We start from the raw sequence: 56,731 nt of genomic DNA, 5'->3' as shown, positions 1-56,731 counted from the left end.
CCTGAAAGATGATCTGGGATCCCAGGACGCCGGTGCCCAGGACGGTGAGGTTCTGCATGTCTACCCTTATCTCGAATGCCTCGCCTGATTGGCGAGACTTCCGGTCCGGCGGCCGCAGCTTGTGGCCCAGCCGTCAGGCCTCACTCACCAATGTACTCCCAATTTGTACTGAACCGTCAGTTTTCGCGCGAGGCTGAACAGTGGGTATTCGCACTAGCCCACGAGTTGCTGCGCGAACACGTGCGGCGTGAAGCCGGTGAGATCACCAATGCCCTCACCCTGACCCACGAGCTTGATGGGGAGTCCGGTGCGCTGCTGCACCGCGAGCACAAATCCGCCCTTCGCCGAGCCGTCGAGCTTGGTCAGAACGAGCCCGGTGACGCCCGCGTGCTCGATGAAGGCCTCCGCCTGCGCGAGACCGTTCTGCCCGGTCGTCGCGTCAAGCACCAGCAGCACCTCGGCCACGGGGGCCTGCTTCTCGATCACGCGACGCACCTTGCCCAGCTCGTCCATGAGCCCCCCCTTGGTCTGCAGCCGACCAGCAGTGTCAATGATCGCGATGTCGTAGCCACCCTCGATCGCGCGCTGTACGGTCTGGAACGCCACCGCTGCGGGATCCTGGCCGTGCTGCTGCGGCTTCACGATATCGACCCCGGCGCGCTGCGCCCACGTGCCGAGCTGTTCAACGGCTGCCGCACGGAACGTATCGGCGGCGCCCACCACAATCTTCTTGTCGAAGGCCTTGAGATAGTTGGCGAACTTACCGATAGTGGTGGTCTTCCCCACCCCGTTCACGCCGACCACGAGGATCACGGCAGGCCGGTCCGTGAGCCGTAGTGTGGGATCGTATGCGGCGAGCCGCTCCTCGACCGCGTCACGCAGCATGCCGCGCATCTCCTTCACCTCTGTGACGCGGTGGCGCTCAACGTCAGCACGAAGACTGTCCAGGAGCTCCTCAGCCACATCGGGACCGAAGTCCGCGGTGATCAACGCAGCCTCAAGGTCATCCCACGTTTCCTCCGTAATGATCGCGGGACCGCTGAAGATACTGCGGAATGCCTGGGAAAAAGACCACGTTCGCTCTGCCATACGTCGATCCTACCGATCACCGGCTCGCGAGTGACCGGCCGGTCGGTCAACAGATCCGCCAGACTCCGCTACGATTCACCGTGTTAGTAGTTCCCAGCAGCGTCGATGGGATGTCGACGTTCCACGTGACCCACGGAGGCACTGTGACCCGACAACCGTCATCACCGGGAATCCGGAGACGCCTATCCGGGGCCGCGCTGTTCGTCGTCGCCCTCGCCGCAGCATTCGGTGCCGTGTTCTCGGCCCCGCCTGCGCAGGCCGTCTCGACTTGCACCCCCGATCCCCAGACCGCCTGCGTGCAGGGAATCATCAAGACCAGCGCGGGAGATCCCGCCGCCGGAGTAGCACTCACGCTCGATGACGGCGAGCAGAAGACGACTTCCGACGCGGACGGCCGCTGGGTCTTCCCCGTCACGAAGGCCGGCTCACACACGGTCGCCGTCGATCCGGCAACGCTGCCAGGCGGCCAGTTTCTCAAAACCGCGGAGTCGCGCGAAGTCACCGTGGAGCTCTACGAAAGCGTGAGCGCACTCTTCCCGCTCACCGATGATCCGGCGGCTACGGGATCCACGTCCCCGGAGCCGGAGCCGGATCCTGCGCAGCCCGCCGAGACGCAACCGCCGACCACGACGCCGGGCGCCGAGACCAGCGCTGGGACGACGGCATCAGGAGACGGCTTCTCGTGGCCACGGTTCTGGCAGCAGTTCGCCTCCGGGATCCGCATGGGTCTGCTGCTCTCGCTCGCGGCAGTCGGGCTCTCGCTGGTGTTCGGCACCACTGGCCTCAGCAACTTTGCTCACGCCGAGATGCTCTCAATGGGCGGGATCCTCGCGTTCCTGTTCATGGGGCTCACGGGAAATATCTGGCTCGCCGGCGGGATCTCGGTCCTGATCATGGCGATCTTCGGCTGGGTGCAAGACAAGATTCTGTGGCGACCACTGCGCAAGCGGCGTTTGAGCCTGATGCAAATGATGATCGTCTCAATTGCGCTTTCGATCGTGCTGCAGAATGTCTTCCAGTTCTTCTTCGGTGCGAACGTGCTGCGGATCGACCCGAGCACGCCAGCAACAGTCACACTGCTCGGGGTCACCCTCACCGTGCAGTCCTACATTGCAATGGGGATCGCGCTCGTCGCGATTGTCGCGGTGGGCCTCGCCCTCAAATACTCGCGCTTCGGCCGCGCCACCCGCGCGGTCTCAGACAACCCGGCGCTCGCAGAAGCCTCAGGCATCGACGTGAACCGGGTGATCCGCATCGTCTGGATCGCGAGCTCCGCGCTCGCCGGTCTCGCCGGTGTGCTCCTCGGCCTCGTACTGAACGGGATCTCATGGAACACCGGCTGGCACTTCCTGCTGCTCCTCTTCGCGGCGGTCGTGCTCGGCGGCATCGGCACCGCGTTTGGCGCGGTAGTGGGCGCCATGATTATCGGCCTCATCGTCGAAATGGCGAACATCTGGCTTCCCGGCGATCTCAAACACGCCGCAGCACTCTTTATCCTCATCGTCGTCCTGCTGGTGCGCCCGCAGGGTATTTTCGGCCGCGCTGAGCGAGTCGGGTAGGGACGCACCATGGACTTTCTCATTGGACTCCTGCAGGCCATACTGCAGACCGCACTGTCCCCCATCACCGCGGCATTCGTGCTTGCCGCGATTGGACTGAACATTCATTTCGGGTTTACCGGACTGATGAACATGGGCCAGGCCGGCTTCATGCTCGTCGGCGGCTACGGGTTCGTGATCTCGGTGATGGGCGGACTCGGCTTCTTCCCCTCGATACTGATCTCGATGCTCGCGGCGGCACTGTTCGCGCTGCTGCTCGGGATCCCCACGCTGAAACTGCGCGGAGACTACCTCGCCATCGTGACGATCGGCGCCGCTGAGATCATCCGCATGACCGCGCGACTCGCGAACCTGTCTCCGATCACCGGCGGCCCCAGCGGCATTCAGAGCCCACAGTTCCGCGAAGAGTTCAATGCGCTCTCGCCGCTGCCGGAGGGTCGCACGTCGTTCCTCAGCCTCGATTACGTCAACACTGGCGTGGATGACTGGTGGTCACGGATCGTGGCCTGGGGGCTCGTGATCCTGTTTCTGCTCGTGACCTGGCTGCTGATGCGCAGCCCGTGGGGCCGCGTGCTGAAGGGGATCCGTGAAGACGAGGACGCCGTGCGCAGTCTCGGAAAGAACACGTTTTCCTACAAGATGCAGGCGCTCATGATCGGAGGCGTCATGGGTGGCTTTGGCGGGATCATCATGGCATTCCCCGCCGCGATCAACCCGGACGGGATGGGCCGCGCCACCACATTCAACCTGTGGATGATTATGCTGCTGGGCGGCGCTGCGACGATCCTCGGCCCGCTGCTCGGATCCATCCTGTTCTTCGTCGTGCGGCTCGTGATCACGAGCGTCGCTGGCGAGTTCGTTCCCGATTCGATCCTGAATGCGCAGCAAACCGAGATCGTGTCCTGGATCCTCATCGGACTGATGCTCATGCTGCTGGTGATATTCAGACCGCAAGGCATACTGGGCAACAAGAAGGAGCTGTCGTTCAATGTCTGAGCCAATCTTGACCGAGCCGCCCACGAGCTCACAGCCGCGTCCCGGCCGCCCGCTCCCGCCGGGATACCCCGCCGATCGCGAGGCCCTGCGTGCACAGTTGCGCACACTGGATCAGCTGCCAGGTGTGGCCAAGCCGGATCCAATCCTGACCGTCGACCGAATTGAGCGTCGCTTTGGTGGCATGACCGCGGTCAGCGTCGATCACTTGCAGGTGCAACGCGGCGCGATCACCGCGCTCATCGGCCCGAACGGGGCAGGCAAGACGACGTTCTTCAATTTGCTCACCGGCTTTGACAAGGCCAGCAACGCCGCAGGCGTCTTCGGCGGCGGCGCCGACCGAGCGCGCTGGAGTTTCGAGGGTCGCTCACTGGGACGCACCAACGCGACAAAGGTCGCGCGTGCAGGAATGATCCGCACGTTCCAGCTCACGAAGGCACTTGGCCGTATGACCGTGCTCGAAAACATGCTCATTGGCGCCGCGAATCAGCCGGGCGAGAACCTCTGGGTCGGGCTCGTGAAACCGCTGTGGGCGAAGCGCGAGCGGGAGAACATCGAGCGTGCCGAGGAGTTGCTGCGGCGGTTCAAGCTCGATGAGAAGCGCAACGATATGGCTGGCGGACTCTCCGGTGGCCAGAAGAAACTGCTCGAGATGGCGCGGGCACTCATGACTGAGCCGTCAATGATCATGCTCGATGAGCCGATGGCCGGAGTCAATCCTGCGCTCACGCAGAGCTTGCTGGAGCATATCCAGACACTGCGCGACGAAGGCACCACCGTGCTGTTTGTCGAACACGATATGCACATGGTGCGACACATTTCAGACTGGGTCGTCGTGATGGCGCAGGGCGAGATCATCGCCGAGGGCCTCCCCGAAGACGTCATGACGAGCTCTGCCGTGGTCGATGCCTACCTCGGCGCACACCATGACCGCGACCTCGGTGACGACGATGTGCTGACCACCGGAGTGATCCGCGCGATCTCTGAAGAAGTCGCTGACGAAGTGGCCAGTGAGGCCGGGGAAGGATCGCGATGAGCGACGACACACAGCCCATCCTCCGGGCGGACGGCCTCGACGCCGGCTACCTGCCCGGGATCAATATTTTGAACAACTGTTCGCTTGAGGCCCGGAAGGGCGAACTCGTCGGCATCATCGGCCCGAACGGGGCCGGGAAGTCGACACTCCTCAAAGCCCTGTTCGGGCTCGTGAACATTCGCTCGGGCACCGTCACGCTCGGAGGGAATGATGTGACCGGGCTCAAAACAAACGAACTCGTACGCGCTGGCGTCGGCTTCGTGCCACAGACCAACAACGTGTTCCCGTCGCTCTCGATTGAAGAGAACCTGCAGATGGGGCTCTTCCTCAAGCCGAAAGAATTCGTGACGCGGGTCGAGGAGATGTGGGAGCTGTTCCCAATGCTCGCTGATCGCCGTCGCCAACTTGCAGGGTCACTGTCGGGCGGCGAACGCCAGTCTGTTGCCATGGCCCGCGCGCTCATGATGCAGCCGCACGTGCTGCTGCTTGATGAGCCAAGCGCCGGGCTTTCCCCGGTGCGTCAGGACGAGACGTTTATCCGGACCAGGCAGATCAACAAGACCGGCGTCACCATCATTATGGTGGAGCAGAACGCCAGACGCTGCCTCCAGATCTGCGATCGTGCGTATGTGCTCGATCACGGCACGAACGCGTATGAGGGACCTGGACGCGAGCTTGCAAACGATCCGCGCGTGATCGAACTGTACCTCGGCACGCTCGCGGCCGACGTCGAGTCGAAGGCGCAGACGGTGACTGAACCCGAACCACCGGCCGGGTCCGGAGCCGGGCCGACGCAGTAGGAGGCGTCGGAGCACCGCGCATCTGAGGACGTGAGCTACGCCGGCGGGTGATCCTCAAACAGGGCGAGGACGTCTGCTGCAGTCATCGCGTGCGAGAACAGTTGCTCGTCATCGATCACTGCGTCAAACAGCGCCTGTTTGCGGCGCTGCAGGTCGAGCACCTTTTCCTCGATGGTGCCCAGCGCGATCATCCGGATCACGTGCACTGGGTTCTGCTGCCCAATGCGGTGGGTGCGGTCAATGGCCTGCGCCTCGCTCGCAGGATTCCACCAGGGATCCAGGAGGAACACGGTGTCGGCCTCGGTGAGGTTGAGCCCGACGCCTCCGGCCTTGAGGCTGATGAGGAACACGTCTGCATCACCAGCCCGGAATGACTCGATCACCCGGTCGCGGCTCCGCGTCGTGCCATCCAGCGTCACCGTGCGGACCCCCGCGGCGCGGAGCCGCTCTCGTGCGCGGTCAAGAAATGAGGTGAACTGGCTGAACACGAGCGCGCGGCGCCCCTCCGATGCGAGCGCTGCGGTGTGTTCGGCGAGCGCTTCAAGTTTTGCGGAGGGCATCGCTGCATACTGCTCGTCGATCAACGATGCGTCGAGTGCGAGCATTCGCAGCAGAGTCAGCGATCGGAACACCGTGAAGCGGTTTTTGTCGAGATCTTGAATTAACCCGTAGAGCTTCTGCCGCTCGCGCTGCATGAACAGGTCATAGAGTTCACGGTGCCCAGGATCAAGCTCGACCTCAAGAATCTGCTCCTGTTTTTCCGGGAGCTCCGCCGCGACAAGACCTTTCGTCCGCCGCAGGAGAAATGGGCGCAGCCTCCGACGCAGGCGCTCGGTCCGCTGTGTTCGGAGTCCGGCCTGCGTTTCTGGGCCGCTCCCCGCGCCACGGCCGACTGACACCCCGGAGGCTGGGCGCTCGATCGTGCGGACATACTCTTCTTCGAAGCGACGGGCTGAAGGGAACAGTCCGGGTGCGACGATGCGGCAGATCGCGTGGAGTTCTCGCAGCGAGTTCTCCATGGGGGTGCCCGTCACCGCGAGCTTCCACGACACGGGCAGCCGCTCGGCGAGTTCATTTGCCTGGGCTCGTGCGTTCTTCACATATTGCGCCTCGTCGAGGATCAGTCCCGCGAGACCCAGCTCCGGGTCCTCGGCAACTGCCTGGTAGTGCGCGTAGTCGAGCCTGAACAGTGCGTAGCTGGTGATGATGAGATCGGCACCAACCGCGTCGTCTCGCACGCTTCGGCCCAGTGTCGCTGCTGTCGCGGTGCGTACGCGCACCCGCAGCCCTGGGGCGAAACGCGCGGCCTCGCTCGCCCAATTGCTCATCACCGAGGTTGGCGCGACGACGAGGAATGGGCCACGCTCTCCTGACGCTGCTCCTCCGATGGCCGCTTCGGTGTCGGAGCCACCGCTGGGGGCACCCGTCCGTGCATATTCCATCAAGGCGAGGCACTGCAGCGTCTTTCCCAAGCCCATGTCGTCCGCGAGAATGCCACCGAGGCGATTGCGCCAGAGGAAGGCCAACCAGTGAAACCCCTCCAACTGATAGGGGCGCAGCTCGGCGGTCACTGTGGCAGGCACGGGTACGGGAACCGGATGCTCAGTGCGGATTTCACGCACGAGTGAGCGCCATTCCACGGCGGCCTCGGACTCGTCAGCAAGATCTTCGAACTCGGCCCAGAGGGTGACCTGATGTCGGCTGATCCGAGGTCCGGTTTCCCACTCATCGAGATCCTGCGCCTCCGCGATCAGCTCGGCGAGAGGCGCGAATGCGGGGTGCGTGAGTGCGAGGTAGGTGTTGTCGACGAGCAACAACTTCTTGCGGCCGAGTGCGAGGGCTCGAAACAGCGGCGCAAAGGGCACAGTCTTGCCGTCCACTGTCACGAGGACGCTCAGATCGAACCAGTCGTCCTGTTCGCTCGGCACAGTCGTGACGGTGAGCATGGGCGCGCCCTCGGCTTCCCGATAGTCGGGCGGGTTGCCCGCTCGACGCACCACGAGGCCAGGAATACGCTCGAGCGACGGCACAACACCGCCGAGGAATGCCGCGGCGTCGACACCACGGAGCTCCTTTACCGAAGGCACTGGGAGCTCCGCAAGCCATTCCTCAGGAAAGAGTTCCTCCCCGATCAGGCCCTGCGGCAGCAACTCTGAGAGCACAGGAACCGGGGAACCGGCGGCACCCTCGATGCTCCAGCTCAGCGAGAGTCGGTGTCCACTGCGCCAGGTGGCAGTGAGCACGATCACGCCGGGTTGTGGAGCGGGGAGCGTCACGGAGCCGTCTGCGCTGTCGAGCTGGAACCCAGCGCGAAGTTCAGGAACCACTTCGGCGAAAAAGACTTCCCGGGCTGCTGCAGGCACGAGAATCGGCTGAGCAGCCTCAGCGGACGTCAACAGCGCTGCTTCGGCAGTACTGATCCCCGCCGGAATGGGGGCGAGCCGTACCGTCCGTTCCGCGCCCCGCTCGTGCGAACGCCCTGCGAGGTACAGCCCGTGTCCGCCGATCACGCCAGCGTCAGTAATGTCCACGCGGGCCCCATCAAGGAGAAGCAGCGGTTCGATCCGAAGCCCTCCGCTCGCATCGGAAGTCGCATCAAGGCTGAGCTCTGCGAGGGCGTGGAGTTCCACCGGGGCGTGGGAGCCAGCTGCCACGAGCGCAATCCCGAGCGAGTCCGCCTGCGCAAGCATCGCCCACAGTGCGGGGCTTGCGAAGTCGTCTAAGAAGACCCAATTCGGGTCTTGTCCCACGGTGATGGTCTCAGCGGCGCGATGGAGCGCATAGAACTGTCGAAACCAGCGCTGTTGTTGGAGAGCAAGGCTGAGCCGGTTTCCCTGGTGGCCAATATTCGACCAGGTCAGTGCCCCTTTGGCCCACCCACGCTCGGTACGCAGCACTGGGCGCGTGCCGAGCCGATACACCCCACTGCCAGACGGTTGACCCCGTTTCACCGAGCGCGAAGTGGGTCCGTTCCATCGTTCAACAGAGCGTGGGATCAACTCACGCAGCTCGAACTGCAGCGCCAATTGCGTGGTGGATGACGGTTCTGATTCACGCGAGTCGGTCGAGGTCACTCGACGTGCGGAGGGACGGGCTACGAGCTGCGCAAGCCGGGTGCGCCACTCAGGCTGCGTGGCACAGGCACCGTCTTCCACAGATTCGGAAGGTTCGGCATCAGCTCGCGGTGCAGTCATGTTCCTCTCATCGTAGGAGGTTCCACTGACACGGGTGCACACGGAGTTGAGAGCGCGCGCAACGCTTCCCCGAGAGACGGGGTATATTTGGAGACAGAATCCGCGGCCTTTCGGCTACGGCGCTCGGCACGGCCAGCGTTGCGGATACGTCGCATCGCACGCGGCGAGCCCGTGCCACACCATGCCGGGGCTTGAGAAAGGCCAGATTCGAATGCCCGCGAGTGGGTCCCCCACAGACAACCAGCCCGATTCGAGTGTCCCATTGGACGCGCGGAGCGACCGGGAGACCGCGGCTCGGCAAAGTGCCATGGCCCCCGAGCTTTCTGAACTCGCAGATGCTGCGGTGTTCTCAGAGCGCAGCCGGGGCACCGACGCGAAAATCGCGTCCCGCGCCGATGGTGACTCGTTCCGTGCCACCGCTGCCAGGTACTACTCGCTGACCAAGCCAGGAGTGTTGTACGGGAACGTGCTGACCGCGGCCGCGGGCTTCCTACTCGCCGTAGGAGTCCTCCGTAGTTTCGATGCGCTGCTGTTTTTGGCGACCATCGCGGGCACCACGTGTGTGATTGCCGCAGCGTGTGTGCTGAACAACGTGCTCGATCGCGATATCGATGATCGCATGGAGCGGACGAAGAAGCGCGCAACTGTCTCCGGCAGTATCGGTGTGCGAAATGCCGTGGTGTTCTCGGTCGTCCTGTTCGCGCTGGGCAACATCGTGCTGATCGCGTGGACCAACTGGCTCGTGGTGGTCACCGGACTTGTGGGATTTGTGACCTATGTCGTGCTGTACGGCATGCTCTCGAAACGAATGAGCGTGCATGGCACCCTCGTCGGGAGCATCTCCGGAGCAGCGCCCATTTTTGCTGGCTACGTCGCTGTCACCGGAGTCGTCGACGCGGCCGCGATTTTCGCGTTCCTTGCCATCTTCTTCTGGCAGATGCCAGAGTTCTACTCGATCGCCGTCTATCGGCGCGATGAGTACGCCCGCGCCGGCGTGCCTGTGATCACTGTGGTGCACGGCATTCCAGCGACCAAGGTTCAGATCCTCATCTACACGATTGCGTACGCGATCTCCTCGGTCGCACTGACTCCGCTGGGGTACACCGGCTGGGTGTATGCCGTGGTCATGGGGGTGCTGGGCGCGTGGTGGATCGTGATCGGCATCCAGGGTTTCCGCACGACCGACGACAACGCCTGGGCGCGACGGATGTTCCGGTTCTCCCTGATCATCATCATGGCGTACAGCTTCATGATCGCCGTCGGCCCCTTGCTTCCGTAATCACCGCTGCGAGCGTTCAACTCTGATCGCACGGCTCCTCTCGTCATGTGACGCAAAGTCGCCAGGCGGGACACACCACGGGCCAGTCTCCCTCGAGGGAGACTGGCCCGTGGTGTGTCGGCGGTGAGGGCTAGCCCTCGATCTCACCAACGGGCTGCGGAGTGTTCTCCGCGTCGTACTTGTACAGACCAATCAGAGCCGTTGACGGTTCGTTGTCCTCGTTGAGGGGTCCGCCACCGGCACGACCCTCATAGTGAATGTCCTTGCCATCATCAAGGAGCGCGGCGCAGTCCTTGAACGTCGAGCAGGTCTCCCCGCCTTCCGAGCCTGAAACGGCGTGCAGGTTCGCCACGATCGTCTCCGTGTCGGCCGCACCACCCTTCTGGGCAGCAAGCGCGACCAGCATCACTGCATCGTAGGCTTCTGGTGCGAAGTTCAGGCTCTTGCTCGCGTCAGACGACGCAGCGACGAGTGCCTTCTCGAAGTCAGCATCGACCGTGCGGCCAGGAGTCGTACCCTGCGCACCCTCAAGCAGGCCCGCGTCGAATTCGGGATATGGCACCGTGTTGCCGTCTACGAGATAGAGCTTGGACAGGTCGAAGCCCTGAGCAGCGAGCTCCGGGATCGCCTGCTTCGCCTCAACGTAGCTCACCATGGCGACTGCATCCGGCTTCTTCGCAAGTGCCGCAGTCACCTCAGACGAAAACGTTGTCTGCGCCTCTGGGAACTCTTCGCCAGAGCCCTTTGCCCCGTACACCACTTCTGCGCCGGCGTCTTCAAGCGTCGTCTGGAGGTTGTCCCGCAGACCCTTGCCATAGTCGTTGTTCTGAGTCAGAACAGCGACCGAAGTATTCCCGTCTTGCAATACCAGGTTGCCAAGGGCGCGACCCTGGATGATGTCTGATGCAATCGTGCGGAAGTACAGGTCGTTGACCCCAGCGAGTGCAATGCCAGTATTCGAGGGCGAACCCATCAGGATCCCCGCTTCAGTGACCTTCGGCATCGCCGCATTCGTATTTCCGGTGCCCATTGCACCGAGCACGAAGGCGGGCTTCGCCTTGATGATCTCGTCGACGCTCTTGTTCATAATCGTGGGATCGGTAGGATCGTGCTCGTTCGCTTCGACCACGACTTCGATGTCATTGCCGAGCACCCCACCGGCCTCGTTGATCTCAGAGACTGCGAGCTTGACCGCTGCCTGTGGGCCGTAGATGAGGTGCTCAAGGGACCCCGTCTGTGGGAGCAGCGTGCCGATCTTCAAGACCTGCTCGCCAGATCCCGTTGCTGACTCCGCCGAGTCTGCGCTGTCCCCGCTGCTGGTCGTGCACCCGCTCAGCAGTAGTGCTGCGCCCGCTGCGAGAGCGAGCCCGCTGGTGGCCCGGTGTGAAAACTTCTTCATGAATGACGCCTTTCTGCCCATCCGCTACTCCGCGACTCTGCGGGGTACAGGACTGAGCATAGCGATTCCACGGGTTCTGGCAGTCTCTGGAGCCGTCCGAACGTTCAGTCGTTAGCGTCTCGTGACACTTTCACCATCGGAATCAGCTGCGGTCTCGCGTGATTACACGCCACGGCCAAGGCCTGCTCCTACGCGTCGCGTTCGATCCGCTGCCCCACCACGGCGGAGATGCCGTCTTGTCGCATCGACACACCGTAGAGTGCATCGGCAATCTCCATGGTGCGTTTCTGGTGGGTGATGATGATCAGCTGCGAGTTTTCGCGGAGCCGCTCAAACACCTGGAGCAGTCGGCCCAGGTTCGCGTCGTCAAGCGCAGCCTCAACTTCGTCCACGATGTAGAACGGGCTCGGTCGTGCCTGGAAAATGGCCATCAGCCACGCGACCGCAGCGAGCGACCGCTCGCCCCCGGACAGCAGCGAGAGCCGCTCCACCTGTTTCCCGGCCGGCTTCACCGCCATTTCGATGCCCGTATTCAAGAGGTCTTCGGGCGCACTGAGCGCGATCTCTCCCGAGCCACCGGGGAACAGTATCGGAAACACCTCCGCGAACGCGACGCGGGTGTCTTCAAAGGCAGCGGCGAAGATGCCCTGCATCTTCTGGTCAAGGTCCGCGATGATTGCCAGCAGGTCCGAACGGGTCTTCGCGAGGTCCTTCAGCTGTTCCGCGAGGAACGTGTGACGCTGCTCAAGTGCGGCAAATTCTTCGAGCGCGAGCGGGTTGATGCGGCCGAGTTCGCTGAGCTTTCGTTCGGCTTTCTGCAGGCGGCGTTCCTGCTCAGCACGCACATATGGCACGGTGGGCACGTCGACAAGCTCCGAGGGTTCGGGATCTGTTGAGTCACCGGTCTCAGTGCGCGCTCCCGCAGCATCGAGTCCGAGTTCAGCCGCAAGCTCAGCTTCGAGCGCATTCGCGAATTGCGGCTCGGGTTCAGGCGGAGTGTGCGCACCTCCTGCCGATCCCCCAGTATCACCGCTGGCTTCACCCATCGCGCTGAGATCGGGAACCGGTTGATTCGGCCCGTACTCGGCGATCAGAACGTCCTCGACCAGCCCCAGTTCGTTGCCTGAACGCTCGAGCAGACTTGAAAGTTGTAAGCGACGCTCGTAACTTTTGAGCTCTGCGCTGTGCACCCGCTCGGTGAGAGCCTGGAGCTGATGTCTGAACGATGAGTCCTCAGATCGCAGCAGCGTCAGTTCCTGACTGTGCCGCGCTCGCGCCTGCTCAGCCTGCTGCTGCACCACTCGAGCTTCCCCCAGCGAGCGATCACACGCATCAAGAATGGCGGGGAGAAGTGCCCCCACCTGTTCGGCCTGTGCCACCTGCCGAGCGCGCAGCACTGCACGCCGGGCGGCGTCCTCGGCAGCGCGATGTTCGGCTGCAAACTGCTCCGCCAGAGTGTCCCGGTGCGCGGCGCCAACGCGGGCTCGTTCGCGAGCCGTCTCGAGTGCGAGACGTGCTTCGAGTTCCCGCGCACGAGCCGATTCGACCTCCGCAAAGAGACGACTCCGCTGACCAGCGTCCAGCATCGGGCGCGGTTCCGCCTCTGCATCAGCAAGGCGCTGTGCCGCGCGCTCCACTTCACGCTCTGCCTCGCGCACGGAATCGGCGACGCCAGCGAGCGCTTGTGCGGCACGACCGGCTTCGGCCTCTGCGGCTTCCGCTCGTGTGGCCAGTCTGTTCCGCTCCTTCGCGACCTCTGCGAGACGAGCATCTGCGGTCCGCAGCTCGGCGAAACTCTCGTGCGCGGCAGCCTTGGCATGCGCCGCCGCGGAGCGCAGCTCGGACAGCTCAGCCTCGGTCTCCGCAATTGCCTCGGCCACTGTAGCGCGACGCAGCTCTGCATGCTCGAGCTCCGCCGTCACCTCGATCCGGGAGGGCGCACGACCTGATCCGCCACTCAATGTGTGCTGGGTGAGCACATCACCCGCATCGGTGACGACCGTGTAGCTTCCACCCGGCCATCGCTCGCAGAGCTCCTCGGCAGCCCCGAGGGCCGCCGCGAGATCTGCCGCAATGTAGCTCCGAGAGAGGAGTCCCCGCACCCCTTCGGGAGCTTCGATCAGGAGCTCACTCGCGCGAATCAGACCCGGAATCTCTGGAGCCACCGCAGCGGGACCCGGGGGTGACCCGAGCACGGCCCGAAGCCGTCCGAGATCCTGGGCCCGCGCAATATCGATGGCCCCCTCTGCCGCAGTTGCGGTATCCGCGAGGAGCGCGTCGGCATACGAGCCGAGCGCGGCGCCAATCGCTGCCTCAAATCCCTCACGCACTCGAACCTGCTCGGCGACGCGTCCCCGAATACCCGTGGGTGCTGCCTCAAGCAGTGCTCCAGATGCGTCCCGCTGATCGAGCGAGCGGGTGAGCGCGCTAATCCGGGCCTCAAGTCCTGCCCGCTCCTGCTCAAGCTCGTGGAGGCGCTCTCGTGTCGCATCGCGCTGCTGCTCGGCGGCGGCCTGCGCCTCCTGAGCCGCGCGGTAGGCAGCGTCGAGGCCCCCTCAGGACGGACATCCTCGTCGATCTGTTCCTCGAACGCCGCAAGAGCGGCGCGAGCCTCCGCGAGTCGCACCTCTGCTTGCGCTCCCGCGTGTTCGCGCCGCCCAATCTCCTGGCCCACCGTCGCGAGTTTTTGCTCGGCCGCTTCGGAGCGTCCGCGCAGTTGCGAGAGCTGGAGATCATGCTTGGAGACGAGCGCGCTCTGCGCGGCGATGTGCTCGTCAGTCGCGTCGAGCGCCTGTTGTGCAATCTGTGTTGCTCGACCGGCCTGCTCCCACGCCAGTTCCGCGATCGGCACGAGCGCGGCGAGACGATCAGCCTCGGCGCCAGCCTCATCGACCGCCGCTCGGCTGAGCCGTGCGAGCTGTTCGGGGGCTTCCGCCTGAGTGGCCAGGAATGTCAGCCGCTGCTGGGTCTGTGAATATAAACCGCGCAGCTTGGACTGCACCGACTCCAGTGCGATCGTCACTCGTCGTGCAGCATCCAGATCGTCGCTCTGCTGATCCTGCTCGAGACGTTGGATCCGCAGTTGCTTTTGCTCAAGCTGTTCCTGCAACACGATGCGTTCAGAGTGCTGCTCTGCCTCATCGCGCGACAACGCATCGAGCTCGGCGCGAAGCCGGGAAACGTCGTCAGCGAGCAATCGCGCCTTCGCATCTCGCACCTCCGCCGCGATTCCTTGAGCGGCTCGCGCGACGGCGGCCTGGCGTCCCAGCGGCTTCAGTTGGCGCCGAATCTCTCCGGCAAGATCGTTGAGTCGCGTCAGATTCGTTTCCATCGCGTCCAGCTTGCGCACGGTGCGTTCTTTGCGGCGCCGATGCTTGAGGATACCCGCCGCTTCCTCAATGAAGCCGCGCCGATCCTCGGGAGTGGCCCGCAGCACCGCGTCGAGTTGCCCCTGCCCGACGATGACATGCATCTCACGACCGAGACCAGAGTCACTGAGGAGCTCCTGCACGTCGAGCAGCCTGCAGCCTTCACCGTTAATGGCATACTCGCTCGAACCGTTGCGGAACAGTGTGCGGCTAATCGTGACCTCGGCGTACTCAATGGGCAATGCCCCATCCGAGTTGTCAATCGTGAGCCGCACCTCTGCCCGCCCGAGTGGGCCACGAGTCGCAGTTCCAGCGAAAATGACATCTTCCATCTTGCCGCCGCGGAGCGTCTTGGCGCCCTGCTCGCCCATGACCCAGGCGAGGGCGTCAACGACGTTGGACTTGCCCGAACCATTCGGGCCGACGATCGCGGTGACGCCAGGTTCAAACTGGAATGTGGTCGGCTGTGCAAAGGATTTGAAGCCTTTCAGGGTGAGGCTCTTCAGGTGCACGCCGCCTCCTCCCGTTTCTCAGCCGCCGGCTATCCCTACGACCATACCGGGTGAGACCCGCGACATCCCGGAATCCGGCGGGTGCTTCGCCCCAAAGCGTCCGCGACGCTCGCTGCGTGAATCAGACGGTTGCGAGCGCGTTCTGCAGCGCGCCTGCACTCCACGAGCTACGCCTTCGTGACAGTGACGCTCACGGGAGTAGGATTTGCGAATAGGTCAAACACCGGGCAGTTCACATCAACCGCATCACGCAACTGCTCGTACCGTTCCTGAGTTTCTGGGCCGCTCAGCTCGATTCGAAGCCGAATGTCACTGAACCCGGGACGAACAGCGGGGTCCTTGCCGAGCAGCCGCGCCGCGTCGAGGTCCCCCTCGGCCTCGACCCGAATATCGTCGATCTGGATGCCAAGCGCCTGCGCATACAAGCGATACACGACAACCTGGCAACCGATGAGCGCGCCGAGCGCATACTCTACCGGGCTCGGCGCAACATCGTCACCAGCGAGCGGAGCTGGTTCATCGATGACAAACTCGTGCGCTCCAGAGCGGACGCGAGTCGCTACCGCCCCCTCCGCGACACCGCTCACGCGGTAGGTGAGCTGAGAAGAGCTGCGACGCGCGTCGATTCGGTCGCTCCACGCGCTCCCCGCAGCGGTTAAGCGCGCGGCGCGGGCATCGTCGGTGAGTGCGGGGATCTGTGTCGTTGTCAGAGTTGTCATGCGGTCACGGTACTGATGCCCGAGAGCTCACGCAGCATCGCCTGCAACACTTCGTTGTGCGGAGTCACGCCGCGTCACGAAAGTGGCGAAGTTGCCTCGGGAGCCACACCTAGCGCACGGGGATAATGCTGCCGTCGGCGGCACGAAGCCCGAATCCGAGGGCGCGATCCGCCGCAATATGCACGAACCACGCCAGGCCTGCGAGGGCGATCCCCCAGGAGCCAGTGGCGATCCCGCCCGTCACGAACAGCACGACAAACCCTACGAGGATCAGTGCCGCTGGAACGGCCACGTTGTGCAGCGCATTGTAGAAGCTCACGCGACTCGGTTTCAGTTTCCCCCGTTCAGCGAACGCGCCAACGAGCGCGACATCGGGCAGGAGCCCGAACACCACGACGACGAAGATCGCTGGCCACCCCCACCAGACACACCACAGCACAGCAACCACGACCCAGACGAGGGCGCTCATGCCCCACATCGCACGAGAGAAGACCATCCCCCCATCGTATCCGGGGCGCGCTACTTGCCGTCGACGATCGACATGAACCCTGCGAACGCGAACAGCCCCGGCACGACGTAGAGGATGGTCAGCGTGAGGGTCCAAGCAACGGCACCCACCACCGACCACGCACCGATACGCCGGTCGCGCGCATCGAGCCGCTGACCGGTCGCCCCGATCCGCGGAGGCGGCGCGAGCCAGGGCTGCCCCGGGTTCTCAAGCGCGGCGCGCACGGTCTCGACGGTGGGCGAGAAATTCTGGTCCGGCAGCCGATCGTCGCGGTATCTGGCCGAGCTCGCAAGGATCGGCGGGACGGCTCCAGTAAGCAGCCGCTCGACGTCGCGCCAGGGACCCTCACGAGTGAAGTCCGCCTGCGCCGCGGCAAAGAATAGGATTCGGTCGTCTACCAGTTCAACATGGAAACCGTGTGCGTGGTCGACCAGTGCGGCCATCACGTCCGGGGTCACCACAAACAGCGCGTCGCGCTCGTACCCTTCGGGCACGAACAGTCGATATGCCCCGTCAAAGTTACCCTCGAGTGGGAGCCGTTGGCTCCGCTTGATCCCGGCGGGGAGACTGCCAGCCGCTTTGCCCGCCGCGACCGCCTCGAAGATCAAGTGCGGCATCGGCGCGGGCAGCGTCACCGCGAGGTAGTGCCACTCGCCGGTACCCGGGCGCCGAAGCATCATGTTCCCGAATTCGACAGCCGGGGACACAAACCGGGGGTGCGCGTAACCGATGCCGCGGGACGGGCTGATAAGCGAGGAAAACGGTGCTTCACGGCGCGACGCTGGTGTGAAGCCATGTGCAAGCGCAGTCAGCGTCTGCCGCCACTCGCCCATGAGCGCCTTCCGAGAGGGCGGACGAGCGGACCATCGAACGAGCCAGATCGCGCCGAGCAGCCAGACGACGAAAATGGCAGAGAGCACCACGATGTCACGCAGGTCGCGCGGCTCGATCCGGTTGTCCTGCAGGGTGTCGATCCGCACACCGAGTGTCATCCACACAATGCAGAGATACCAGAGCATGAGGCAGTGATTCACATGCACGAGCACCTGGCGCTTCGTGGGCACCCAGCTTGGACGGGACTCCTTGCGCACGCGCGCGATCGCCTGCGCCACTTCAGCTTCAGGGGCAGCCAACCACCGCAGATCCAGCTTCATTTCCGTCCCCGTTTCAGCGCAACGCCGCTCTCTGCGCACGTCGCACTCAGACGAAGGTACACGGTGTCGCGGCATCGCGCGTTTCTCATCAGGCTCATCGCGGAAATCGAAGCCTCGCCACCGAAAGCCACCGCTGGCCGCTGATAGCCTGCACGTATGCGACTCACCTGGGCTGTGCTCGGCGCAGCGGCACTGGCCGCTTACGCCGTGCTGGGGGCACTCCTCATGAACGACTGGGCCGTGGCTGCCGCGAGCGGGCTCCCGCTGGACGCGACGGTTGCCGCCATGGAGGCTGCTGGTCAGCCGTACAGCAGCGTTGCCGGGGTGCTCTTCGCAGTGATGGGGCTCCTGCTTGCGGCCGCGTGGGCCTGGGCCACCGTCAGCCCTCGGCTGGGGCTCCCCGCCTGGGGGTCACTCGTGGCGTGGAGCGGGATCGTGGCGTGCGGCGCTCCCGCCTACTTCTTCGGCTCTTTCGGCAATCTGAACTCCGTGGGTGACACTTTTGCGGATTGGAATATGGCAGCGGCGTGGGCCGTCGAGGCCCCCCTGTACATCGCAAGCGCCGTGGCCTTCGTGTTGGGCGTGGGAACTCTCGTGACCGCAGCCGTACGATCAGTGCGGCGCAGTCGCGTTCCCCGCCCCGCCACCGCACTTCCCGTGTTGCACTGAACACACTCCCTGAACGTGGGCAGGGAATACCGGTCGACGGCGCACACACACTCCCCGGTCCGCAGCGACTCCCGGATCACCTGGTCTGCGCGCGCCGGTGCGCCTGGGGTAGTGAATACGCACTGTGGTCACCGCGCGGGCGGCGGCGGGCCTCACTGCCGCCAACTGGGTGCCTGGACATTGGCGCTCTCCTACGCTGGGGGTGGGAGCGCGACCCCCGCGCTTCACTCGACCCCCACAGAGAGAGCACCCATTTTGGCTACTCACGTCTACTTCGACTTCTTTGGCACACTGGTCGACTACGATGCGTCGGTCCACCCGGCTGCCGTCAATGCGCCACACGAATTTGCACTCCGACATGGGTCAGCCATCGACGCTCACCGCGCGAGCGGACTGTGGCAGACAGCGTGGAGCGCAATGGATTCGACCGCGGAGCACACAGGTCGGGAGTGTTCACTGCACGAAATCGCGGACAGGTATCGTGAACTCGCTGAGATCCCGCCGGTCGCGGATCAGGAGCTTGATACGTTCGTGGCCGCATACCTCGACGCCTGGACCGCGAACATTCGGCTCGCACCCTCGGCCGCGAGCTGCGTCGACGATCTCGCGGCTGACCACACACTCAGCATCGTGAGCAACACCCACCACGCGCCACTCGTGCCAGAGTTGCTGGAGCGATTCGGGATCGCCGGGTACTTCACTGACGTGTTCACATCGATCGAGATTGGCTGGCGGAAGCCGCGTTCGGAGATCTTCGAGACCGCGCTCTCTCGTCACACCATCACCGGAGCCGAGGCAGTGTTTGTCGGGGACAACTGGGCCGCAGATATCGAGGGTCCGCGCGCCCTCGGCATGACCCCGTTCTATGTTGGCCCTGCAACTCCGAACCGCACACCCGTCAGACTGGCGGAGCTGCCGGCGCTGATCCGCGCCACTGACGCGTAGCGCCGCCGCCTCGGACGGCTGCGAATGACAGCTCATCGGAAGGCTGCGGAGCACGAATGCGCAGCGTTTTCCCCACAACTCCGAGGCCCCACACGGGTACACGAATGTACTAGTACACTCGTACTAGTGGGTCGCTGCCGCGCACCCGCACCTGAGCGCGATCGGAGCCATGACATGTCCGCCGACAACCGACCGCTTCGACCAGTTCGCGGGTGGGATCTGCTCTGGCGTGGCTCGTTTGCCGCGCAGCACGGTAATTCCGAGTACGTGATCGATGTCGACTATTTCGACTTCAGCGAGCGGATTCACCTGTATCGTGACGGCGCACTCTTCGACACCAAGAAGTCACCGGCCACATTCGCACTCAACGCGGACACTGCAGTGGTGGCAGCGATGTCCCTGTACGGCATGAAGCGTGTCGACCTCATCGATCGGGCACGCGGGGTCACGACCCACTTTCAACCGCGCGCGGGCACCGCTGAGGCCTGGCGCGCTGCACTCGCCCGGAGGCACCCCATGCTGAGCAGGTGGATCGGTATCGCGTCGTGGACGGTGCTCGCGTGTGCCGCGGCCACGCAACTCCCGGTGCTCTTCAATTCGAGTCTCGCGCAGCTCACCGGGTCCCCGCTCCCGCAGCTGGAACTCCCCATCTGGCTCAACACCATGCTCGGGATCGCCGGCCTGCTCGCTGCGCTCGACCGTGCTCTGCAGCTCAAGTACAACAGGTGGCTCGATGACTAGCTACAGTCCCCTGTGCATCATGACACCGAGCCCGTGGGCCTCGTGACCAAGAGTCCTCTCAGCGAGCTCGACCCACCGGATTACTCCAGGAACTCGGGGCGCACCTCGGCGATGCCATCGAGTTCATCTTGCACACGCCCCCACAGCTCCATACCGCGGTCGAGCCACCCCGGTGGGAGCGTCTCGTCATCCTCATCACGCTCACCCCACTGGGCACTCCAGGCACTCAGATCCGCGGACAGTGCAGCGCTCAGGCCGAGATCTTTCCCGTCGAGGTTGTAGTCGTCAGTGCCGTTCTCCCACAGCGGCGACCCAGTGCCCCACTCTGGAAAGAGCCTGATCAGTCTGAGCCCATTCGGAAGGGTCGGAGTTTGGCCCTGCTCTGCCTGCGCCGCGAGATATCGGTCTTGCATTTCCCCGCGCCGCCGCCAGTCCCGCGCAGAAACCGGCGCACGACCATAGTCCATCCCGGAGAGCCAGAGCAATCCTGGGGCACCACTGTCGTCGCGCTCCAGAAGCGCGAGGGACCACAGCTTCGAATCTTCCTGGGCCACCACACGCACCGTTTCCCACACTTGCTCGACCGCGAGGTCTGGCAGATCGTACGTAGCAGCTTCGTTTTCCGGCCCGGAGAACACAATCACGCGGTAGTGGGGGTCGTCTCGCTCCCACTTCAGCACTGAACTCTGTGCACTCGAAGATTCCATAGCCAAATCCTAGCTGACGGACTGCGCGCTGCGCGGGCGCATGACGCGAGCTGGCGCTGGCGCACGATGTGCGCGGCGCACCCCGGAGCAACTCACCCCAGCAGCGTCTCAAACGCTCCCGCTTGAGCGCGCTGCGTGCGCGTCGCCTGCGGATTCAGGCCGGCGCTCCAGCTGGGGTACACCCGGAAGCCGCGCTTCCCTGGGTGCCGAGCTGAACTCACCACTCCCAGCTCTTCGAGTTGCAGGGCGGCGAATCTGAACACGCCAAAGTGCTCGCCGTCACGCACAAACACCAGCAATCCGGCACAGTCATCATCACCCCCAAATGGCTCCGTACGCCCAGCGGCGTCGCGTCGCCACGCCGCAACGAACGCGCCCGGTTTCGTCGGAGTCACGTGCGCGGTGCGGATTCGCCACCGCTGCGCTCCCAGCATCACCGTTCCCGATTCGTACTCACCGCGTTGCTCCTCCGCGCTCGGAAGCCCCGGCGCACCAAAGCTGTCACCCACGATCGTTACCCAGCGGTCAAACGCTTGAAATGCCACTCGGCCACTCTACGTGTCCGGACCGTCACCCCCGCCATCACCCAGCCCGTGCATCACCGGCGCCACTCACCGCGAGCGCCACGGCCGGGTGCGCTGCGAGGAACTGTCGCGCCAGAGTAAGCTGCGCATGATGACTACGTCGGGACAGCGTGCGATGAGGACGATCACCGAGGCTTCGCCCCTTGATCCTCAGTTGCGCGCGCGGCACCGCACGTTTCTCGCCGAGCGGCCAGCTGGCGCCGATGAGGACGTGCACATGCTCGCTGCTCTCGTCGACCACGTCGTGGAGCGGTGCAGCACCCCCGGCGAGCTGGTGTTTGATCCGTTTGCCGGGTTCGGGACCACACTGGAGCGGGCAGTCGCGCTCGGACGGCGGGCGCTTGGTATTGAGCTCCTCCCGGAACGCGTGGCGCTCCTGCAGCAGCGCGTACCTGACGCGCAGGTTGAAGAGGGTGACGCTCGCGAGCTGCTGAGCATTGTGCATCGCACGTTCCTCGCAGATTCCCGGATGCACGCAGACCTGGTCCTCACCTCACCGCCCTATATGACTGTGGCGCACCACGAGGCCGATCCGCTCACTGCCTACGAAGAGGACGGCGGAGACTATCGTCGATACCTTGCTGAGCTTGGACTCGTCGCGGCCCAGTGCGCACGCCTCGTAAAACCGGGAGGGTACGTGGTGTGGAACGTCGCTGACATCCACCACATGGGCGAAACAACGCACCTGATCCGCGACTGCGCCCAGGCGCTCGGGCGACACCTGGCGTCGGTGGGAGTCACACACATCGAGTGGGACCGTCATCCGCACGACCTCGTCGCGGACGCGCTGCTCGTGTTTCGGCGGCCGGGGCACTCACGGGACGCGGAAGGGTAGACGCGCCGGAACTGGGCGGTGTCGCCCAGTTCAGTCCTCGAATGCGCCAGGCCCCATCCCGGTGAGGTAGGTGGCCTGAGCGACGTGCTCGGCCGCATCGACACTGATGCTCACGAGCCGCGCGGCCAGCGTGACGGGTGGCTCCCACCCCTCATCCACAATCCGCCCCAGCTCCTCCTCATCGAGCCCGGCGACGTATTTCACCTGCGCATCAATTGCCGCACTCAGATAGGCAAGCAGGAGCTCAGGATCCCGAACCACCACGGCCCTCGCCTGCTCCGAGGTGTGACCGTAGCCGTGCTCGTGCGCGCCGACCTCGAGCCCAAATCGCTCAGCAAACCCCGCCGCGAGCCATACGGATTCGCCGCCTGTGAGATCCACGATCTGCTCGTCAATCTCCCGCCCAGCGTGCCAGAGCAGCCACGCAATCGAGTTGTCATGGTGCGGATGCGCGTTGAGCAATTCAGGAGTGAGCGCCCCGCGCAACTGCTCAGCAGCGTCACCGGGGCGTTTCGCAAGGTCGATCAGGATCTCAGTGGAGTTCATGCCTGCCACTGTAAGACTTGGAGCTGGCCGACGCCACAACAGCGTCGTGTCTGAGTCGGTTCGGGGCCGGGAGCCCGGGAGCGCTAGAGCAACTCTGTACGCAGTTCGGCAGCGGTCTTCGGTGAGAGGAGGCCGGGCGCAATATCGAACGGCGTCTTCGCACCGTAATCCCCCGCTGCGGCGAGACGAGCAGCGGCACGCGCATACGCGACGAGCACACTCGAGGTGAACTCTGGGTTCGAATCGAGTTGGAGCCGATACTCAACGGTCTGGGTCACGCCGGGCGAAGATTCTCCGCTGCGGATCACAAATCCCCCGTGCGGCATCCCCCTGTGATCCCGCGCAAGTTCTTCTGCCGTAATGAAGGTCACCGTTGTGGCGTACGGTTCAAAGTAGTCCGGCATCGTCACAATAGCCTCGCGCACTTCCTGCGCGTCCGCCCCGTCTTCGAGCACCACAAAGCACTGGCGATCATGCTTCTCTCGCGTCGTGAGCTCGGGCTGCTCCCCCGCGCGCACGCGCTCGATCGCCTCAGAAGCGGGGATGGTGTACTGCACCGCCCCAGCCACGCCGGGGACTCTGCGCAGTGCGTCCGAGTGCCCCTGGCTGAGGCCGCGGCCCCAGAACGTATATGTGGCACCCTGCGGCAGGATCGCTTCGCCGTACAGGCGATTGATCGAGAACAACCCCGGATCCCACCCGGTGGAGATCACTGCGGTCGTGCCAGCAGTCCGTGCGGAGGCGTCAACCGCGGCGAAATGCTCGGGGATCCGGGCATGGGTGTCAAAGCTATCGACGATTGTGAACTGCGCCGCGAGCTCCGGACTCTGCTCAGGAAGGTCGCTCTTGGATCCGCCACAGAGCACCAGGACGTCAATCGTGTCCCGGTAGTCTGCGAGCGCTTCGAGCGCAAAGACCGCGGCTCCGCCGGTCGCAACCGCGGCGGGGTCTCTGCGAGTGAAGACGCCCACCAGCTCCATGTCGGGCTGCAGCGCGATCGATGTTTCCACCCCTCGCCCGAGGTTTCCGAAACCGACGATGCCCACACGAATACTCATAGCTGAGTTGCCTTTCTTCGCCGCCCATCACTCGGGTACGGCACGCACGCGGGCCCGAGATCACGAGCCGCTCCGTTCATGATGACCGGGATGTTGACTCACGGTCAACTCGGGCGCGCGATGGAATGACCGGTCACCGAGAGTGGATACGTGCTGATCTCCGCCGCAGCTGCCGGGAGCACTGTCCAGCACCCCACGGCAATGCTCGCAGGCGCCCTCCATCCAAGCGGGACGCGGTACGAGGTACGCGCCTCGTCACGTTCGACGAGGAAGACACACGGGCCAGGTCGCTCAGCAGGAAAGGCCGGTGTAATCAATACAGCGCAAGATCCCCGGAGATTCCGTGGACTCAGAAGGGATCCCGAACTCAGCAGCTCACACGAGCGCAACGGAACAGTCTGTGCTCCCGCCGTCTCGACAGGCCGTGACCTTAGCCTGGGCCGCGGGGCATGCATCGGGCACCACAGTGGGGAACGCAGGGGGGAACGCGGCAGGGAACGCTGCCTGCGAATGCACGCACCAACGGGGGCCCGGCCGAAACCGAACCCCCGTCGAGTGTGTGAGAACTTAGTTGAACTGGTTCATCGTGTTGTCCTTGCCGCCAGCCTTGAGCGCTGCATCACCGGCGAAGTACTCCTTGTGGTTGTCGCCGATGTCGCTGCCTGCCATGTTCTGGTGCTTGACCGTGGCGATCCCCTGACGGATCTCCTGGCGCTGCACGTCGCGAACGTAGGTGAGCATGCCCTCGTCGCCGAAGTAGCCCTTCGCGAGGTTGTCCGTGGACAGCGCTGCCGTGTGGTAAGTCGGCAGGGTGATCAGGTGGTGGAAGATTCCGGCGCGCGCCGAGCCCTCGCTCTGGAAGGTGCGGATCTTCTCGTCGGCGAGCTGCGCGAGCTCGGTGCCGTCGTAGTCCACGCTCATCAGCTTGTCACGATCGTACGCCGACACATCCGCGCCCTGCTCAGCGAGCAAGTCGTAGGCCTGCTGGCGGAAGCTGAGGGTCCAGTTAAAGGAGGGGCTGTTGTTGTAAACGAGCTTCGCGTTCGGGATGACCTCGCGGATCCGATCCACCATGCCTGCGATCTGCTCCACATGCGGCTTCTCAGTCTCGATCCAGAGCAGATCGGCACCGTTCTTAAGTGAGGTGATGCTGTCGAGTACGCAGCGATCCTCGCCGGTGCCGGGGCGGAACTGGAACAGGTTGCTAGCGAGACGCTTCGGACGCAGCAGCTTCCCGTCGCGCTTGATGACGACATCGCCGTTGCCGAGATCCGACTCGGAGATCTCCTCGACATCGAGGTATGAGTTGTACTGATCACCCAGGTCGCCCGGGGTGTGGCTGACGGCGAGCTTCTGCGTGAGACCGGCGCCGAGCGAGTCGGTGCGAGACACGATCACGCCGTTGTCAATGCCCATCTCGAGGAAGGCGTAGCGGATTGCGTTGATCTTGGCGATGAAGTCCTCGTGCGGCACCGTCACCTTGCCGTCCTGGTGGCCGCACTGCTTCTCGTCGGAGACCTGGTTCTCGACCTGGAGTGCGCAGGCACCGGCCTCGATCATCTTCTTGGCGAGGAGGTAGGTAGCCTCAGGGTTGCCGAAGCCGGCGTCGATATCGGCGATGATCGGCACGACGTGAGTTTCGAAGTTGTCAATCTGCGACTGGATGAACTCAACTGCCGTCTCGTCGCCAGCGACACGAGCCTCGTCGAGCTGGGTGAAAAGTAGGTCAAGCTCACGGGCATCGGCCTGACGCAGGAAGGTGTAGAGCTCCTCGATCAGAGCGGGCACTGAGGTCTTCTCGTGCATTGACTGATCCGGCAGCGGCCCGAACTCAGAACGAAGCGCGGCAACCATCCAACCCGAGAGGTACAGGTAGCGCTTGTTCGTGGTCTTCAGGTGCTTCTTGATCGAAATCAGCTTCTGCTGACCGATGAAGCCGTGCCAGACACCGAGCGACTGGGTGTAGACCGAGGAGTCGGCGTCGTACTCTTCCATGTCGCGGCGCATGATGTCTGCGGTGTACTGCGCGATTTCGAGGCCAGTCTTGAAGCGGTTCTGTGCGCGCATTCGTGCGACGTGCTCGGGGTTGATCCGATCCCAGCTCGCACCGTGCTCAGCCTTGAGCGCTTCAACGGCTTCAATGTCGTTCTGGAATGCAGTCATGGTGACTCCTTTGTAGTGAATGCCAGATCACGAACTCGGTGACCTTCCTGGGCTACTTCTCACTCTGCACCCTCAAACGATGCCACCCCTGCCAAATTGAGGGTGAAAATTACGAGTATTTCTACTCAATAGAAGAATCCGCTGACGCGAACCCCTTCGTCCAGCCTGAATCAGCCCCGCCCAGCGGCGGGCGCCGGCCCCCGCCCCCGCTGAGGCCCGCAATCGACGGCCTCCCTGGGAGATGACGTGACCCGTTGGCCCTTCGTCCGCGAGGCGCGAAGCCGACTCCTCAGCGCGACATTCTGTCCGGGATCTGGGAGGATGGGGATCGATGCGAGATACGGGGATTTCATCGAGGGTCGGGAAGCGCGGCTTCTGGATCATGGTGGTCGGTGTGGGGCTCAACGCGCTCGCGATTCTTGCGTGGTCGCTCAGTGGGCCGCTCGTTCCCGGAAGCGCGGCACAGATTGGGCTCATGATTGCCGCGTTGATCGTGCAGGCTGGCGCCGTCGGCTGCTTGCTCGCTGCCCTGCTCGTCGGCATCATCGCTCTTGCCAAGAAGGCACGGCCCGTGAGGTGGGCCGTCCTTGCTCTGTTAGGAATTCCCCTGACACTTGCCGTATCGCTGGTTGAGGTACTGATCCTGCGGTCAGTTCTGGGCCTGTAGCGTCAGCATCTGCGGTTGCTCCGCAAGTACACTCAACGTATGGCTAGCCAGGCGAAGAGCATTGATGAGTATCTCAGCACGCTAGAACCTGCACGGCGCGATGAGCTTGAGCACATCCGTCGCCTCGTCACCAGGCTCGTGCCAAGCGTTGAAGAGTCCATGAGCTACGGGATGCCAACTCTGAGCTATCGCGGCAGAGCGCTCGTGTACTTCACCTCTTCCAAGAAACACTTGAGCTTCTACCCGTCCTCATGGGCCATCGAGGAGCTTGCCGACCGACTGGTGGGGTATCGGACAACGCAGCACGCGATTCAGTTCACTCTCGACAAGCCCCTCCCGGACGACCTCATGGAGGACCTGGTTCGCGTGCATCAGCGGGAGATCGACGTCACACGGCAGTAACTGCTGCGCCTCTCGTTTCACGGTGCCTGAAGCCGAAGCCTGCACCGTGACCTCCTGAGCAGGCAAGGACCAAAGCGTCCCCGCTCAGCTGGCTCGGGCGCAGGTGAAAGCGCTTAGGGCGAGGGAATCACCCTGGCACCAGTGGGACCCACCCGGAGAGCCTGATCATCATTCAAGGTCAGGAGCGGGAACTGCTCCCCGTACGTCGAGATGATGCGCTCAATGAGCGCGATCGGATAAGGCGGAATCTTGCCGTCAGCGTGCGGGATGATGACGCGGTCGATCAGCCCGAGACCCTCATCGCTCGTGAGTCCCACGGCAAGGGTGCGATCATCAAGCATCTCCACGGGGGTAATCGATGGCCCAGCAATCACTGACCCCGCACTGCAGCCGATGTAGGGCAGGCCCGCACGCACACGTTGCGCGAGCACCTCGCCCGTGCCATTGGACCGCAGTGCTTCAAGCAGCACGAACGTCTCTCCTCCCGCAACGTACACGGCGTCGCACGTTGACAGTTTCGCGGCGAACGCGTGCGCGTCTGCATCACGGGCGCGAATTTCCATCACCTCGTGCCCCAGATCCCGCACGCCGTGCAGCTCTCGCTCTGCAAAGGGCATGCCCTCAGCCGCATCACTGATGTAGCCAAGACGGAGTTGCCGGGTGAGCGTTCCCACGCACTCGCTCAGGAACTCAGGGACCGCGCCGAGGCTGATCGAGAGCAGCAGAAGATTCATGCGGCAACGCTACCAACCCCCTCTGACACTCGCACGGGGCACAGAGTCGGCAAGGAATCTTCCGCGCGTTCCCCGCCGGGGGTTGGTGTCCTGCGCTGCCACCGCGGGCAGAAGTGCGAGAAGCGACCACCGATCGGCACCGCGGGCCAAAGAGGGACGAGCGCCCCCAAACGGCACGCGCCGAATAGGACCACCGCAGTGCGGACAGGACCCTCCCCCGCGTCCGTGCGCATTTAGGGAGTGCGCGAAGTGGTCCCACTGCCGCGGAAAAACACATTGACTGACATTCGCGAGCCCTAGTCGGCAGGGAACCATAGACATCTTGGTCAGGTCATCAATTGAGCAGGACGGGTCTTTTCGTCTTCAATGCCAAAAGGCACCTCATGAAGCGCACTGAGCCTGGATAAGGTGCCCTAAGAGGCGCAAAACGGCTCGACCACGTGTCCAATCGATCGCAGGGGCTTTAAGCTCTGTCCCACCAACATGAATGCAAGGAGGAAGCTGCAGTCAACGCGCAGCGGGAGCTGGAAAGTCGATCTACGCAAGGCCAGTTTTCCAACTGACGACGAACCACGCGTGCCGACAGGATCAAAACCAGTTGATTGTCCAATGAATGAGCACAACCCGCTACCGCAGGTTCAGACGCTGCCGAATATTAGCGGCTAATGCCAATCGGTTTAGATTCGGAGAAACAAAGTCAACGCGGTATCCACTGCCACTGTCCGCACCCTCGGCTGTGACGCTGGACGAGTCGACGACGTGACCGGCAGGCTTGAACGACGTTGAGGCCACGGTAGCTGGACGGGCATCGCAGCCGAGGGCCCGGTCAGGTCGATATCGCCGTGTTTGCAACCTGTTTGGGCGCGCTCGCGTGGAAGAGTCGTGGCCTGGAACTCGCAATCGTCCTGCACTCGACAAACAACTTCATACCCTTCCTCCTCCTCCCTTTCAGCGTTTCGTCAGTTGAAGAAGAAGCCGTCGACCCACGCATGCTGTTTGCCCTCTGCGAACGACTCTCGGGGTCACAAGGACCTGCTCTGGATCTGGGTATCACGCGGGTACGGGCTACGCTTCTTTCGACCAGCGACCAGCTGGCAAGAGTTGGTGTGGGGCAGCAGCGAGTGGGGGGGTGCCTCGGTCAGTGTGTGTCGGCGTCCGCGCCTGTGACCTCAGCCTGCGCTGACCAGGCGGTCGCAATAAGGTAGGCACCACCGAGGCAGCTCAACCAAGCTGCTCCTTGGAACGCCCAACCGACGAGTGTGCTGCTGGTTGCCCATACGCTGAACGGCTCGTGCTGCCGGTAGAACAGCCATACGAACAGCAGGCCAATCATCACGAGGCCCAGGAGGACTCGTCCGATACGTCTCATCGTGTCCTCCATGCTTAGCGGAACGTGCGGCTAATGCCGCTTCCGAGTTGTGAGAGCTGCATCCAGAGCACGAACCGGAAGACGGGGCGCATCACGAAGCCCAGGAACGGGCGGCGGGGGCGGTTCGGGTTGCGTTCCCAGGCGAGGGCGAGGCGGAGCTGTGTGCCACCGGCTGCATACTCGAGCTCGACCCTGATGCGGCGTGCGTTCGCCTGCGGTGCGTCCGGGTAGGTGAAGCGCCACTCGATAAATCTCGGTTCTTCATGTGCGACGAGTTCAACTTGCTGCGTGACGAAGCCGGGCTTCATCGGAATCGGTTTACCGTCGGGCCGCTCGGTGCGGGCGAGTGCCGTCCAGGTCTCGCCGGCCTTGATCGTCAGTGGCGCACCTTCGACGCTTCCGATGCTTGGTTCCCACTCTGGCATCCGCAACGGATCGTCGAGTAGTTCCCAGACCCGTTCAGGAGACGCAGGGACGAACGCTTCAGATGAGCCGGAAAGCGCATCAGCGCGAACAAAGCGCTGTGGCTGGTGGACAGGATAGCGATGTGCCTCGTCCAGCTTCTCGGTGACTGCCTCCGGGGTGGCTCCAAGCCGTTTCAGAACGGCCTCGATCATGCCACTAGATTCCGAGACGAGTTCACGAAGCACGGCTGACGCGTCGCCGCACTTCCCGGTCTCACTCGCGCGCTTGAAAACGCCGAGTGCGCGTTCACTCCATTCGTACCCGTTCGTCTCATGAAACACGATCTTGCCCGACCCAGGCGATGTCAGTTGAATGCCCAGAGCCGCGAGGTGGTCGGCATGCTGTTCCGCCACCGCCTCACGTGCAGTATCGAGCGTGATGCCAAAACTGCGCAGCACCTGACCCGCAATCTGCTCGTTCAGCACGAGAGCGATCAGCAGATGATCGATATCGGCAGTGCGCTGACCGGCGCGCGAGGCCTCCTCCATGGCGGCAAGCGAAAGGGTATGCGAGGTACTGGCGGCGGCAGTGAACTTACTCACGTTCTCCTCCTAGGAACGGGGATGACCGGGTCGATCCTCTTCGCGTACTTCTTGTGCGCCGCTTGACGAGAAACGCCGAGGGCGTCCGCGATCTCCTGCCAGCTCATGCCAGCCAGAAGCGCGGCCTCCACCTGAGCGAGTTCCAGCCGCTCAGTGAGAGTGCGTAGCGAAGCGACCGCTCTGAGCCCGGAACGAGGATCACTGGTATCGGCGGCAGCGCTCGCGACTTGGGTGGATTGCATACTTAGCAACCTACATTGACAGCATTCTGCTGTCAACCTAAGTTGCTAGGCAAAGCAAGATTGGCGCTGGCGTAGGCGTCAGTGGCATCGAACGCGACTCGACATACACCTAGCTCTCACCCACCCGCGAGGCACTATCTCGACCATCCATCTAACTTGAGCCCGCGCCGGATTCGACAGGTTGGAATAGTGGCTTGAGCAGCCCAAAATAGTACTAACGGGCCAAGCGTTGACACCGCGAGCAAAAGTGGGACGAGCGGCCCCCAAACGGCACGCGCTTAATGAGGCCACCGCAGCGCGGACAGGGCTCTCCCCCGCGACCGTACGCGTTGAGCGAGTGCGCGAAATACCCGGCCTGCCCATTCACGTTGACGTACTGCTCATCGAAGCTCGTGCCGCCTTCTGCAAGCGCCTGTGCGAAGACGTCTCGCAGCGCGCCGAGCAGTGACGCGAGCTTGCGCACGCTGATCGCGCGGCCAGCGGTGTCGGGGTGCAGCCTCGCTCGCCACAGCGCCTCATCGGCATAGATATTGCCGACGCCACTGACCAGTGCCTGATCCAGGATCAATTTCTTAATCCCAGAGCTGCGGGATCGCACCGCCGCCACGAACACCGCATCATCAAAGTGCGGATCGAGCGGATCGCGCGCGATCCGTGCGGCCTGCACCGGGAGGAGCGATCCGTCATCGGAAGTTGGCGTGAGACGGTCGAGGGCGAGCGAGCCGAACAGGCGCTGATCCGCGAAATCGAGCCGCAGCTCGCCGTGATCCGGGTGTTCGATCCAGAGCCTGATCCGCACATGGCGATCGTCCTCCGCCGCGGTGTCCCGCAGCAACAGCTGCCCGCTCATGCCGAGGTGCGCAAGCAACGCCCACGGCTCATCGGGCACCGCTTCGCCTGAGCCAGACCCAATTCCTGCGGTGGATCCGCTACGGGCGACTGGGACCCACATGAACTTGCCTCGCCGCTCGGGCGCTCCGAGCTGCAGCCCGGTGACGCGCCGTTCAAAGTCGATGGCGCGCTCAGCGGCGGCTTCCACCGGCAGCGTCACCCCGTGGCCGCCGAGGCCATCATCCCCCGACAGCAGCGCGTGGCGCTTGAGTGCGCGCGCATCCCGCACCTCAGCGGCAATCACGCGCGCACCGGTGACCGCTGGCGCGAGCCCCGCGCGCACCACCTCAACTTCAGGAAGCTCTGGCACGACGTTAGCGACCGCGCGGGCGCAGCCTGGTCACCGCATCGCGCGCGGCTGCGAGTTCAGCGTTCTTCTTGCTCGTGCCGGTGCCACGCCCCGTCACACCATCAACAGTGACGCGCGCGGTGTAGCGGCGGTCGTGATCCGGCCCGGATCCCACCGTGTCGTAAGGTGGGTGCGGGAGACCGCGCCTGGCGGCCTCCTGCTGCAGCGCGGTCTTCGGATCAAGCGCATCCGTGAAGCGATCCGGATCCACCAGCAGTGTGTCCATCAGCGCCAGCACGAAGCGCTCAGCCTCGGCAGCCCCGGTGGACAGATAGACGGCGCCAATGATCGCCTCAACGGAGTCTGCGAGGATTGAGTCCTTCTCGCGACCGCCGGTCAATTCTTCGCCGCGTCCCAATCGCAGCACGGCCCCCATGTCAAGCGCGCGCGCGACCTCCGCAAGTGCAAGCGTCGACACGAGCGCAGCGCGGCGCTTCGCCAAGTCACCCTCGGTCAGCTCAGGGTAGTCCCGATACAGCTTGACAGTGACAGCCTGACCAAGAATCGAATCCCCGAGGAACTCGAGTCGCTCATTGTGCGGCGCGCCCCCGTGCTCGTAGGCCCACGAGCGGTGAGTCAGCGCGAGCTCGCGCAGTTCAGGCTCAACCACAACACCGAGAGAAACGAGAAAACCGTCGAGGCCGCCCTGAGGCGGCCCCGACGGTGAGTCCCGGTCGGTGTGCGGGAGCGACGTATCGTCCCCGTTCACGCGATCAGTCTTAGACGTCAGCGACCTTGCGGCCCTTGTACTCGAGGAACAGGGGGGTGCCCTGCGAGTCCTCGACCACGCGAGCGCGGTGCGGCAGGCTGTAAACAGTCTTGCCGTTTTCTTCAGTCTTGACGAGCGTGGGAACAATCGCCTTCCACGCCGAACGACGGTGACGGGTGTTCGAGCGCGACATCTTCCGCTTGGGAACAGCCATGATGTTCTCTTTCCTACTTGCTTACGGACCCGGGGTGCTCCCCCGCGCCAGGATCTACTTCAACCGTGACAGTGTCGGCGACAACGCTGGTGTCAAAGCCAGCCAGCGCTGCCCACCGCGGATCAAGATCCACATCGGCAGCCACTGCAGCCCCGGCCTCGCGCAACTCACCGGACTCGGGATCGAGTCCCGGGCAGTCCGGGCGACACACAGGCTGGAACGGCAGTGCAAGCACTACCGCGTCTCTGAGCGGGGGTTCAAGATCCACGTGATCACCGTGAACCCCATACTCATCGGCCTCCGTAGGAGTATACGCGAAAAGCTCCTGAAACTCGACTTGAAACGGCGTGGTGAAATCTTTCAGGCAGCGACCGCACTGTGCGTGCATGGTCGCGTTCGCCTCGGCGGACACCAAGATGCCCTCGTGCACGGACTCCAGCCGGACATCAAGTTCAAGCTCAGATCCGGCAGGAATCTCGGCGAGCGCCTCACCAAACTTCTCCGGGAGCACGATGGTGCGCGACCGCTCGCGCATCTCGCCTGGCCGGTTCATGATGTCGCGAATATTCTCTTCGAACACGCGCATTGCGCCACTCCCCTTGCCTGCGGTCTTGCTCTCCCCCGGCATCAGGCGGGCCTCGTCTTATCCAGGAAACGCGCCACAGCGGGTGGCACGTAGGGGCTCACATCGCCACCCAGCGAAGACACTTGGCGGACGAGCGTGCTCGACACATGCGCGTGCGCCGGATCCGGCAACATGAACACCGTCTCGACACCGGCAAGGCTTCGGTTCATGAGCACCATCGGGGTCTCGTAGGCGACGTCGATCTGCGATCGAATCCCCTTCACGAGCACAGACGCGCCCACTTCAGTGCAGTAGTCAACGAGGAGCCCGACGGACCAGGAGGCGACCAGGATGTTATCCGGAATCTCCGGGTCCTCCGCAATCGACTTCTGGATCAGGCCGACCCGTTCAGACAAGGGAAGCATCGCATCCTTGCCCGGGTTGTGGACGACGAGCACGTGCACTTCATCAAACACACCAGCTGCGCGCCGGATTACGTCGAGGTGCCCCAGGGTGACGGGATCAAAGGATCCCGGGACGACAGCGATCTTGGTCATGTTCCTAGCCTAGTGTGCCCGGTCAGGAATATTCCTGGATCCCCTTAGAGCCCGTGTTGTTTCGCAAAGATTACGGCGTGTACGCGATCGCGCAACTGGAGCTTCGCCAGGACTCGTCCGACGTGGGTCTTGACCGTAGACTCCGACAGGAACAGCTCAGCACTGATCTCGCCATTGTTTTTTCCCTCTGCAATGAGGCGAAGCACATCCAGCTCTCGCTCCGTGAGCACGCCCAGCTCGGGCGCGGGAACAGCGGGAGCAGCGGGGGCAGCGGCAAATCCGCGCGCGGCGAGCCCGTGTCCTGAGGCGGTGGGAGCTGAACCGGCAGCATCTGAACCGGCAGACAGTCCACCCGACGCACGGAGCTGCTCGAGCATTCGCTTCGTCACGCTCGGGGCCATGGCCGCGTCGCCCGAGAACACACGGCGAATGGCGTCAACGAGTTCGGTCGGGCGTGCGTCTTTCAGCAGGAACCCACTGGCACCCGCCTGGATCGCCCCGGTAGCGTACTCGTCGAGATCGAAAGTCGTCAGCACCAACACCCGGACGGCCGGGAAGCGCTCTACGACAGCGGCGGTCGCTTCGATCCCATTCATCCCCGGCATGCGCACGTCCATGAGCACGATGTCGCAGCCGGAGCCCGCTGCTTCGAGGCGTTCCAACTGCGCGAGTGCAGCACCGCCGTCAGCAGCCTCCGCGACCACTTCGATGCCCTGTTCACCGAGGAGAACTAGGCGAAAACCCGTGCGGATCAATTCCTGATCGTCGACGAGCATCACGCGAATAGGTGTCTCAGTCATTTCATTCCTTCTTCTGCGGTGTCTGAGGTGTCCCGGGCCGTCGGCGCACCCGTGCGTGCCGCTGCACTGACGGGCAACACGGCCCAGAGCCGCCAGCCGCCTCCTGAATGGTCAGGCACGGGACCTGATTCGATGTGTCCGCCGAAGACGCGCGCACGTTCGCTGAGACCGGCAAGGCCGCGGCCGGATCCCATCCCGGCGAGCGGCCGTGTCGTTCCGGGTGCGCGACCGAAGTCACGCACTTCGACGCTGGTGCGATCGGGCAAGCTGTTCACCAGCACTTCGGCCCGCGCCCCGGTGCCCGCGTAGCGCAACACATTCGTCAGGGCTTCCTGCACCACTCGATAGACGGCCAGTTCTTGGCCACGGTCACCCGACGCTTCGCCAGTGATCTGCAGCCCCACTCGAAGTCCCGCATTCGTGAACGTCTGGACGAGTTCTGGCAGCTCTTGCACGCCCGGCTGAGGCACGAGATCCGGTTCCTCTTCCGTCGTGTGCAGCACACCGAGCATCCGGCGCATCTCGCCGAGTGCAGTCCGCCCAGTTTCGGCGCTGCGCTGCATGGCGTCCGCCGCGGCAGCGGGCGCCGTTTCAGCGGCGCGTGCGGCCCCCTCAGAGAGCGCGATCATCACCGACACCGAGTGCGCGACGATATCGTGCATTTCGCGCGCAATCCGGGATCGCTCCTCGGCTACCGCGAGCTGCGCGAGCTGGTGCCGCTCGCGCGCAAGCTGGTGCGCCCGGTCGATAATCGCCTCGAGATAGCGTCGCCGGTTTCCCAGGTTGATTCCAAGCATGAGTATCGCAAGCATCCAGAGTGCACTCAGCAGGCTGAGTCCGATGAATTCGGTTGGCGAACTCACCATGCCGCTATCGCCCATCACGACGCCGCCCGGCCCAGCTTGGCCAGGGCTGCTGTCTCGCGCACGCTGCACGTCGATACCAAATTGCAGCACGGTCCCGACGAGTGCGACCCCGTACCCGATCCACCCAGCCGGCACGCTCCGGTACACGGGAACCGCGTAGATCATGAACAGCAGTGCCACGCCGTTGGCGAAGCCCTGTGTGCCCTGCTCGCCGAACATTGCGAGCACCACCACGATGAGCCCGCCGAGCGGGTAGCGCCTGCGGAAGAAGAGCGCGAGACCGATTGCCCCGACTCGCAGCACCGTGAGCGGCCACAGGGGCCAGGCGAGGTGAGGGGGAATCCCAAACCAGGTTTCCGGCTGCCCGCTTTCCCAGTGCGCCGCGCCCAGCAGGTCGAGCAGCACTCCGAAGATGCTTCCGATCCCGAACCACACGACGATGAATACATCGACCACGATGGGGTGCGCGGCGAGCGCGCGGCGGATCACGCCTGGCGGTCGCGGCAGGCGCACTTCAGCTTCGGTGATCACCCTCTCACCCTAACTACTCAGGCGGGATTGTCGGCGCGGATCGCTGCGCACGCACACAGCTGCCTGCACGCGCAGCACAGGTCCGGGGCGGCCACGCTGCCCCGGACCTCACGCGTTCGAGCTATCGCGCGTCGCGGCGTTGGAACAGAATCGCGGCGGGCACCACCGTGACCGCGGCCCACACCAACATCGCGATCAACGCTCCCCAGTAGCTCGGACCCGCAGCGACCTCGGTGAGCCCACTCGCCAAAGTGCTCCCGAGCGGCGTTGGGAGGTAGCTCATCGCGACCCCGACCCAGTCCCAGTTCGTGATGCTGAGCACCTGGAACACGATCGGAAGCACGAAGGTGACGCCCGCTACGACCGCCACACCCCCAGCAGTCGAGCGCAGCAGTGCGGCGATCCCGAACGCAAACAGGGAGATCAGCACGAGATATGCGATCGTTCCGAGTGCGCCAGAAATCACCACGCCGGCGCCAAGCGCTGCCGCGGACGGCGGGTAGAAGAGCACTGCAATGCCCAGACCGCCCAGGACAAGAGCAGCTGCGGTGAGGCCGGAGACGACGGCCAGCAACACGGCTTTCGCGAGGTAGACCGGGCCGCGCTTGGGCACCGCAGTCAGCGTGGAGAGGATCATGCCGCTCGAGTACTCGCTCGAGATCGCAAACACGCCCAGCACACCGAACACCAGCGCCAGGAAGGGGGCGGACATGGTTGCCGCGAAGAGCAGGTAGCCCTGGAGACCGGCATCGCCAGGACCGAACATGTCACCCATGCCGCCAGCGTTCATCTCACCGCTCCAGAGTGCCGCGATCAGCGTGCTCATGGCGAGCCCGCAGACGACGGTGATGAGCAGCGTGAGGCGAATGCTGCGCAGTGACGTGAATTTGATTCGTTCACTGCGGAATACACCCCCGAAGGTGTGACCAGAGCTCGGTGCTGGGGTCTGCCTGACGGACCGCGGGGGCCCGGATTCGGGGGCTGAGCTTGCGTCGATGAGAATAGTGGAGGTCATGATCGTAGTCCCTTCAAAGGGTGTGCTGGGGCGCCTGGAACACCGTCCTGGGCGCGGGGATGCTTGGGGGCGACGCTAGGCCGCGGCGTACTCCAACTCAGTCCGTGTGAGTTCGAGGTAGGCGTCTTCAAGACTTGCCGCGAGTGGGCTGAGCTCGTGCAGCACGATCCCGTTCGCCGCCGCGACTCCGCCGATTTCTGCCGCGGTCAGCCCGGTGACCGTGAAGGCCTCGTCGCCCGCGGGCTCGAGCGCCGCTGAGGCATCCGGCCCTGACATCAGGAGTGAGGCAAGGCGAGCTGCCTCCGGGCTCCGTACTGTGACGCGCACCTCACGCCCAGCCGAGATGAACTCGGCGATCGGGGCGTCTGCAACGACTTTGCCACGTCCGAGCACAATGACGTGATCGGCAGTTTGCGCCATCTCGCTCATGAGGTGGCTGGACAAGAGCACGGTTCGGCCCTCACTCGCGAGGTGGCGCACCAACTGGCGCACCCAGAGCACGCCATCCGGGTCGAGGCCGTTGACCGGCTCGTCGAGGATCAGCACACGCGGATCTCCCAGCAGCGCGGCAGCGATCCCGAGCCGCTGGCCCATCCCGAGCGAGAAGCCGCCGACACGCTTATTCGCGACGGCCCCGAGGCCTGTCTGATCCAGCACTTCTTGGACGCGGCGCTCCGGAATCCGGTGCGTGGCCGCGAGTGCACGCAAGTGGCTTCGAGCGCTGCGGCCCGGGTGCACTCCCTTCGCGTCGAGAAGAGCCCCCACCTCGTGCATGGGTGCTGCCAGCTGCGAGTATTGACTTCCGTTGACCGTCACGGTGCCCGAGGTCGGCCGGTCGAGTCCCAGCATGAGCCGCATACTCGTGGACTTCCCAGCCCCATTCGGGCCGAGGAACCCCGTCACCTGCCCCGGTTTGATCGTGAAGCTCACGTCGTCGACGGCGAGCTTCGTACCGTACCGCTTACTCAGGCCTCGTGCCTCGATCATGGTGCTCTCCTTGAATCGTGTGCGCCGAAATTCGGCAGTACATCCAAGGTATTGACGGGGACAGTTCCGCACATCAGTCGGCAGTGCCTGAGGCGGTGGTACCTGGGTATGATCTTGCGCGGCTCACCACTGACTGTCCGTGCCAGCCGCGTGCTGGCCACGGCAATTCAGCTACGACTTCGCGAGGTTGTCGAGCGCGCCAGCGGTCCGTTGCCGCTCGAGCATTGCCGCCAGTTCCGGCGCAGATGTGAGCTCGGGATCTTGCTCGAGCAGCGTCGCGGCGACCTCGCGCGAGTGCACTATGAGTTCACCGTGCTCCGCCACGCGGAGCAGCCGCAAAGTCGAGCGGCCCCCGGACTGCTCCGTACCGAGAATGTCGCCCTCGCGGCGGAGCTGCAGGTCGACCTCGGCGAGCGCGAAACCGTCAGCCGTCTCCGCCACGGCGTCGATGCGCGCGCGAGCGGTTGAGCCCTGTTCTGCGCGCGTCATCAAGAGGCACAGACCGGCGTGGGAACCGCGGCCGACACGACCGCGAAGCTGGTGCAACTGTGAAATACCGAAACGATCCGCGTCGCGCACGATCATGATCGTCGCGTTCGGCACATTGACTCCGACCTCGATCACGGTCGTGGCGACGAGGAGCCGGATCTCACCATCGGCGAAGCCCCGCATGACGCTGTCTTTCTCTGGGCCAGGCATGCCGCCGTGCAGACCCGCAATCGGGAATTGCGCGAAATCGGCTCTGGCCCGCAGCTCGGTCACCGTCTCCTCGACGCTGGAGAGCGGGCGCTGATCAGTGGCCTGCGCGTCTGGCGCGTCAGCCAGCGGGTCAAGCCCGGGATCAACCTCTCCTGGTGCGATCGCCGGACACACCACATAGACCTGGCGTCCAGCTGCGAGGTCCTCAGCCGCGCGAGCCCAGACCCGCGCGGCTCGGCCGGGCATCTCAATCTCAGGCACCGCAAATGTTTCGATGCCGAGACGCCCGGGAGGAAGTTCACGGATCGTCGTGACTTCGAGATCCCCGAACGCCGTGAGTGCAACTGTGCGTGGTATTGGAGTCGCCGTCATGGCCAGCACATGCGGCTGAGACCCCTTGCGCCGCAGGGTCTCACGCTGCTCGACACCAAAACGGTGCTGTTCGTCCACCACGATGAGGCCGAGGTCCGCGAACATCACTGACTCCCCCAGCAGCGCATGGGTGCCAACGGCAATCCGGGAGGCGCCAGCTGCGAGAGCGAGGAGCGCCTTCTTGCGCTCCGCCGCCGGCATCCGACCGGTGAGCAAGACGGGGTGGAGCTCAGCCGCGAGTTCCGGGCCGAGCGCCTCTGTGATCGAGCGAAAGTGCTGTGCCGCGAGCACTTCGGTGGGAGCGAGGAGTGCGCTCTGCCCGCCACCCCCTGCGACCTGGAGCATGGCTCGCAAGGCGACGAGAGTCTTGCCGGAGCCGACCTCGCCTTGGAGGAGACGATGCATGGGGTGCGGAGCGGCGAGGTCCGCCGCAATTTGCGCGCCTGCCAGGCGCTGGTCCCCCGTGAGCTCAAACGGGAGTGCAGCGTCGAATCTTCGCAGCGGTTCACTCTCACTGGGCCACGCAGTGCTGACCTCCTGGGCAGAGCGTCTGCGGCGGTCGAGCAGCGCGAGCTGCAACTCGAAAGCCTCACGGAAGCGGAGGCTGTCGCGTGCTGCGTGGGCGTCCGATTCACGCTGCGGTCGGTGGACCTGCTCAAAGGCGCGGTGCAGTGAGATGATTCCCTCCTGCCGCAGAATATGTTGCGGCAGCGGATCGGGAACCGTCGACAAGGAATCGAGCACGACACCGAGGGTCTTTTGCACGGTCCAGCTCGCCACTTTCGCGGAAGCTGGATAGATCGGCACCGGAGTTTCCGCCCAGGCTTTCGCTGCGGCTTCGTCAAGCTGGCTCGCTCCGGGCGCTTCGTCCCGATTCTCGAACAGCTCGTAGTTCGGATGCTGCAGCTGGAGCTGGCCCTGATACGCAGTGACCTTCCCGCTGAAGATCCCGCGCCGCCCCGGCAGAAGATCGTGAGCCCTGAATTTCTGATTGAAGTACGTGAGGGTGAGGATCCCGTTGCCATCCGTGATCTTGGCTTCAAGGATGCTGCCTCGACGCTTCGCCATTTCTCGAGAAACCGTGCTGAGCACTTGAGCGACCACTGTGACGTGTTCGCCCAGCGGCAGATCTCGCAACGGCGTGAGTTCACCTCGCCGGGAGTACCGCCGCGGCAAGTGCCACAGCGCATCGCCCACAGTGAGCACACCAAAACTCTTCTCCATGGCTTTTGCCGTAGGCGGGCCCACGACGGGAGCGAGCGGGGTATCGAGGGCGACCTGGGGCATGCCTCAAGCGTAGCGGCGACCACCGTCAAGATACGGAGCCGGCCGCAGCGCGGTACGCTCAATGGGTGACCAGAGTAATCGCGGGAGCCGCCGGATCATTGCGCCTCGAAGTGCCTCAGGCGGGGACCCGCCCCACCAGCGACCGAGTGCGGGAGGCAATCTTCTCGAGGCTCGAAGCATGGGATCTCATTGATGACACGCGCGTACTCGACCTCTATGCGGGATCGGGAGCACTCGGGCTGGAGGCGGCCAGCCGCGGCGCGCGCGAAGTCACCCTCGTGGAGAAAAACCCGCAAGCCGCACAGGTGGCAACGCGTAATCGGAGCACCGTACTCACCGCGTTCCGTGACGGTCACGCACCCCGCATCACCGTCGTGCGGCAATCGGTGCAGGGCTTCCTCGATAGCGCCGGACACACCTCAGACCCGGACTCGGCGCTCCCCGCGTCTTCGATCTGGGACGTTGTCCTGCTGGATCCGCCCTATGACCTGAGTGAGGCCGAACTGACGGCGAACCTGAGTGCTCTGGTGCCACTCTTGGCTCCTGGCGCTTGTGTGCTTGTTGAGCGCAGCACGCGCACTCCGGAACCCGGCTGGCCCGAGGGTCTCAGCCCGCTGCGGGAGAAGCGCTACGGTGAAACCGCACTCTGGTGGGCGGAGCCGAGCACCGAGGCAGAGGCTGACCACTCACTCGATCTCCTCTAGCAATTGGCTGCGGCAGCACCTCATGTCAGTCAACGGCAAGATTCAACATATTGCCGCGAGCGACGTGTCCACGCTCACCGACCCATACGGTGTGCGCGGGGCGCCGAGCTACAGCGCCGGCTACAGCGCCGGCTTGATGAAGTGCGCAACGAACTCGGGCGAGGAGAACGCCGCACATCATCACGCCCACACGCACGTGGGCCCCGGGATCTCCTGATCCCGGGGCCCACGGCACACCGCGACGCGCGCGGCAGGCACTGCGACTAGCGCGGCAGCAGCGTGTACTTCGACGAGAGGAACTCGTGGATGCCCTCGAAGCCGCCCTCGCGTCCGAGGCCGGACTGCTTCAGGCCACCGAACGGAGCCGCGGCGTTCGAAACGAGGCCCGTGTTGAGGCCCATCATGCCGCTCTCGAGCTTCTCGATCATCCGGTGTCCACGGTGGATGTTCTCCGTGAAGACGTAGCTGATGAGGCCGTACTCGGTATTGTTCGCGATCTCGACTGCCTCATCCTCTGTGGAGAAGCGGATGACGCCGAGCAGAGGTCCGAAGATCTCCTCGCGCATGATCGCTGACTGCGGGGTGAGGTGGTCGACCACGGTGGGCTGGAAGAAGCTGCCCGGCCCGTCGATCGCTTCGCCGCCGGTGACCACGGTTGCACCGGTGTCGACAGCGTCCTGCACGAGGCGTGCCGTGTTGGCCACAGCCTTGTCGTCGACGAGCGCACCGATGTCGTTGCCCTCTTCAGCGCCACGGCCGATCGTGAAGGCTGCAACCTTCTCGCTCACGCGGCGAACGAACTCGTCTGCCACCGACTCGTGCACGATCACACGGTTGGCTGCGGTGCACGCCTGGCCGATATTGCGGAACTTGGCAAGCATCGCACCCTCAACGGCGCGGTCCAGATCGGCGTCCTCAAACACGATGAACGGGGCGTTGCCGCCGAGCTCCATCGAGGTGCGGAGCACGTTCTGTGCGGCTGCTTCAAGCAGCTTGACACCCACCGGGGTCGAGCCGGTGAAGGAGAGCTTCCGCAGGCGCGGATCAGAGAGCAGCGCGCTCGACTGTGCGCTCGACTTCGAGGTCGCAACCACGTTGACGACGCCGGCAGGAAGACCGGCTTCTTCGAGCAACTGCGCGAAGAAAATCGTCGTGAGCGGGGTCAGCGCCGCGGGCTTGATGACCACGGTGCACCCGGCGGCCAAGGCCGGAGCGATCTTGCGAGTTGCCATGGCAAGCGGGAAGTTCCACGGCGTGATGAAGTAGCAGGGCCCGACCGGCAGGTGCGAGACAAGCATGTTGCCAGTGCCCTCGGGGTTCTGACGGTAGTCACCCTTCACGCGGACGGCCTCTTCCGAGAACCAGCGCAGGAATTCGCCGCCGTAGTTCACTTCGCCGCGAGCCTCGGCGATGGGCTTGCCCATCTCCATGCTCATGAGGAGCGCGAACTCTTCCTTGCGCTCCATCAGGAGGTCGTATGCGCGGCGCAGGATGTTCGAGCGCTCACGCGACGGGGTGTTGCCCCAGGACTCCTGCGCGGCCACTGCGGCATCGAGCGCGCGCACTGCGTCCTCGACGGTCGCGTCAGCGATCGACTTGATGACCTCACCGGTGGCGGGGTCGTGCACGTCGAGCGTTGCGCCTGACGTTGCGGGTTCCCAGGTGCCGCCAATGCCGAGACCGGCCTCAACGCGGTTGAGCAGATCCTGCTCGTTGGGCTTCAGTGCCATGTGTTCGTGTCCTTTCGGGAACAGAGCTCAGTGATCAGTTCGCTGCGAGTGCGTCAGCGACGACCTGCAGGCCCTCGCGGAGCAGCTCGTCGGAGATCGACAGCGGCGGGAGGAAGCGCACTACGTTGCCGTAGGTGCCGCAGGTGAGGAGAATGACGCCCTGCTCTCCAGCGTACTTGGCGATTGCGCCGGTGAGTGCTGCTGCCGGCTTCATCGAGCCCGACTCAACGAACTCGACGGCCTTCATGGCCCCACGGCCGCGGATCTCACCGATGCGGTTGTCGTTCTTCTGGAGTTCGGTGAAGAACTCGTCGACGATTGCGCCAATCTCGCGCGCTCGCTCGGCGAGGTTCTCCTTCTCATAGGTGTCGATCGTTGCGAGCGCAGCTGCACACGCGATCGGGCTTCCCGCGTAGGTGCCACCGAGGCCACCAGCGTGTGCGGAATCCATGATGTCGGCGCGGCCCGTGACAGCGGACAGCGGCAGGCCGCCCGCGATGCCCTTGGCGGTGGTGACGAGATCGGGGACAACGCCCTCGTGATCAGCAGCGAAGAGATCGCCGGTGCGTGCGAACCCGGTCTGGACCTCATCGAGGATGAATACGACCTTGTTCGCAGTTGCCCACGCCTGAATCGCGGGGAGGAAGCCCTCGGCCGGAGCGATGAAGCCGCCCTCGCCCTGGATCGGCTCGATGATGATCGCGGCGAGGTTGCCTGCGCCGACCTGCTTCTCGATCTGCGTGATCGCAACCTCGGCAGCAGCAGCGCCGGAGAGCCCATCGCGGAACGGGTAGGAGGTGGGCACGCGGTAGACCTCGGGAGCGAACGGTCCGAAGCCATCCTTGTACGGGATGTTCTTTGCGGTCATACCCATGGTGAGGTTCGTGCGGCCGTGGTACGCGTGGTCGAACACAACGACAGCGTTCTTCTTCGTGTAGTGACGCGCAATCTTGATTGCGTTCTCCACGGCTTCGGCTCCCGAGTTGAACAGCGCCGAGCGCTTCTCGTGGTCGCCGGGGGTGAGTGCATTGAGCTTCTCAGCCACTGCGACGTAGCCCTCGTACGGGGTCACGGTGAAGCACGTGTGCGTGAACTGCTGCACCTGGTTCGTGACGGCCTCGACGACCGCGGGTGCCGAGTTGCCGACACCGGTGACCGCGATGCCGGAGCCGAGGTCGATCAGCGAGTTGCCGTCGACGTCAACCATGACGCCGCCGCCTGCTGCAACGATTGAGACGGGAAGCGCAACGCCCACGCCGGCTGCAACCGCAGCGTTCTTGCGCGCGAGGAGTTCCTGCGACTTCGGGCCGGGGATGCTGGTGACGAGCTTGCGCTCCTGCGGAAGCGACGGGCCGCCGATGACATCGACCATGAGTGATTCTCCTTGCGTAGGTCTCGCGAGCGGGTGCGCCGGTCTCGCGTCCAATTGATTCGGGTTCAGCCTAGCTTTAAGACCCCACACGAGCTTGTGCCAGAATGGAGTCAAACGTCACAGACTTTGGACACTTTGGCAGACGTCGTGACGGCAGCAGAATCGAGCAAATCATGAGTAACAGCGCGGCCACGATCGCCACCGATCCGAACCCTTTGACCGAGCTCAATAGTGCGATCACCCCGCATCCCACGATCCAACTCGGTGATCTGCTGCACCAGTACCAGTTGGGCCTCGTGCTCATCGCTGGATCCGACGAGGCAACCGCCGTGCGCCCGGTCCAGTGGGTCCACGTGAGTGAGCTTGAAGATCCCACACCATTCCTCACGCCGCGCACGGTCCTGCTCACGACGGGCGCTCGCTTCGACGTGGTCCAGGCCCAGGACGACGCTGATGCGTACGTGCAGCGTCTCATCGACGCTGGCACCTCAGCGCTCGGCGTTGCGGTCGGCCTCCACTGGGACCGGATCCCCGCGCCCGTTGTGGCAGCGTGCGATCGACTGGGGCTCCCCCTGTTCCGCGTGCCCTACGACACCGCGTTCATTGAGATCGTGCAGACCGCGGCGCGACTGCTCGACGCGCTCTCTCGGGAGCGCGACATCTGGGCTATTGAATCGCAGCGCGCCGTCACCACCGCGTCACTGCACCGAGATGGGCTCGGCTCTGCGGTGCGCGAGGCCGCTGCGCGGCTCGGGCGGTGGGTGGGGATCACCGATCGCTCTGGGCGGCTCGTGGAGTTCGCCCCGCAGGCGGCGCGCTCAGCGGTGGACGCCGAGTGGATCAGGCGCGAGACCCGCCGCCTGGTGGAGCGCGGCGTCAGCGCGGGCAGAATCGGAGGCGCAGACGGCACCGGCGTGCAGATGCAGGCACTCGGGCGGCAGGGGCAGGTGCTCGGCGTGCTCGTGGTCGAGGAGCACGGGACCCCAGACACCGCCGAGCGCACGCTGTTCGGGCTCGTGGCCGCGCTCGCGACCGTGCAGCTCGAGCACCGAAGCGGGATCGGGGCCGCGCAGGCTTCACTGCGCAGCGCGATTCTGGAGCTCTTGATCGCGGATCAGCACTCGCTCGCTGAGCGTCTGGCCGAGGGCACGCTGACGCGGATCCCGGCGGGCGCGATCGCGGCGGTGCGCTACCGGAGCCCAGCGGAACCAGACCCGAGCTTCGCCGAAGATCTCCAATCGCTTGACGCAGGCAGCCCAGGGCTCATCGGCGCGCTCAGGGGTGGTGCGCCACTCATCGTCGCCGAAACGCGACATCTGCCAGCGCTGAAACGGCTCCTCGTGGCTCATCGGCTCCCGGCTGGCATCTCCGAACGCGGCACACTGAGCGCGCTCAGTGAGCTGATCGGCCAGGCAGATCGCGCTCTTGAATTCGCTCTCGGCTCAGACGCTCCCACTCCTGTCGACTATCGTCCCGAGTTGCACGGCGGCGTGCTCCGGCTTCTCGCCGGCCAGCCAGAAGCCGCCGCACGCGCTGCAGCGCTGCTCGGCCCTATCCGACACCACGATGAGCGGCACGGCGATCGGATTGAGGAAAGCCTCACGACCTGGCTCGCGCATCACGGCCAGACCAGCCCCGCCGCGACGGAGCTGGGCGTGCATCGACATACGCTCAAGGCCCGGGTACTCACGGCGGCGAGCCTCCTGCAGCTCGATCTCGATTCTCCCGACGCACGCGCCGAGCTCTGGGCAGCCCTCCGCGTGCTCGACGCCGAGTAGACGTCGTGGGCGAAGAATCGGATGATCGAAACGGCAGCGCTGGGCCTGCCCCCGCCGTGTCCGCCGCGACTGCGGTCGCAGCAGCAGGACCGCGCTGGCCGCAGTCGCGGTGTCGCCCGGACCGCTACGCCCCGAACCTCGCCTCGACGTCGACGCTCACCAGAATGTCGTGCACCGTCACTTCAGGTGGCGCTCCCGCGTCCGCCATCATCGCGAACCGTGGCGCCCCGATAGGCACTGGCCCGCGACCCGTGCTGCCGTCCCGAAGCTCCCGGAGCTCCAGCGCAGACTTGCCGATCGCGAGAGCATAATCTGCAGCTGCGGTGTGCGCATCGGCAACCGCCTCAGCACGCAGATCACGCAGCATCGCGGTCCGAGCAGGCGCGCTGAGCTGCCAGGACACCTGCGGATCGATCCCGGCCTCAGCGAACTCGGTGGTCAGCGCACCGACCTCGTCAAGCGCGAGAAGTTCAATACCAACGCTCACACTCGCGCGGTGCTCAACGATCTGCTCGCCGTGCTCGTCTCGCCAGCTGTTCGTGTAGGTAGACACGGCCTCCGCAGTGTAGCTCTCGGCCACGCCAGAAGCCACCAACTCCTGCGCCCGAGCCACGATGCGCTCGTGGACCGCACCGGCACCGGCCACCACCCGCTGCCGCTCGGGACCCGCATTCGATGCACTGAGTTGCAGCTGCGCACGATCCGCCGGCACGCGTCGCTCGGATGATCCGGTCACCACGATCTCGGTCATTCAGTCCCCCTCTGAGTTCGGCTCGGATGGCCGGGAAGGCCACGCACCCCGAACATTACTCGCGCACCTCAGGTGCGTCTAGCTCTCCGACCCACGCGCATGGGCCGCTCCCGTTCACCTCCTGCCGAAGGCTCTGCTGAGACGTTGTGCTAAGCGAGATCCTGCTGGGTCACGCACCCGGCCAACGCAGGACGTACGGATCCCACCCCGCGGGTTCTTGCGGCTCACCATCGAGAGTCACTCTCGGATCGAGGTGTGCGGCGAGCACGCGCCCGATTGGCGCGAAACCCGCGGGAATCACGACGTCCGCAGGGAACGTGGCGAGCAGTCCATGGTCCTCCCCGCCGGTAAGCATTGCGGCCACAGGGACATCGACCCCGCGCTGAGAGCCGAAGGCCCCGAGCAGCAGCTCGGACTCCAACTCAACACGTACTCCACTCGCTCGAGCAAGCCGATCGGCGTCGATCGAGAGTGAATCGGAAATATCCATCATCGCGGTTGCGCCGGAGGTCGCGGCGACCACGCCCAGCCCGACCGGCGGCGTTGGCGTGAGCTGCGCTGCGAGCGTCTCTGCGTTCACCGCACTTGCAGACTTCAGTTCGGCGACTCGATCAGGCTGCGCATTCCCATGCTTGTCCGCGGCCTCTGCGAAGAGCAGGCTCAGCCCCAGTCCGGCAAGTCCCAAGTCCCCCGCGTAGGCAAGCGTGTCACCCGCGCGTGCGCCCGCTCGAGTCACCGCTGGCCGCCCCGAGAGTTCACCCAGGGCGGTCACGGCCGCCGTGATCACAGGAGCCGTGCCGAGGTCACCGCCCACCACGCCGCAGCCGGGAGCGAGCGCCTGGCACGCGTCGTTCATCCCGGTTGCGATTGCTTCTAACAGCTCGACCGGGGTGTCCCTGGGCACCGCCAACGCGAGCGTGAGTGCGATCGGGCGCGCACCCATCGCGGCAACGTCAGACAGATTCGTCGCCGCAAGCTTCCATCCAAGATCGCAGCCGCTGTGCCACGCAGCCCGGAAGTCTGGGCCCTCGATCATCGTGTCCGTGGTGATCACCAGTTCGCCGCGCACTCCGAGCACCGCACAATCGTCGCCTGGGCCAAGAGTTGCGACCTGTGCAGCGTCGAGCCGGGACAATATGCGCCGCAGCACACCGCTCTCGCCGAGCTCTCCAACGGTCAAGGTCATTCCTCTACGCTATCGCGCCGGTGGCACGGCGGCCTCACACCGCCGGGAGCGACTGGCGGGTGTCATGCACGACTCGCGGTGAACACGGCTCTGATAGCGTCGGGAGCGAGCGCAGTACCGATCGGCCGGAGCACACCACGCACATGACTACACGAGCACGGACCGTCACGGTCCTGGCGGGATTCGCCGGAGTCGCGCTGACGGCTGCGGCGTGGTTCATTTTCCCGCCAGGCGGACCGTTTGCCGCGGGCCTACTGATCGCTCCGATCGCCTCCGGTGTCGCCTGGCTCGGCACGCTGCTCCTGTTCTGGCGCCGGGCTCAGCGGCTTGGGCACACCCGGCTCCGGCAGGTGATGATGCCCGCCGTAGCCGCGGCGATCGTGTGGCTGCTCGTTGGCGCAATCGCTGTTCCGGCTGGAAGCCCCGAGGACTACATTGCGAATCTCTTCTGGACCGTGGTGATCACGAGTCTCATGGGGATCGTCCTCATCCCATTTGTGCTCGGAATCGCTCTGAGCTGGCTGTTCACGCGACCAGATTTCACGCGGAACCCCACCCAGTCGTCCCCCTCGACTGCACCGTTTGCTCAGTAGCGGCCCCGGTAGACTGGAGCCATGTCGCACTTGCTGTCCCGCTCCACCCGTTCACGTCGTTCGGCAGCGGTGACCGCGATTGCGGCCGCGCTCGGGATCGCGAGTCTCACTGCGTGCGCCGGACAGGTTCCGATGCGCCCCGCCGATGACGCGAACAACCCGGCGTGCGCGGATGTGATCGTGCGGCTTCCGGAAACGGTCGCGGAGCAGCAGAAACGCTCGACGAACGCGCAGGCAACCGGCGCGTGGGGTGAGAATGCAGCAGTTCAACTGGTCTGCGGCGTCGAACCGACGGGTCCCACCACCGACACCTGTGTCAACGTCAACGGTGTCGACTGGGTCATCGACGAGTCCGAGGCCCCCATCTACCGCTTTGAAGCGTACGGCCGATCCCCCGGCCTCGCCGTCTACGTCGATGGCGAGCAGGTGAGCGGCACAGAGGTGGTTGTCGACCTCAGTGCCGTCGCGAAGGAGCTCCCACAGGAGCGCCAGTGCACGAGCCTGTCAGACACACTCGACATCACCAAGCAGTAGCAGCCCGAGCGCCGCAGCGCTCGGGCTGGAGCAGCTAGTAGGCCGGGCGCTTCGCAATCGCGAGCTCGATCAGCTCTGTAATGAGTTCGGAATAGCTCATCCCAGATGCTTCCCACAATCGGGGGTACATCGAAATCGGAGTGAAGCCCGGCAGTGTGTTGATCTCATTCAGCACAGGGCCGTGATCTGTGAGGAAGAAATCGATGCGGGCGTGACCTGCGCACTGCGTGACCTCGTAGGAGCGAATCGCGGCTTCACGAATCGCGCGGAACTCTGCGTCTGTGACGTCCGCTGGCAACGCAAGGTCAACACCTGAGGCACCGAGGTACTTCGCCTCGAAGTCGTAGAAGTCACGCCCGGAGAACACAATCTCCCCGATCACGGAACTCGTACGAGGTGCCGTGCCCTCACGGCCCTCGAGCACCGCGATCTCCACCTCTCGGCCGGTGACACCCGACTCGATCAGGACGGTTCGGTCCTCGGCAAATGCCAGTTCGAGTGCCGCTGGGATCTCTGCAGCGGACACGACCCGGCTCACACCCACACTCGAGCCGGCGCGTGCCGGCTTCACGAACAGCGGATAGCTGAGGCCTTCATCCAGCTGTTCCGCAAGATACGGATCGGCCTGAATCTGCTCCCGCGTCACCGTCCGCCACGGCGCCACCTGGATCCCGGCCTCTGCGAGCACGGTCTTCACCATGTGCTTATCCATGCACAGAGCGGATCCCAGCACGCCGCTGCCGACGTAAGGCATGTCGACAAGGTCGAACATGCCCTGCACTGTGCCGTCCTCCCCGTAGGGGCCGTGCAGCATCGGCAGCACAGCATCGACGTGGCCGAGGCTGCGGAGGGTTCCGGTTTGCTCGATCACCGTGATGGTCTGCGTCGCCGTCGAAGCCGGCCACAGCACGCGGGTACCGTTGTCCTGCACCTGCGGCAGCGCTCCCGCCTCGAGTTTGTACTCCGCCAGGTCGTCCTCGCTCATCAGCACCGTCGCGCCGTGCTGAGTCATCCCGACGAGAATCACATTGAACAGCGTGCGGTCGATTGCCCGCAGCACTCCGGCCGCGGTCACGCAGCTGATCCCGTGCTCGCTGGAACGTCCGCCGAAGAGAATCACGACCGTGCGCGGTGCCGGACCTGCTTTACGGATCGGACCCGTCGCAACCGGGCCCGTAGTGCTCTCGTTCTCGCTCATGCGGCGCTTCCCTTCATTCGGTTGACCAGTCGGCGCCAACGCCCCTCCTGGGGCGTGTCGGGCCGCTGCTCTGGCCGTGGCACATCGTCTTCGGTTGCGAGGTGCGGCCCCAGATTCGCCGGCGCCATGGTGCCACTCAGCACCATCTGCACCTGCTCCACGATGGGCATCACGATCCCACGCTCACGCGCGAGTTCGAGGACCGGGGGAACCGAGGTGATCCCCTCCGCAACCTGCTGCATCTGCTCGCGAGTTTCCTCCTGCGAGTATCCCTGGCCAATCAGCCGGCCAGCGGTGTTATTGCGGGACAGCGGCGACTGGCACGTGGCGATCAAGTCACCGAGTCCTGCCAAGCCGGACATCGTTACCGGATCCGCCCCTGAGGCCACGGCAAACTCGGTCATCTCCGCGAGCCCGCGGGTAATGATCGCGGCCTTCGTGTTCTCTCCGTAGCCCACACCGTCCACGATGCCGATGGCAAGCGCGATCAAGTTCTTAAGCACCCCGCCAAGCTCTGTGCCCACGACATCGGTGCTGACATAGGTGCGGAAGTACGGTGCGGAGGCAGCCGTTGCAATCTCCTGCGCAACGGAAAGATCAGCGCATGAGGCGACTGCGCCGGTGGGCTGCTCCTTCGCGATCTCGAGTGCGATGTTCGGCCCCGAAACCGAGCCGATGCGCTCGGGAGGGAGATCCAGTGTGTCGGCTATCACCTCCGACATCCGCATTGTGGTGGTCTTCTCGACCCCCTTCACCAGGCTCACCAGCACGCTCCGCCGGTCCAGATAGGGTTCAAGGTCGAGCAAGTTCTGCCTGAGTGTTTGACTGGGAACCGCCAGGAACACCAGCTGCGCACCACGCAGCGCCACGGCGAGATCGCTCGTGGCGTTCAACCCCTTCGGCAGATTAATGCTCGGCAGATACTGAGTATTGCGTCTCGCGACCTGAATCTCGTGAGCAACCTCAGTTCTCCGGGCCCAGATCGTCACGTCGCAGCCGGCATCCGTCAGAACTTTCGCGAAAGTCGTCCCCCAGCTCCCCGAGCCGATCACTGCGACCTTTCGGCCGTGGTTCCGGGTTCCGTTTCCACGAACGACCGGAATCGAATTGGTGCTCAAAAGCGTCCCGTCTCACTTTGCTGGTGCTTGGTGGGGTCCCACCGCTCTGGCGGTGGCGTCTCTCCCCTGAGTTCGCCGAGGAGCGCGGTGATCGCGTCCATCAGTTCGCGCGTGGCCTCGGTAACAACTCGCTGGTCAATGGGCCGACCGGCGTACTTGCTGAGATCCAATGGTTCGCCGACCGAGACGTGAATCGTCTTGCGGGGGAACGGATGAATCCGCTTCGCGTACCGGGGCATGAGCTCCTGAGTACCCCAGTGCGCGACAGGGATTACCGGGATCCCTGATTCGAGTGCAAGCCGGATCGCACCCGTTTTCCCGCGCATTGGCCAGAGATCTGGATCTCGCGTGAGCGTTCCTTCCGGGTACACGATCACGCCAGCATCATTGGCGATGAGCGCGGCAGCCGCACCGATCGGGTTCGCGCTGTCCGCGCCTGGGCGAACCACGCCGACCCGCTCAACTGGAATCTGGCCCGACGCGCGCAGCAGCGATCCAAACACGGGCACCTTGAACAAGCTCGCTTTCGCCATGAACCGCGGCAGGCGGCCCAGGTGCCATACCGCGGCACCAACAGCAATCGGGTCGATCTCGCTGTAGTGGTTCGGCGCGAGAATAAACGGTCCCGTCTGAGGGAGCTTCGACTTCGGCGTGAAGCGATAGCGCACCATCATCGACCACAGTGGCAGGATCAGGCTCGAAAGCACCCAGAACGCCGACGGGCGCCGCTTCTCCGCGGAGGAGCGGCCTCGGATCTTCACCGTGTCAATCATGCTTCACATTATCCCGGAGGTACGGTCCGGAAGCGGCATGACGGACCGACCTCCCGCAGATCGTGCAGCCTCGGGCGTGTCTGGCAATTCGGCTCTGCGTCGCGATCCGCTCTGCGGCACCCTGCTGCGTCGTTGTCGTCTCCCATACCACCACTATGAGTTCCTCCTCCGTCGTGCAGGACACCACAGACCGGGCCGCTTCGACCTGACCCGCATTGCCAGACGCAGCCTAGCTCTCGTAGACGAAATCGGCGCCGAGCAGGTGCAGCTTCTCGATGAAGTTCTCGTACCCCCGGGAAATGATTCCCAGGTTCGTGACCTTTGACTGCCCCTCGGCAGTCAGCGCTGCGATCAGGTGGCTGAATCCGCCACGCAGATCGGGCACTTCGATGTCTGCGCCGGTGAGCGGCGTCGGACCAGTGATTACCGCTGCCTGCTCGAACTCGCGCCGCTTCACGCGGCGGTCGTCGGAGGCAAGCCCACTCTTGTGTACCACGATATTCGCGCCCATCTGGTTCAGCGCGTCTGTGAAGCCGAAGCGGTTCTCGTACACCGTCTCGTGAATCGTCGAGACGCCCTGAGCCTGCGTGAGCGCAACCACGAGCGGCTGCTGCCAGTCCGTCATGAAGCCGGGGTGCACGTCAGTCTCGATGGTGACCGGCTTGAGGTCGCCGCCCGGGTGCCAGAACCGGATGCCGTCGTCGTGGATGTCGAAGTCGCCACCCACTTTACGGAACACGTTCAGGAAGGTCATCATCTCTTCCTGCGCGATGCCGCCGACGAACACGTCACCCTTGGTCGCGAGGGCTGCTGCCGCCCAGCTCGCGGCCTCGTTGCGATCGGCGATCGCGCGGTGGTTGTACCCGCGCAGCTCATCGACACCCTCAATGAAGATCACACGATTCGGCTCCATCGAGATGATCGCGCCCATTTTCTGCAGGATGCAGATGAGGTCCATGATCTCGGGCTCGATCGCTGCGTTGCGCAGCTCGGTCTGGCCCTCGGCCAGCACCGCGGTGAGCAGCACCTGCTCCGTCGCACCCACCGAGGGGTACGGCAGCTCGATGTTCGCGCCCTTGAGTCCGTTCGGGGCCGTCAGGCTGATCCCGCTGGGGAGCTTCTCGATGACCGCACCGAACTCGCGCAGTGCGTCCAGGTGGAAGTCGATCGGACGATCGCCGATCCGGCAGCCACCGAGATCCGGGATGAATGCCTCGCCGAGGCGATGCAGCAGCGGGCCACAGAACAGGATCGGGATCCGCGAGGATCCGGCGTGCGCGTCGATATCGGCTTTGTGGGCCATCTCGACGTTCGACGGGTCGAGGCGCCACTCGCCAGGCTCTTCGCCGCGCGTGATCAGCACACCGTGGAGAGCGAGCAGCCCGGCTACAACGCGCACATCGGAGATGTTCGGCACGTTGCGGAGCACGCTCTGCGACTTGCCGAGCAGCGACGCGACCATCGCCTTCGTCGCAAGATTCTTCGCACCGCGGACCTCGATCCGCCCCTGAAGTGGGCGGCCGCCGTTGATGATGATCTCGTCGGAGGTGAGGCCGACACGGGCTCCCGCCTTCTGCGCATCCAGCTTCCGGCCGGCTGCGTCCTGCTCCTCAGCGCTGGGACTCAGCGCCTCCTCAGAAAGGGCCGCGTCAGCGACGAGGGTGCGCTCCGCATCGTCAGAGGTGTTCACTGCATCGGTCACTCGGTGTCTCCGAACTCTAGGCGGTCTGGGCCAGCGGCGTCGTCGTGGGCATCCACGAGGGACGGCGTGCCTCAAAGTCTGAGATCACGCTCTCATTGCGGAGCGTCAACGAAATATCGTCGAGGCCCTCCATGAGTCGCCAGCGGGTGTAGTCATCGATCTGGAACGGGACGGTGAGCTCCCCCACCGAAATCTCGCGGTTCTCGAGGCTGACAGTCAGCTCGACTCCCGGCTCCGCGTCAATCGCGGCCCACAGGAGCTCAACATCGGCCTCGGTGACCTCAGCGGCGACCAGGCCCTGCTTGCCCGAGTTGCCGCGGAAGATGTCCGCGAAACGCGGCGAGATCACGACCTTGAAGCCGTAGTCGCGCAGCGCCCATACGGCGTGCTCACGCGAGGAGCCGGTGCCGAAATCGGACCCGGCAACCAGGATCGAGGCGCCCTGGAACTCCGGCTGATTCAGCACGAAGTCCTCGTTCTGGCGCCAGTGGTGAAACAGTGCGTCGTCGAAGCCGGTCTTGGTGACCCGCTTCAAGAACACGGCTGGGATGATCTGGTCAGTGTCGACATTCGAGCGCTTCAACGGCGCGGCGATCCCGGAGACAGTGATGAACTTTTCCATGGTGATCAGGCCTCTACCTTCTCGGAAGCGTCGTGCGTGATGCCGTTTTCTGCGTCAGTTTGCAGATCCCACGGGCTGGAGAGCGTGCCGCGGATCGCGGTCGCTGCGGCGACGAGCGGTGAGACGAGGTGCGTCCGGCCGCCCTTCCCCTGCCTGCCCTCGAAGTTACGATTTGAGGTGGAGGCGCAGCGCTCACCGGGAGCAAGCTGATCCGGGTTCATCCCGAGGCACATGGAGCACCCGGCGAATCGCCACTCGCCACCAAAGGCCTCGACAATCTTATCGATCCCCTCGGCTTCCGCCTCGAGCCGCACGCGTGCAGAACCAGGAACGACCATCAGCCGCACCCCGTCCGCTTTCCGCTTTCCCTTGATCATGTCGGCGAAGATCCGCAGGTCGTCCAGGCGGCTGTTCGTGCAGGATCCCATAAAGACGGCGTCAACCGGGATGTCCTTCATCGGAGTGCCCGCAGTGAGGTCCATGTACTCGAGTGCACGCTCCGCAGCTGCGCGCTCGTTTGCATCGGAAATCTTGGCCGGATCCGGCACAGTCTCACTCAGCAGCACGCCCTGGCCGGGGTTGGTGCCCCAGGTAACAAACGGCTCGAGCTCATTCGCGTCGATGAACACCTCTGCGTCAAACGCAGCGCCCTCGTCAGTCGGCAGCGTCTTCCAGTATTCGACCGCAGCGTCCCAATCGGCGCCCTGCGGAGCGTGTTCGCGCCCCTGCACGTAGTCGAAGGTGATCTGATCCGGTGCCACCATACCGGCACGAGCACCAGCCTCAATTGACATATTGCAGATCGTCATGCGTCCGTCCATAGACAGCGAGCGGATCGCGGAACCGCGGTACTCAAGCACGTAGCCCTGCCCGCCACCGGTGCCGATCTTCGCGATCACGGCGAGAATGATGTCCTTTGCCGTGACTCCGGGGCGCAGTTCTCCCTCAACCGTGATAGCCATGGTCTTGAAGGGCTTGAGCGGGAGGGTCTGCGTCGCCATGACGTGCTCGACCTCGCTCGTGCCGATCCCGAATGCGAGCGCGCCGAACGCGCCGTGAGTCGAGGTGTGGCTGTCACCGCAGACCACGGTGATGCCCGGCATCGTGAGGCCCAGCTGCGGGCCGACGACGTGAACGATGCCCTGCTCTTTATCGCCGAGCGGGTGCGCGCGGACACCGAAGTCCTCGACGTTGTGGCGCAGCGTCTCGATCTGGAGCCTGCTCGTCGGATCCTCAATCTGCCGCGTAATGTTCAGCGTCGGAGTGTTGTGGTCCTCGGTCGCGATCATCAGATCCACGCGACGGAGCGGTCGGTTTGCGGCGCGCAGGCCATCAAAAGCCTGCGGGCTCGTGACCTCGTGGATCAGGTGGAGGTCGATATAAATGAGATCCGGCTCACCGTTCTCACCCTTCACAACAACGTGGTCTTGCCACAGTTTCTCAGCGAGGGTACGTGGCTGCTCCGCCACGTGCGTGTCGGAACCCGACGCGTTCTGATCGCTCATGTTTGCTTCTCTTCTCGGTCTCTAGCTCTACAGCGGTGCGCGGCACGAATTTATTCCGGCGCATCTGCGCGGTGATCGACCATGCGGAAACTCCGCGACGGGGCGGCCGATCGGCTAGAACCCGTCGCGGCTATGAAGAAGAAGTCGCCGCAAACGCATGCCACAGAGTCTACCACCGGGCGGCTGAACGGCCGTCACCCCGGCACGCAGAGGCGTGCCGGGGTGACGAGGCGCTGCAGTCGCAGTTACTTCGTGTGCGGACCTTCGTGCGATTCAGCCTCGGAGGCACCCAAGTGCAGCCGCTCGCCGTGGGCCTTCGCATCCTTATTTGCCTTCATCACGCTGGCGATCGTCGCCACGCCCATCGCGAGCACAATGAACGCGAGCGACATCATGGTGCTGATCTCGGGAACCGGCACATGCTCTCCGCCGTTGATGAACGGTAGCTCGTTTTCGTGCAGCGCGTGCAGGATCAGCTTCACGCCAATGAAGGCGAGAATCGCAGCGATGCCGTACTTGAGGTAGGGCAGGCGTTCCAGCAAGCCGCCGAGCAGGAAGTAGAGCTGGCGTAGCCCCATCAACGCGAATACGTTGGCGGTGAACACGATGAACGGACTCTGCGTGATGCCGAAGATTGCGGGGATGGAGTCGAGTGCGAACAGCAGATCCGTCGCACCGAGCGAAATCAGCACGAGCAGGAACGGGGTGAACATCCGCTTGCCGTCGACTGTGGTGCGCAGCTTGCCGCCATCGTACTCGTCGCTGAACGGCAAGACCTTCTTCACCTGGCGGATGATCCAGCTATCGCCCTGATCGTCGTGGCCACCCGGCTTGATTTGCTGCCAGGCCGTCCAGATCAGCCAGGCGCCAAAGATGAAGAACACGGCGATGAAGCGCTCGATGATCGCGGCGCCGACCAGAATGAAGATGCCGCGGAACACGAGCGCGAGGACGATACCAATCATGAGCGCGCGCTGCTGGTACGCCATCGGCACCTTGAATGCCGCAAGGATCAGCACGAACACAAAGAGATTGTCGATCGAG

At 64.3% G+C, this 56,731-nt stretch carries 54 protein-coding genes and 1 pseudogene (2 of these 55 only partly in view); 16 read left to right on the top strand and 39 right to left on the bottom strand.

Features of this window, described 5'->3' with window-relative positions; translation table 11 throughout:
- A protein-coding gene (locus tag K1X41_RS00545; RefSeq protein ID WP_132203010.1) for a 3-hydroxyacyl-CoA dehydrogenase crosses the window boundary here: on the bottom strand, window positions 1-58 show its beginning. It extends 797 nt beyond the left edge of the window; 58 of the gene's 855 nt are visible here — the first part of the coding sequence; its start codon is at window positions 56-58; its stop codon lies beyond the left edge, outside the window.
- A 155-nt stretch (window positions 59-213) separates the two neighbouring features.
- On the bottom strand, window positions 214-1,089 hold the full coding sequence (gene ftsY / locus K1X41_RS00540) for a signal recognition particle-docking protein FtsY (protein WP_220175067.1): 876 nt from the start codon (window positions 1,087-1,089) through the stop codon (window positions 214-216).
- 143 nt (window positions 1,090-1,232) lie between these two features.
- On the opposite strand from ftsY, the gene K1X41_RS00535 reads away from it, so the two are divergent.
- Genes K1X41_RS00535 through K1X41_RS00520 form a run of 4 tightly spaced genes read left to right on the top strand, consistent with a single transcriptional unit; the run spans window position 1,233 to window position 5,477 of the window.
- Entirely contained in the window at window positions 1,233-2,648 is a 1,416-nt protein-coding gene (locus K1X41_RS00535) for a branched-chain amino acid ABC transporter permease (RefSeq protein WP_258566592.1), read from the top strand.
- A gap of 9 nt (window positions 2,649-2,657) precedes the next feature.
- Window positions 2,658-3,644 (top strand): branched-chain amino acid ABC transporter permease, encoded by a 987-nt coding sequence (locus K1X41_RS00530; protein ID WP_132203006.1) that lies wholly within the window; start codon window positions 2,658-2,660, stop codon window positions 3,642-3,644.
- Window positions 3,637-4,677 carry an ABC transporter ATP-binding protein gene (locus K1X41_RS00525; RefSeq protein WP_133617449.1) on the top strand — a complete coding sequence of 347 codons (1,041 nt, stop codon included), beginning with the start codon at window positions 3,637-3,639 and terminating at the stop codon, window positions 4,675-4,677. Before K1X41_RS00530 ends, K1X41_RS00525 begins: the two co-directional genes overlap by 8 nt.
- A complete protein-coding gene (locus K1X41_RS00520) occupies window positions 4,674-5,477 on the top strand; it encodes an ABC transporter ATP-binding protein (protein ID WP_220175065.1) in 804 nt (267 codons plus the stop codon). The genes K1X41_RS00525 and K1X41_RS00520 overlap by 4 nt, the downstream gene beginning before the upstream one ends.
- A 35-nt stretch (window positions 5,478-5,512) precedes the next feature.
- Here the strand turns inward: K1X41_RS00520 and K1X41_RS00515 are convergent, their stop codons facing one another.
- Window positions 5,513-8,671 carry a DEAD/DEAH box helicase gene (locus K1X41_RS00515; protein ID WP_220175064.1) on the bottom strand — a complete coding sequence of 1,053 codons (3,159 nt, stop codon included), beginning with the start codon at window positions 8,669-8,671 and terminating at the stop codon, window positions 5,513-5,515.
- A gap of 307 nt (window positions 8,672-8,978) precedes the next feature.
- Here K1X41_RS00515 and cyoE point away from each other — a divergent pair, with 307 nt between their 5' ends.
- Entirely contained in the window at window positions 8,979-9,950 is a 972-nt protein-coding gene (gene cyoE / locus K1X41_RS00510) for a heme o synthase (RefSeq protein ID WP_165875580.1), read from the top strand.
- A 130-nt stretch (window positions 9,951-10,080) separates the two neighbouring features.
- On the opposite strand, the gene K1X41_RS00505 is transcribed toward cyoE, so the two are convergent.
- The 6 genes and pseudogenes from K1X41_RS00505 to K1X41_RS00485 all read right to left on the bottom strand — a co-directional run bounded on the left by K1X41_RS00505 (window position 10,081) and on the right by K1X41_RS00485 (window position 17,610).
- Window positions 10,081-11,349 (bottom strand): ABC transporter substrate-binding protein, encoded by a 1,269-nt coding sequence (locus tag K1X41_RS00505; RefSeq protein WP_133617452.1) that lies wholly within the window; start codon window positions 11,347-11,349, stop codon window positions 10,081-10,083.
- A 188-nt stretch (window positions 11,350-11,537) separates the two neighbouring features.
- The gene (locus K1X41_RS15275) at window positions 11,538-13,679 is read right to left on the bottom strand and encodes an AAA family ATPase (RefSeq protein WP_258566591.1); all 2,142 of its coding nucleotides are present in this window, start codon (window positions 13,677-13,679) and stop codon (window positions 11,538-11,540) included.
- 674 nt (window positions 13,680-14,353) lie between these two features.
- Window positions 14,354-15,229: pseudogene (locus tag K1X41_RS15270) on the bottom strand (chromosome segregation SMC family protein); the annotation flags it as partial.
- A gap of 167 nt (window positions 15,230-15,396) precedes the next feature.
- Complete coding sequence (locus tag K1X41_RS00495; RefSeq protein ID WP_220175063.1) at window positions 15,397-15,948, bottom strand: OsmC family protein; 552 nt, start codon at window positions 15,946-15,948, stop codon at window positions 15,397-15,399.
- A gap of 109 nt (window positions 15,949-16,057) precedes the next feature.
- Window positions 16,058-16,444 (bottom strand): DUF4260 family protein, encoded by a 387-nt coding sequence (locus tag K1X41_RS00490; RefSeq protein WP_132202992.1) that lies wholly within the window; start codon window positions 16,442-16,444, stop codon window positions 16,058-16,060.
- Between the two features lie 23 nt (window positions 16,445-16,467).
- Window positions 16,468-17,610 carry a hypothetical protein gene (locus K1X41_RS00485; protein WP_220175062.1) on the bottom strand — a complete coding sequence of 381 codons (1,143 nt, stop codon included), beginning with the start codon at window positions 17,608-17,610 and terminating at the stop codon, window positions 16,468-16,470.
- 156 nt (window positions 17,611-17,766) lie between these two features.
- Between K1X41_RS00485 and K1X41_RS00480 the strand changes: the two genes are divergently transcribed.
- From K1X41_RS00480 to K1X41_RS00470, 3 genes are all read left to right on the top strand, one after another.
- Window positions 17,767-18,279, top strand: a complete 513-nt coding sequence (locus tag K1X41_RS00480; RefSeq protein ID WP_220175061.1) for a hypothetical protein — start codon at window positions 17,767-17,769, stop codon at window positions 18,277-18,279.
- Window positions 18,280-18,534: 255 nt separating this feature from the next.
- Window positions 18,535-19,224, top strand: a complete 690-nt coding sequence (locus K1X41_RS00475) for an HAD family hydrolase (protein ID WP_220175060.1) — start codon at window positions 18,535-18,537, stop codon at window positions 19,222-19,224.
- 174 nt (window positions 19,225-19,398) lie between these two features.
- On the top strand, window positions 19,399-19,965 hold the full coding sequence (locus K1X41_RS00470; protein WP_220175059.1) for a hypothetical protein: 567 nt from the start codon (window positions 19,399-19,401) through the stop codon (window positions 19,963-19,965).
- Between the two features lie 80 nt (window positions 19,966-20,045).
- Here the strand turns inward: K1X41_RS00470 and K1X41_RS00465 are convergent, their stop codons facing one another.
- Window positions 20,046-20,672, bottom strand: coding sequence for a hypothetical protein (locus K1X41_RS00465; protein ID WP_220175058.1), 627 nt, complete (start codon window positions 20,670-20,672; stop codon window positions 20,046-20,048).
- Between the two features lie 92 nt (window positions 20,673-20,764).
- Complete coding sequence (locus K1X41_RS00460; RefSeq protein ID WP_220175057.1) at window positions 20,765-21,217, bottom strand: MepB family protein; 453 nt, start codon at window positions 21,215-21,217, stop codon at window positions 20,765-20,767.
- Window positions 21,218-21,344: 127 nt separating this feature from the next.
- Between K1X41_RS00460 and K1X41_RS00455 the strand changes: the two genes are divergently transcribed.
- Window positions 21,345-22,091: a DNA methyltransferase gene (locus K1X41_RS00455; protein WP_258566590.1), complete on the top strand. Its 747-nt coding sequence runs from the start codon at window positions 21,345-21,347 to the stop codon at window positions 22,089-22,091.
- 30 nt (window positions 22,092-22,121) lie between these two features.
- Here the strand turns inward: K1X41_RS00455 and K1X41_RS00450 are convergent, their stop codons facing one another.
- The 3 genes from K1X41_RS00450 to K1X41_RS00440 all read right to left on the bottom strand — a co-directional run bounded on the left by K1X41_RS00450 (window position 22,122) and on the right by K1X41_RS00440 (window position 25,858).
- On the bottom strand, window positions 22,122-22,637 hold the full coding sequence (locus K1X41_RS00450) for a mycothiol transferase (protein ID WP_133617460.1): 516 nt from the start codon (window positions 22,635-22,637) through the stop codon (window positions 22,122-22,124).
- Window positions 22,638-22,720: 83 nt separating this feature from the next.
- Window positions 22,721-23,695 (bottom strand): diaminopimelate dehydrogenase, encoded by a 975-nt coding sequence (locus tag K1X41_RS00445; RefSeq protein ID WP_220175056.1) that lies wholly within the window; start codon window positions 23,693-23,695, stop codon window positions 22,721-22,723.
- 567 nt (window positions 23,696-24,262) lie between these two features.
- Window positions 24,263-25,858 (bottom strand): isocitrate lyase, encoded by a 1,596-nt coding sequence (locus K1X41_RS00440; RefSeq protein ID WP_133617462.1) that lies wholly within the window; start codon window positions 25,856-25,858, stop codon window positions 24,263-24,265.
- 331 nt (window positions 25,859-26,189) lie between these two features.
- Between K1X41_RS00440 and K1X41_RS00435 the strand changes: the two genes are divergently transcribed.
- On the top strand, window positions 26,190-26,525 hold the full coding sequence (locus K1X41_RS00435) for a hypothetical protein (protein WP_220175055.1): 336 nt from the start codon (window positions 26,190-26,192) through the stop codon (window positions 26,523-26,525).
- Between the two features lie 39 nt (window positions 26,526-26,564).
- On the top strand, window positions 26,565-26,927 hold the full coding sequence (locus K1X41_RS00430; RefSeq protein WP_220175054.1) for an iron chaperone: 363 nt from the start codon (window positions 26,565-26,567) through the stop codon (window positions 26,925-26,927).
- 113 nt (window positions 26,928-27,040) lie between these two features.
- On the opposite strand, the gene K1X41_RS00425 is transcribed toward K1X41_RS00430, so the two are convergent.
- The 14 genes from K1X41_RS00425 to K1X41_RS00365 all read right to left on the bottom strand — a co-directional run bounded on the left by K1X41_RS00425 (window position 27,041) and on the right by K1X41_RS00365 (window position 40,121).
- Window positions 27,041-27,661, bottom strand: a complete 621-nt coding sequence (locus K1X41_RS00425; protein ID WP_220175053.1) for a Type 1 glutamine amidotransferase-like domain-containing protein — start codon at window positions 27,659-27,661, stop codon at window positions 27,041-27,043.
- 1,138 nt (window positions 27,662-28,799) lie between these two features.
- Window positions 28,800-29,030, bottom strand: coding sequence for a hypothetical protein (locus K1X41_RS00420; RefSeq protein WP_220175052.1), 231 nt, complete (start codon window positions 29,028-29,030; stop codon window positions 28,800-28,802).
- Between the two features lie 14 nt (window positions 29,031-29,044).
- Complete coding sequence (locus K1X41_RS00415) at window positions 29,045-30,037, bottom strand: SRPBCC family protein (RefSeq protein ID WP_220175051.1); 993 nt, start codon at window positions 30,035-30,037, stop codon at window positions 29,045-29,047.
- Entirely contained in the window at window positions 30,034-30,279 is a 246-nt protein-coding gene (locus K1X41_RS15265; RefSeq protein ID WP_258566589.1) for a hypothetical protein, read from the bottom strand. Before K1X41_RS15265 ends, K1X41_RS00415 begins: the two co-directional genes overlap by 4 nt.
- A 214-nt stretch (window positions 30,280-30,493) precedes the next feature.
- Complete coding sequence (gene mutM, locus K1X41_RS00410; protein WP_220175050.1) at window positions 30,494-31,480, bottom strand: bifunctional DNA-formamidopyrimidine glycosylase/DNA-(apurinic or apyrimidinic site) lyase; 987 nt, start codon at window positions 31,478-31,480, stop codon at window positions 30,494-30,496.
- 4 nt (window positions 31,481-31,484) lie between these two features.
- Window positions 31,485-32,129, bottom strand: coding sequence for a ribonuclease III (gene rnc / locus K1X41_RS00405; protein ID WP_243642856.1), 645 nt, complete (start codon window positions 32,127-32,129; stop codon window positions 31,485-31,487).
- A gap of 109 nt (window positions 32,130-32,238) precedes the next feature.
- Window positions 32,239-32,442, bottom strand: coding sequence for a 50S ribosomal protein L32 (gene rpmF, locus K1X41_RS00400; RefSeq protein WP_130454348.1), 204 nt, complete (start codon window positions 32,440-32,442; stop codon window positions 32,239-32,241).
- Between the two features lie 13 nt (window positions 32,443-32,455).
- On the bottom strand, window positions 32,456-33,070 hold the full coding sequence (locus K1X41_RS00395) for a YceD family protein (RefSeq protein WP_258566588.1): 615 nt from the start codon (window positions 33,068-33,070) through the stop codon (window positions 32,456-32,458).
- Window positions 33,070-33,564: a pantetheine-phosphate adenylyltransferase gene (coaD, locus tag K1X41_RS00390; RefSeq protein WP_132202958.1), complete on the bottom strand. Its 495-nt coding sequence runs from the start codon at window positions 33,562-33,564 to the stop codon at window positions 33,070-33,072. The genes K1X41_RS00395 and coaD overlap by 1 nt, the downstream gene beginning before the upstream one ends.
- Window positions 33,565-33,608: 44 nt before the next feature.
- Window positions 33,609-34,364, bottom strand: coding sequence for a response regulator transcription factor (locus tag K1X41_RS00385; protein ID WP_220175049.1), 756 nt, complete (start codon window positions 34,362-34,364; stop codon window positions 33,609-33,611).
- Window positions 34,361-35,761: a sensor histidine kinase gene (locus K1X41_RS00380; protein ID WP_133617468.1), complete on the bottom strand. Its 1,401-nt coding sequence runs from the start codon at window positions 35,759-35,761 to the stop codon at window positions 34,361-34,363. Before K1X41_RS00380 ends, K1X41_RS00385 begins: the two co-directional genes overlap by 4 nt.
- A gap of 121 nt (window positions 35,762-35,882) precedes the next feature.
- Window positions 35,883-36,776, bottom strand: coding sequence for an ABC-2 transporter permease (locus tag K1X41_RS00375; protein WP_220175048.1), 894 nt, complete (start codon window positions 36,774-36,776; stop codon window positions 35,883-35,885).
- 75 nt (window positions 36,777-36,851) lie between these two features.
- The gene (locus tag K1X41_RS00370) at window positions 36,852-37,763 is read right to left on the bottom strand and encodes an ABC transporter ATP-binding protein (protein ID WP_132202950.1); all 912 of its coding nucleotides are present in this window, start codon (window positions 37,761-37,763) and stop codon (window positions 36,852-36,854) included.
- Between the two features lie 171 nt (window positions 37,764-37,934).
- Window positions 37,935-40,121 carry an ATP-dependent DNA helicase RecG gene (locus tag K1X41_RS00365; protein WP_220175047.1) on the bottom strand — a complete coding sequence of 729 codons (2,187 nt, stop codon included), beginning with the start codon at window positions 40,119-40,121 and terminating at the stop codon, window positions 37,935-37,937.
- Window positions 40,122-40,186: 65 nt separating this feature from the next.
- Between K1X41_RS00365 and rsmD the strand changes: the two genes are divergently transcribed.
- Window positions 40,187-40,825, top strand: coding sequence for a 16S rRNA (guanine(966)-N(2))-methyltransferase RsmD (gene rsmD / locus K1X41_RS00360; RefSeq protein ID WP_133617471.1), 639 nt, complete (start codon window positions 40,187-40,189; stop codon window positions 40,823-40,825).
- 22 nt (window positions 40,826-40,847) lie between these two features.
- Window positions 40,848-41,042, top strand: coding sequence for a hypothetical protein (locus K1X41_RS00355; RefSeq protein WP_220175046.1), 195 nt, complete (start codon window positions 40,848-40,850; stop codon window positions 41,040-41,042).
- Window positions 41,043-41,088: 46 nt separating this feature from the next.
- Here K1X41_RS00355 and K1X41_RS00350 read toward each other — a convergent pair whose 3' ends face one another.
- Together K1X41_RS00350 and gabT are read right to left on the bottom strand one after the other, a co-directional pair.
- On the bottom strand, window positions 41,089-42,555 hold the full coding sequence (locus K1X41_RS00350; RefSeq protein WP_132202944.1) for an NAD-dependent succinate-semialdehyde dehydrogenase: 1,467 nt from the start codon (window positions 42,553-42,555) through the stop codon (window positions 41,089-41,091).
- Window positions 42,556-42,589: 34 nt separating this feature from the next.
- Window positions 42,590-43,927 (bottom strand): 4-aminobutyrate--2-oxoglutarate transaminase, encoded by a 1,338-nt coding sequence (gene gabT, locus K1X41_RS00345; protein WP_132202942.1) that lies wholly within the window; start codon window positions 43,925-43,927, stop codon window positions 42,590-42,592.
- A gap of 173 nt (window positions 43,928-44,100) precedes the next feature.
- On the opposite strand from gabT, the gene K1X41_RS00340 reads away from it, so the two are divergent.
- Window positions 44,101-45,705: a PucR family transcriptional regulator gene (locus tag K1X41_RS00340; protein ID WP_220175045.1), complete on the top strand. Its 1,605-nt coding sequence runs from the start codon at window positions 44,101-44,103 to the stop codon at window positions 45,703-45,705.
- A 124-nt stretch (window positions 45,706-45,829) separates the two neighbouring features.
- On the opposite strand, the gene K1X41_RS00335 is transcribed toward K1X41_RS00340, so the two are convergent.
- A complete protein-coding gene (locus tag K1X41_RS00335; protein WP_220175044.1) occupies window positions 45,830-46,456 on the bottom strand; it encodes an SIMPL domain-containing protein in 627 nt (208 codons plus the stop codon).
- Between the two features lie 169 nt (window positions 46,457-46,625).
- A complete protein-coding gene (gene thiL, locus K1X41_RS00330; protein WP_220175043.1) occupies window positions 46,626-47,642 on the bottom strand; it encodes a thiamine-phosphate kinase in 1,017 nt (338 codons plus the stop codon).
- A 143-nt stretch (window positions 47,643-47,785) separates the two neighbouring features.
- Here thiL and K1X41_RS00325 point away from each other — a divergent pair, with 143 nt between their 5' ends.
- Window positions 47,786-48,235: a hypothetical protein gene (locus K1X41_RS00325; RefSeq protein WP_220175042.1), complete on the top strand. Its 450-nt coding sequence runs from the start codon at window positions 47,786-47,788 to the stop codon at window positions 48,233-48,235.
- A gap of 21 nt (window positions 48,236-48,256) precedes the next feature.
- Complete coding sequence (locus tag K1X41_RS00320) at window positions 48,257-48,769, top strand: DUF3515 family protein (protein WP_132202932.1); 513 nt, start codon at window positions 48,257-48,259, stop codon at window positions 48,767-48,769.
- A gap of 34 nt (window positions 48,770-48,803) precedes the next feature.
- Here K1X41_RS00320 and K1X41_RS00315 read toward each other — a convergent pair whose 3' ends face one another.
- The 7 genes from K1X41_RS00315 to K1X41_RS00285 form a co-directional block, all read right to left on the bottom strand.
- On the bottom strand, window positions 48,804-49,967 hold the full coding sequence (locus K1X41_RS00315) for a D-alanine--D-alanine ligase family protein (RefSeq protein WP_133617475.1): 1,164 nt from the start codon (window positions 49,965-49,967) through the stop codon (window positions 48,804-48,806).
- A complete protein-coding gene (locus tag K1X41_RS00310; protein WP_166644356.1) occupies window positions 49,964-51,070 on the bottom strand; it encodes an NAD(P)H-dependent glycerol-3-phosphate dehydrogenase in 1,107 nt (368 codons plus the stop codon). Before K1X41_RS00310 ends, K1X41_RS00315 begins: the two co-directional genes overlap by 4 nt.
- An 11-nt stretch (window positions 51,071-51,081) precedes the next feature.
- Entirely contained in the window at window positions 51,082-51,858 is a 777-nt protein-coding gene (locus K1X41_RS00305) for a lysophospholipid acyltransferase family protein (RefSeq protein WP_208107926.1), read from the bottom strand.
- A gap of 229 nt (window positions 51,859-52,087) precedes the next feature.
- On the bottom strand, window positions 52,088-53,443 hold the full coding sequence (murA, locus tag K1X41_RS00300; protein ID WP_220175740.1) for a UDP-N-acetylglucosamine 1-carboxyvinyltransferase: 1,356 nt from the start codon (window positions 53,441-53,443) through the stop codon (window positions 52,088-52,090).
- Between the two features lie 133 nt (window positions 53,444-53,576).
- Complete coding sequence (gene leuD / locus K1X41_RS00295) at window positions 53,577-54,182, bottom strand: 3-isopropylmalate dehydratase small subunit (RefSeq protein WP_132202926.1); 606 nt, start codon at window positions 54,180-54,182, stop codon at window positions 53,577-53,579.
- Between the two features lie 5 nt (window positions 54,183-54,187).
- On the bottom strand, window positions 54,188-55,687 hold the full coding sequence (gene leuC, locus K1X41_RS00290) for a 3-isopropylmalate dehydratase large subunit (protein ID WP_132202924.1): 1,500 nt from the start codon (window positions 55,685-55,687) through the stop codon (window positions 54,188-54,190).
- A gap of 245 nt (window positions 55,688-55,932) precedes the next feature.
- Window positions 55,933-56,731: the 3' portion of a TerC family protein gene (locus K1X41_RS00285; protein ID WP_133617478.1), read on the bottom strand. The gene runs 239 nt beyond the window's last position; the window shows 799 of its 1,038 coding nt (coding positions 240-1,038); the start codon falls outside the window, past its right edge; the stop codon is at window positions 55,933-55,935.

Origin of the sequence: Leucobacter luti, assembly GCF_019464495.1 — a bacterium.
GTDB lineage: Bacteria > Actinomycetota > Actinomycetes > Actinomycetales > Microbacteriaceae > Leucobacter > Leucobacter luti_A.
This window is presented reverse-complemented; position numbering and strand designations above follow the sequence as displayed.

Excerpts from the sequence above, each read along its gene's own strand:
- ftsY (WP_220175067.1), bottom strand. The coding sequence starts at position 1,089 with ATGGCAGAGCGAACGTGGTCTTTTTCCCAGGCATTCCGCAGTATCTTC.
- K1X41_RS00530 (WP_132203006.1), top strand. The coding sequence starts at position 2,658 with ATGGACTTTCTCATTGGACTCCTGCAGGCCATACTGCAGACCGCACTG.
- K1X41_RS00525 (WP_133617449.1), top strand. The coding sequence starts at position 3,637 with ATGTCTGAGCCAATCTTGACCGAGCCGCCCACGAGCTCACAGCCGCGT.
- K1X41_RS00520 (WP_220175065.1), top strand. The coding sequence starts at position 4,674 with ATGAGCGACGACACACAGCCCATCCTCCGGGCGGACGGCCTCGACGCC.
- K1X41_RS00515 (WP_220175064.1), bottom strand. The coding sequence starts at position 8,671 with ATGACTGCACCGCGAGCTGATGCCGAACCTTCCGAATCTGTGGAAGAC.
- cyoE (WP_165875580.1), top strand. The coding sequence starts at position 8,979 with ATGGCCCCCGAGCTTTCTGAACTCGCAGATGCTGCGGTGTTCTCAGAG.
- K1X41_RS00505 (WP_133617452.1), bottom strand. The coding sequence starts at position 11,349 with ATGAAGAAGTTTTCACACCGGGCCACCAGCGGGCTCGCTCTCGCAGCG.
- K1X41_RS00495 (WP_220175063.1), bottom strand. The coding sequence starts at position 15,948 with ATGACAACTCTGACAACGACACAGATCCCCGCACTCACCGACGATGCC.
- K1X41_RS00490 (WP_132202992.1), bottom strand. The coding sequence starts at position 16,444 with ATGGTCTTCTCTCGTGCGATGTGGGGCATGAGCGCCCTCGTCTGGGTC.
- K1X41_RS00485 (WP_220175062.1), bottom strand. The coding sequence starts at position 17,610 with ATGAAGCTGGATCTGCGGTGGTTGGCTGCCCCTGAAGCTGAAGTGGCG.
- K1X41_RS00480 (WP_220175061.1), top strand. The coding sequence starts at position 17,767 with ATGCGACTCACCTGGGCTGTGCTCGGCGCAGCGGCACTGGCCGCTTAC.
- K1X41_RS00470 (WP_220175059.1), top strand. The coding sequence starts at position 19,399 with ATGTCCGCCGACAACCGACCGCTTCGACCAGTTCGCGGGTGGGATCTG.
- K1X41_RS00465 (WP_220175058.1), bottom strand. The coding sequence starts at position 20,672 with ATGGAATCTTCGAGTGCACAGAGTTCAGTGCTGAAGTGGGAGCGAGAC.
- K1X41_RS00455 (WP_258566590.1), top strand. The coding sequence starts at position 21,345 with ATGATGACTACGTCGGGACAGCGTGCGATGAGGACGATCACCGAGGCT.
- K1X41_RS00450 (WP_133617460.1), bottom strand. The coding sequence starts at position 22,637 with ATGAACTCCACTGAGATCCTGATCGACCTTGCGAAACGCCCCGGTGAC.
- K1X41_RS00445 (WP_220175056.1), bottom strand. The coding sequence starts at position 23,695 with ATGAGTATTCGTGTGGGCATCGTCGGTTTCGGAAACCTCGGGCGAGGG.
- K1X41_RS00440 (WP_133617462.1), bottom strand. The coding sequence starts at position 25,858 with ATGACTGCATTCCAGAACGACATTGAAGCCGTTGAAGCGCTCAAGGCT.
- K1X41_RS00435 (WP_220175055.1), top strand. The coding sequence starts at position 26,190 with ATGCGAGATACGGGGATTTCATCGAGGGTCGGGAAGCGCGGCTTCTGG.
- K1X41_RS00430 (WP_220175054.1), top strand. The coding sequence starts at position 26,565 with ATGGCTAGCCAGGCGAAGAGCATTGATGAGTATCTCAGCACGCTAGAA.
- K1X41_RS00425 (WP_220175053.1), bottom strand. The coding sequence starts at position 27,661 with ATGAATCTTCTGCTGCTCTCGATCAGCCTCGGCGCGGTCCCTGAGTTC.
- K1X41_RS00420 (WP_220175052.1), bottom strand. The coding sequence starts at position 29,030 with ATGAGACGTATCGGACGAGTCCTCCTGGGCCTCGTGATGATTGGCCTG.
- K1X41_RS15265 (WP_258566589.1), bottom strand. The coding sequence starts at position 30,279 with ATGCAATCCACCCAAGTCGCGAGCGCTGCCGCCGATACCAGTGATCCT.
- rpmF (WP_130454348.1), bottom strand. The coding sequence starts at position 32,442 with ATGGCTGTTCCCAAGCGGAAGATGTCGCGCTCGAACACCCGTCACCGT.
- K1X41_RS00395 (WP_258566588.1), bottom strand. The coding sequence starts at position 33,070 with ATGCCGGGGGAGAGCAAGACCGCAGGCAAGGGGAGTGGCGCAATGCGC.
- coaD (WP_132202958.1), bottom strand. The coding sequence starts at position 33,564 with ATGACCAAGATCGCTGTCGTCCCGGGATCCTTTGATCCCGTCACCCTG.
- K1X41_RS00385 (WP_220175049.1), bottom strand. The coding sequence starts at position 34,364 with ATGACTGAGACACCTATTCGCGTGATGCTCGTCGACGATCAGGAATTG.
- K1X41_RS00375 (WP_220175048.1), bottom strand. The coding sequence starts at position 36,776 with ATGACCTCCACTATTCTCATCGACGCAAGCTCAGCCCCCGAATCCGGG.
- K1X41_RS00370 (WP_132202950.1), bottom strand. The coding sequence starts at position 37,763 with ATGATCGAGGCACGAGGCCTGAGTAAGCGGTACGGTACGAAGCTCGCC.
- K1X41_RS00365 (WP_220175047.1), bottom strand. The coding sequence starts at position 40,121 with ATGCCCCAGGTCGCCCTCGATACCCCGCTCGCTCCCGTCGTGGGCCCG.
- K1X41_RS00355 (WP_220175046.1), top strand. The coding sequence starts at position 40,848 with ATGTCAGTCAACGGCAAGATTCAACATATTGCCGCGAGCGACGTGTCC.
- K1X41_RS00350 (WP_132202944.1), bottom strand. The coding sequence starts at position 42,555 with ATGGCACTGAAGCCCAACGAGCAGGATCTGCTCAACCGCGTTGAGGCC.
- gabT (WP_132202942.1), bottom strand. The coding sequence starts at position 43,927 with ATGGTCGATGTCATCGGCGGCCCGTCGCTTCCGCAGGAGCGCAAGCTC.
- K1X41_RS00340 (WP_220175045.1), top strand. The coding sequence starts at position 44,101 with ATGAGTAACAGCGCGGCCACGATCGCCACCGATCCGAACCCTTTGACC.
- K1X41_RS00335 (WP_220175044.1), bottom strand. The coding sequence starts at position 46,456 with ATGACCGAGATCGTGGTGACCGGATCATCCGAGCGACGCGTGCCGGCG.
- thiL (WP_220175043.1), bottom strand. The coding sequence starts at position 47,642 with ATGACCTTGACCGTTGGAGAGCTCGGCGAGAGCGGTGTGCTGCGGCGC.
- K1X41_RS00325 (WP_220175042.1), top strand. The coding sequence starts at position 47,786 with ATGACTACACGAGCACGGACCGTCACGGTCCTGGCGGGATTCGCCGGA.
- K1X41_RS00320 (WP_132202932.1), top strand. The coding sequence starts at position 48,257 with ATGTCGCACTTGCTGTCCCGCTCCACCCGTTCACGTCGTTCGGCAGCG.
- K1X41_RS00315 (WP_133617475.1), bottom strand. The coding sequence starts at position 49,967 with ATGAGCGAGAACGAGAGCACTACGGGCCCGGTTGCGACGGGTCCGATC.
- K1X41_RS00305 (WP_208107926.1), bottom strand. The coding sequence starts at position 51,858 with ATGATTGACACGGTGAAGATCCGAGGCCGCTCCTCCGCGGAGAAGCGG.
- leuD (WP_132202926.1), bottom strand. The coding sequence starts at position 54,182 with ATGGAAAAGTTCATCACTGTCTCCGGGATCGCCGCGCCGTTGAAGCGC.
- leuC (WP_132202924.1), bottom strand. The coding sequence starts at position 55,687 with ATGAGCGATCAGAACGCGTCGGGTTCCGACACGCACGTGGCGGAGCAG.